This is a genomic window from Streptomyces sp. NPDC002463, from assembly GCF_042889835.1.
Taxonomy (GTDB): domain Bacteria; phylum Actinomycetota; class Actinomycetes; order Streptomycetales; family Streptomycetaceae; genus Streptomyces; species Streptomyces nymphaeiformis.
Window position 1 is genome coordinate 57672 of the sequence record NZ_JBIARL010000024.1, and the last position, 55464, is coordinate 113135.

Genomic DNA, 55464 nt, shown 5'->3' on the forward strand with positions numbered 1-55464 from the left:
GGGCATCCGGTCGCCGGTCAAGCGCGACATGGAAACCTTGCCGCGGCCGACCTCGGTCAGATCACCCGGACCGTCAAGCGCAGGCTCAAGCAGATCCAGTACAGCCCGGACCTGGTCGACGGGTACCTGGCCGGCACCGGCCCGATCGCGAACGGCTGACCGGCATCACGCATTCGAGTGCAGTACCCGACCCACTGGACCAGCATCGCCACACGTGGGGATCGCAGCCACGACCGGCCATGGCGCACCAAGCGGAACCCGGCCTGTCGCAGATGTCGGAGTTCAACGCGGCGCAGTCAGCACCAAGTCAGCACGGGAGAGGCGGGAAGGGGTGCCGACATGGGATTTCAGTCAGCACGAAACCGGCACGGGAGTCGGCACCGCACCACCAAGAGGTGCCTGATCAGTGCAATCCGGACAGCCATTCATCAGACCCCTCGAAGGCCTTCGGCAGGGTCACCACAGCAGGCCATGGAGGCCGGGCGCACACGGCCCACCCGAACTATGGTGTCCCACCACATACGCCCCTGACCTGCGTCTTCCTACGGTGTGGCGACACCGAAACGTCCCCGCACATGCCTGGAAGTGGTGCACATGGCCGCCGCAACAACCGCTCCGACGCCACCCGGTTCCCTCAAGCGCATCGTCGCCGCCAGCCTCATCGGCACGACCATCGAGTGGTACGACTTCTTCCTGTACGGGTCGGCCGCCGCGCTCGTGTTCAACAAGCTGTTCTTCCCCGAGTCCGATCCGCTGGTCGGGACGCTGCTCTCGTTCCTGACGTACGCGGTCGGATTCGCGGCGCGGCCGCTCGGCGCGCTCGTCTTCGGGCACTACGGGGACCGGCTCGGGCGGAAGAAGCTGCTGGTCCTGAGCCTGCTGCTGATGGGTGGGGCGACCTTCGCCATCGGGCTGCTCCCGACGCACGCGACCGTGGGCTCCGCCGCCCCGGTGCTGCTGACGACGCTTCGGCTCGTACAGGGCTTCGCGCTCGGCGGCGAGTGGGGCGGCGCCGTCCTGCTCGTCTCCGAACACGGCGACGCGAAGCGGCGCGGCTTCTGGGCCTCCTGGCCGCAGACGGGGGCGCCGGCCGGGCAACTCCTCGCGACCGGTGTGCTGTCCGCGCTGACCGCGCTGCTCTCCGACGCCGCCTTCGCCTCCTGGGGCTGGCGCGTGCCCTTCCTGCTCTCCGGCGTCCTGGTGGCCGTCGGCCTGTGGATCCGGCTCTCGGTCGACGAGTCGCCCGTCTTCAAGGCGGCGCTGGCCGCCGCCGAGGAGCGCAAGGCGGCCGCCGGGCAGGTCGAGAAGATGCCTCTGGTCGCGGTGCTCAGGCACCACTGGCGGGACGTGCTGATCGCGATGGGCGCCCGCATGGCGGAGAACATCTCGTACTACGTCATCACCGCGTTCATCCTGGTGTACGCGACCACCCAGGTCGGGCTGAGCAAGCAGACCGCCCTGAACGCCGTCCTCATCGCCTCCGCCGTCCACTTCGCCGTCATCCCCGCCTGGGGCGCGCTCTCCGACCGGATCGGCCGCCGCCCGGTCTACCTGATCGGCGCGGTCGGCGTCGGCGCCTGGATGTTCCCGTTCTTCCTGCTCATCGACCACGGCAGCTTCGGCTCGCTGCTGCTCGCCGTGACGGTCGGTCTGGTCCTGCACGGGGCGATGTACGCGCCGCAGGCGGCCTTCTTCTCCGAGATGTTCGCGACCCGGATGCGCTACTCGGGAGCCTCCATCGGCGCCCAGTTCTCCTCCGTCGCCGCCGGGGCCCCCGCGCCGCTCATCGCGGTCGCGCTCCTCGACGACTACGACAGCTCGACGCCGATCGCCCTGTACGTGATCGCCGCCGCGCTGCTCACGATCGTCGCGATCGCCTGCGCCCGCGAGACCCGCGACCGCGACCTCGGCGAGATCCGGGAGCGGAGCTCCGAGGACGCCCGGGTCGGCGCCGACGCCTGATCCACGAGACGAGCAGGGCCCCGCACAGGTGCGGGGCCCTGCTCGTCATGTCCCCGTGACCGCGTCCGACAGGGCGTGCAGACGCAGGGCCAGCTGGATCTCCAGGGCGCGGGCCGGGGACTGCCAGTCGGGGCCGAGGAGCCGGCCGACGCGCTCCAGGCGCTGGGCCACCGTGTTGACGTGGACGTGGAGTTCGTCCTTGGTACGGGCCGGGCTCATGCCGCTGGCGAAGTAGGCGTCCAGGGTGCGGACCAGCTCGGTGCCGCGCCGCCGGTCGTACGCGACGACCTGTCCGATCGTCCGGCCCACGAAGCCGTCGATGTCCCGGCCGTCGGCGAGGAGGAGGCCGAGGAAGCCGAGGTCCTCGGCGGCCGCGCCCTGGCCCGAGCGGTGCAGCAGGACGAGCGCGTCCAGGCAGCGGCGGGCCTCCTGGTACGCGACGGCCACCTGGTCCGGCCGGTCGAGGAGGGTCCGTACGGGCGCGGAGGCGCCGACGGTGACGGGCTCGCGCAGGGTGCCGCCGAGGCTCCGCGCGGTCTGGCGGGCGAGATCGGCGGCGCGCTCCCCCGGGCCGAGCGGCAGCAGCAGGACCGTCCCGCCGTCGCGGGCCGAGGCGAGCCCGTGCCGGGTGGCGGCCAGGTGCGAGGCGGCCGACCACAGGCGCTGGCGGTCGGCGCTCTCGCGGCTTCCGGCGTCGGGGTCTGCGGCGTCGCCGGCGGCCCGGTCGATGCGGGCGGCGAGCACGACGTGCGGGGCCTCGCTGTCGGTACGGAGGCGGGCGGCGCGCTCGCGCAGCAGCCCCCGGTCCCGGTCGGGGGCGTCGAGGAGGTCGTCGAGGAGCTCGCCGCGCACCCGCTGCTCGGCCTCGCCGGCCGAGCGGCGGGCGAGCAGCAGCAGGGAGGTGACGAGGGCGGCACGCTCCAGGGTGCGCTGGTCGACGGGGTCGAGCTCGGGCTGGCCGTGGAGCACGAGCGCGCCCAGGGTCTCGCCGCCGGCGGACACGGCGGCCACCCAGTCGTCGCCCTCGCGGACCGCGTGGCCCCCGGCGCGGCGGGCCGCGCCCGCGCCGGTCTCGGTGAACTCGACGGTGCCGCCGAGGACCTCGGAGACGGCGTCGGCGACGTCGTGGACGCCGCCGCCGTGCAGGACGAGCTCGGAGAGCCGGTCGTGGACCTCGGAGGCCCGCTCGATGACCGCGCTGTGCTCGCGGATGATGTCGTTGGCCCGTTCCAGCTCGGCGAGGGCGGAGCGGGTCTCGGCCAGCAGGTTGGCGGTGTCGATGGCGACGGCGGCGTGCGCGGCGAAGGAGGCGAGCAGCGCGACCTGTTCGCGCTCGAAGACCCTGGCCCTGCGGTCGGCGGCGAACAGCACGCCGATGACCTGGCTGCCGAGGCTGAGCGGCACGCCGAGGATGGCGACGAGGCCCTCGTCCCGTACGGCCGCGTCGATGGTCCGCGTGTGCTGGAAGCGCGGGTCCTCGAAGTAGTCGTCGGTGACGTACGGGCGGGCGGTCTGGGCGACGAGGCCGCCGAGCCCCTCGCCCATGCCGAGGCGCACCTGCTGGAAGCGGGCGGAGACCGAGCCCTCGGTGACCCGCATGTACGTGTCGCCGGCGGTCGGGTCGTTGAGGCTGAGGTAGGCGACCTCGGTACCGAGGAGCGAGCGGGCGCGCTGCACGATGGCGCGCAGCACCGCGTCGAGGTCGCGGAGTCCCGCGAGGTCGTGGGCGGTGGCGAACAGTGCGGACAGCTCCGCCTCGCGGCGCCGCCGCCCCTCCAGTTCGGCCCGGACCCGCAGCGCGAGCTGCTTGGCCTCCTCGAGCTCCGCCAGCGCCTCGGGGCCCGCGCCGCTCGCTCGGGCGAGCAGCACGGGCCGGTCGTAGGCCTCCGTCCCTGCTCCCCGGGCGAGGAGTTCCAGGTAGGAGACGTGTTCGTGGGACATGGACACAGGGATACCTGCCGGACGTGTGGTCGCACCACCCCTGTGGACGAGCTTCACAGGGGGCTTCCTCAGTGGGCGGTCCAGCCGCCGTCGAGGGTGAGGGAGGTGCCGGTGATGAACGAGGCCTGGGGGCTGCAGAGGTAGAGGACGGCCTCGGCGACCTCCTCCGGTTCGATGAGCCGCTTGAGCGCCGAGTCCTTGAGGAGGACCTCGGCGAGGACGCGTTCCTCGGGGATGCCGTGGGCGGCGGCCTGGTCGGCGATCTGCTTCTCGACGAGCGGGGTGCGGACGTAGCCGGGGTTGACGCAGTTGGAGGTGACGCCGTGCGGCGCGCCTTCGAGGGCGGCGGTCTTGGAGAGGCCCTCCAGGCCGTGTTTGGCGGCCACATAGGCGGACTTGAACGCGGAGGCACGCAGCCCGTGGACGGAGGACAGGTTCACGATCCGCCCCCAGCCCTGGCCGTACATATGGGGCAGGGCGCCGCGGATGAGCCGGAAGGGCGCCTCCAGCATCACGGTGAGGACGGTGTGGAAGACGTCCGGCGGGAACTCCTCGATGGGGCGGACGAGCTGGATCCCGGCGTTGTTGACGAGGATGTCGGTGCCGGCGGCGGCCGCCTCCGCGGCGTCCAGGTCGGTCAGGTCGAGGAGCCGGGCGTCGAGGCCGCCGGGGAGGCCGCGGGCCTCCTCCGCGAGGGTCTCCAGGCCCTCTGCGGCCCGGTCGACGGCTCTGACCCGGGCCCCGGCGGCGGCGAGCCGCAGCGCGCAGGCGCGCCCGATGCCGCCGGCCGCGCCGGTGACGAGCGCGGTGCGGCCGGTGAGGTCGAGGGCGAGGCCCGCGGCGCGGGGCAGGGGCGAGGCGGGGTCGGCACCGGGCTCGGTGCCGGGTTCGGTGATGGGGGCGCTCATGTTCCGCACCCTATGAACGGGCCCCTGCCCCACCGATGTGCGCCGGGCCCATAGTTCAGCCGGTTGCTGTGGTGCGGAACCATGTGGGTTCGTCGGCGAGCGCCTTCTCTATCCGCAGGTGGGAGAAGCGCTTCATCTCCGGGAGCGCGTCCACGTCGAACCAGCCGACCTCGGTCGACTCCTCGTCGTTGACGCGCGCCTCGCCGCCGACCGCGCGGCAGCGGAAGGCGACGTCCATGTACTGGCAGATGTCGCCGTTGGGGTAGACGACGGGCTTGCGGAGGGTCTCCACGAGCACGATCCGCTCGGGCACGCAGTGCACCGCGGTCTCCTCGAACACCTCGCGGACCACGGCGTCGGCAGGCTGCTCCCCCGGGTCGACGATCCCGCCCACGAGCGCCCAGCGGCCGTTGTCGGCCCGCTTGCCGAGCAGGACCCGGCCCCGGTCGTCGAAGACGACGGCGCTGACGCCCGGCAGGAACAGCAGCTGGTGACCGGCCGTCTCGCGCAGTTCACGGATGAAGTCAGGAGTGCCCATGCCCCGACCCTAGATCATCCACGGACCGGGGCCGGGCCCTCCGTCAGGCCGCCGGGGTCCGGCGGGCGCGGACCGCACGGGCGCCGGCCCAGCCGAGACCCGCCACCGCGAGGGCCGCGAGCAGGGCCTCGGGCAGGGTGCCGAGGCGGGTCGCGGGGGTCTGCGAGGACCGCAGCGGCACCTTCTCGACGAGGACGTCCGGGGTGAACATCTTCGTCTGCGCGACGATCTCGCCGTCGGGGCGGATGACCGCGCTCACGCCGCTGGTGACGGGCACGACGACCGACCGGCTGTGCTCGACCGCGCGCACCCGGCTCATCGCGAGCTGCTGGTAGGTCATCTCGGTGCGGCCGAAGGTGGCGTTGTTGCTGGGGACGGAGATCAGCTGGGCGCCGTGGGTGACGGTGTCGCGCACGGCCCAGTCGAAGGCCGCCTCGTAGCAGGTCGCGAGGCCCACCTTCGTACCGGCGAGGTCGAAGACGCCGACCTTCGTGCCGGGGCCGAAGTCCCGGCTGACGCGGTCGACGTTGCTGTTGAAGATCCGTACGAAGGACCGCATCGGAATGTACTCGCCGAAGGGCTGGACGTGCCGCTTGTCGTACGTGGCGACGGGGCCGCGCCGGGGGTCCCACTGGATGAGGGTGTTGCGGAGCTTGCCGGTCTCGGGGGCGATGACGGCGCCGATCACGGTGGGCACGCCGATCGCCTTGACGGCGCCGTCGATGACGTCGGCCGCGTCGGGGTTCGCGTACGGGTCGATGTCGGAGGAGTTCTCCGGCCACAGCACGAAGTCGGGCTGCGGCTCGCGGCCCTCCTCGACGGCCTGGGCGAGCTCGCGGGTGCGGGCCACGTGGTTGTCGAGGACGGCGCGGCGCTGGGCGTTGAAGTCGAGGCCCAGGCGGGGCACGTTGCCCTGCACGGCCGCGACGGTCGCGGTGCCGTCCTCGGCGGAGTCGTCGACGAGGGGCAGCGCGGCGAGGGCGCCGGTGACGGGCACGAGGACCGCGAGCGCGGCGGCGGCGAGCGGGCCGCGCGGGACGGTGCCGGTGGCCTTGTACGCACGGAACCGCCGGACCGCCTCGTACAGGCCGAAGCCGCACAGGGCGACGGCGAAGCCGAGCACCGGGGTGCCTCCGACGGCGGCGAGCGGCAGGAACACGCCGTCCGCCTGTCCGAAGGCCACCTTGCCCCAGGGGAAGCCCCCGAAGGGCACGCGCGCGCGTGCCCCCTCCCCGAGGATCCACACCCCGGCGGCGAAGAACGGCCACCAGGGGAGCCGGGAGACGGCCGCGATGCCGAGGCCTGCGGCGGCGACGAAGAGCGCCTCGACGGCGGCGAGGGCCAGCCACGGACCGGCGCCGACCTCCTCGCCGGTCCACACGAGGAGCGGGAGCAGGAAGCCGAGCCCCGCGAGGTAGCCGAGGCCGAACCCGGCGCGGAGCCGGCGGCCCCGCAGGGTCCAGCCGAGCAGCGCGAAGGCGGGCAGCGCGAGCCACCACAGGGGGCGCGGGGGGAAGCTCAGGAAGAGCAGGAACCCGGACAGCAGAGCCGCCCCGGGCCGCACGAACCGCCGCAGCCGGGAGCCCGGCGTGGGTACGGTGTCGGGACCGGGCGCTTCGACGGGGGTGATGGTGGCGCTCACCTTGGGGAGTCTACGTGTCGTCCCTGTGCGGGAGGAGGGTGGTACGGCCCGGTGCGGAGCGTCTCCCGGGCGGCTGTACGGGGGTGTCCCGCCCTCCCGGTCACACCCCGGTCGGGGCGGGCGGCGCCGGAGGGGCCGGGTGGCGCAGGCGGGCGCGGATGACGCGTACCGCGGACTCGGCGTCGTCGACGGTCACGGTGAAGGTGAGGCCGTCGCCGAGGCGCAGGACCAGGGCCTCGCCCCGCCGGACGATGACGGCGGTGCCCTTCTCGGGCCGCCAGCGGTAGCCCCAGCCGCCCCACTGGCGCGGGGTGACGCTGGGCGCGAAGTCGGCGCCGACGACCTGGGCGAGCGGGATGCGGCGGCGCGGCACGCCGATGTGGCCGCAGCGGACCTCCATGGCGCGGTCGTCGACCTTCACGGCGACGTGGACGAAGGCGAGGGTGCCGAAGAGGACGAGGAGTCCTGCGGCGACGCAGCCGATCACCGCCATGAGGAGGGCGGCGACGCCGGAGGTCCACGGGGACTCGACGGCGAGGGTGATGCCGAGGGCCATGCAGGCGGCGCCGGCGGCGGCCGCGACCCACTGGAAGCGGTTGGTCGCGCGACCGGTCCAGACGGCGGGTGCCGGCTCGTTCCGGGAAAGCTCCCTCATGAGGGGAGAGTACCCGGGATCGGCGCGGTCAGCGCGCCGGAGCGAGGTGGTCCGGTGACGCTCGGTGCGCGGCGGCCGTGGCCGCGAGGGCGCGGCCCTCCGCGTAGCCCAGGGCCGGGGCGGGGAGCTGTCCGGGCCGTCCGCTGAGGAGGACGGAGAGGGTGCCGGTGGGGTCCGCGTCGGGCGCGGGCTCGGCGCCGATCCGGCGCAGGGCCTGGGCGGCGACGGCGTCGGCGGAGCCGTGGAAGACGATCGGCGGGAGCCCGGCCCGGCGGCGGGCCTCCAGGGCGGCGACGATCCGCTCCTCGACGAGTTCGTAGTGGGTGCAGCCGAGGACGACGGCGCGGACGTCGGTCGGGGTGAGCGCGGCGGCCGCGGCGACGGCGGCGTCCACGGCGTCCGGGTCGGCCTGCTCGACGGCGTCGGCGAGCCCCGGGCAGGGCACCTCGGTGACCTCGGCGCCGTCGGCGAAGTCGCGGATGAGTCCGCGCTGGTAGGCGCTGCCGGTGGTGGCGGGGGTGGCCCAGATGGCGACCTTGCCGCCGGCCGCGGAGGCGGGCTTGATCGCGGGGACGGTGCCGATGACGGGGATGTCCGGTTCGAGGGCGGCGCGCAGGGCGGGCAGGGCGTGCACGGTGGCGGTGTTGCAGGCCACGATGAGGGCCTGCGGCCGGTGCGCGGCGGCGGCGAGGGCGACGTCGACGGCGCGGCCCGTCAGGTCCTCGGGGGTACGGGGTCCCCAGGGCATGCCGTCGGGGTCGTTGGAGAGCAGGATGTCCGCGTCCGGCCGGAGCCGCCGCACCGCGGCCGCCGCCGGGAGGAGGCCGATTCCGGAGTCCATGAGCGCGATCTTCACCCGGTCACCCTAGCCGATGAGCCGTTCGTCCCCCGCGATCTGGGGCAGACTGCCGCGAATGAGCACCCTTGCCTGGTTCTCGATCGCGTCCCTGGCCGCCTGGCTCTGGCTGCTGCTCGGCCAGGGCTTCTTCTGGCGCACGGACCAGCGGCTGCCGCCGGAGCGGCCCGCGGGTGAGCGGTGGCCGCGGGTGGCCGTGGTGGTGCCCGCGCGGGACGAGGCGGAGGTCCTGCCGCTGAGCCTGCCGTCGCTGCTCGCGCAGGACTATCCGGGGGTCGCGGAGGTCTTCCTCGTCGACGACGGGAGTACGGACGGGACGGGGAGACTGGCCGTCGAGCTGGCCGCCCGGGACGGCGGGCTGCCGCTGACCGTCGTGTCGCCGGGGGAGCCGGAGCCGGGCTGGACGGGGAAGCTGTGGGCGCTGCGGCACGGGATGGCGCTGGCACGCGCGCGGGGACCGGAGTTCCTGCTCCTCACGGACGCGGACATCGCGCACGAGCCGGACAGTCTGCGGCGGCTCGTGGCGGCGGCCGTCGGGAACGATCTCGACCTGGTGTCGCAGATGGCCCGGCTGCGGGTGGCGAGCTTCTGGGAGCGCCTCGTCGTTCCGGCGTTCGTCTACTTCTTCGCGCAGCTGTATCCGTTCCGCTGGATCAACCGTGCACGGCCCCTTGCGACGGCTGCGGCGGGCGGTTGTGTGCTGCTGCGGACGGAGACGGCGGTGGCGGCGGACGTGCCGGAGGCGATCCGGCAGGCGGTGATCGACGACGTGTCGCTCGCGCGGGCCGTACGGCGGGCCGGGGGCCGGATCTGGCTCGGGCTCGCCGAGCGGGTCGACAGCGTCCGCCCGTACCCGGGTCTCGGCGAGCTGTGGCGGATGGTCGCGCGGAGCGCGTACGCCCAGCTGCGGCACAGTCCGCTGCTGCTCGCGGGGACGGTCGCGGGGCTCGCGCTCGTCTATCTGGTGCCGCCGGTGGCCCTGGTGGCCGGCGCGTGGGGCGGGGACGTGCCGGCGGCGTGGGCCGGGGGTGCCGCGTGGGCGGTGATGGCGGGGACGTACGTGCCGATGCTCCGCTACTACCGGCAGCCGCTGTGGCTCGCTCCCCTGCTGCCGTTCACCGCGTTCCTCTACCTCCTGATGACGGTGGACTCGGCGGTACGGCACTACCGGGGCCGGGGCGCGGCGTGGAAGGGCCGGACGTACGCCCGCCCGGAGGCGGCACCGGACCGCTGAACACCCCGGCTCCCCGTCGGGTCAGCCGGAGATCCCGGCGGGCTCCTCCACCGCCGCCGGGGTGTCGGCCGGGGCGGCGGCTGCGGGCCGCCGCTGCCGTCGGCGGGCCGTGAGGAGGTAGACGACCGTGAGGAGGGCCAGCCAGACCACGCCGACGACGAGCGCCACGCGGGTGCTCTCGTGGAGGGCGAGCAGGACCATCACCGCGGTCATGAAGAGGACGGTGACGATCTGGCCGTAGGGCCAGAACGGGGCCGGGAACTTCAGGGAGGCGGCTTCCTCGGCGGACATCGAGCGGCGGGCCTTCAGCTGGGTGAGCAGGATCATCATCCAGACGAACACCGTGGCGAACGTGGCGATGGAGGAGATGATCAGGAAGATCTTGCCCGGGATGAGGGCGTTCATCAGGACGGCGAGGAGCAGGGCGCCGATCATGACGAGGGTGGTCACCCAGGGCACGCCGTTGCGGCTCACGCGACACATGACGGAGGGGCCGTGCCCGCGCTCGGCGAGGCCGTACATCGTTCGGCCCGCGGCGAAGATGTCGCTGTTGATGGCGGACAGCGCGGCGGTGAGGACCACGACGTTGAGGACGGCGGCCGCGGACTTGAGGCCCACTCCGGCGAAGATCTGCACGAAGGGGCTGCCCGAGTCGCTGATCTGCTGCCACGGGGTGATCGACATGATCACGGCGAGGGTCAGCACGTAGAAGAGGATGATCCGCAGCGGGATGGAGTTCACCGCGCCCGGGATGGTCTTCTCCGGGGACTGCGCCTCGCCGGCCGTGACGCCGATGATCTCGGTGCCGCCGAAGGCGAACATGACGATGGCGAAGGAGATGACGAAGCCGTCGACGCCGCCCGCGAAGAAGCCGCCGTGGTCCCACAGGTTGGACAGGCCGATGTGGGCGTGGCCGCTGCCGAGGCCGAAGGCGATCACCGCGATGCCGACGACGATCATCGCGACGATGGCGACGATCTTCACGAGGGACAGCCAGAACTCCAGCTCGCCGAAGACCTTGACGCTGACGAGGTTGAGCGCGCCGACGATGAGGACGGCGGCCAGGACCCAGATCCAGCGCGGGACTCCGGGGAACCAGAAGCCCATGTAGACGCCGATGGCCGTGACGTCTGCGACGGCGACGATGACCATCTCGAAGGCGTACGTCCAGCCGGTGACGAAGCCGGCGAGCGGACCGAGGTGCCGGTTCGCGTACTCGCCGAAGGAGCCGGCGCAGGGGGACGCCACGGCCATCTCGCCGAGGGACCTCAGGACGAGGAAGACGGCGGCGCCGCCGATCAGGTAGGCGAGGAGGACCGCGGGGCCGCCCGCCCTGATGGATTCGGACGAGCCGTAGAAGAGCCCGGTGCCGATCGCGGAGCCGAGGGCGATGAAGCGGATGTGCCGTGAGTTGAGCCCGCGACTCAGGCCGGTGTTTTCGGTACGCAAACGAGTGTCTCCCTCGTGGGGGGGCGGGGCGTCGGAGGATCCGGCCGGGCGATGCGCCTCGTGGCACGCCCGTCGTCCGAGCTGCCGACGGCGAATGCCAGCCTGTATATTCCTGTCTATACAGGTGCGTCAAGAGGTGGCCCGATGACTGAACGCAAACCGACACCCGGTCCCGCGTCGAGCGCCTCCCCCGCGGTCGCGCGCGCCCTGGACATGCTCATGTACCTGGCCGCCCGGCCCGGTCTCGTACAGGCCGCCACGCTCGCCCGTGACCTGGGCATTCCGCGCTCGTCCGCGTACCACATCCTCACCGTGCTCACCGACCGCGGCTTCGTCACGTACGTCCCCTCGGAACAGGCCTACGGGCTCGGCGTCTCCTCCTTCGAGGTGGGCTCGGCCTATCTGCGCCACGAACCCCTCGAGCGGCTCGCCCGGCCGATCCTGCGCGCCACCGCGAGCCGCCTCGGCCAGACCGTGCACCTCGGCATCCTGCACGGCGCGGAGACCGTCTACCTGCTCAAGGAGCGCCCGCCGGCCCGGGCGGGGGACGTCGACATCGCACTCGTGACGGATGTCGGCGTGCGCCTGCCCGCCCATCTGACGGCCAACGGCCGCGCCATCCTCGCCCACACCTCGGAGGCGCAGCTGCGGGCGCTGTTCCCCCGGCCCGGCGATCTGACCACCCGCACCGGCCGCGGGCCGCGCTCCCTGCCGGAACTGACCGGCGAACTGGCCCGGGAGCGGGAGCGCGGCTGGTCGCAGGAGGTGGAGCTGGTGTCCCAGGGCTTCTGCTCGATGGGGGTGGCCGCGTTCGACCACAACGAGCGACCGGTCGCCGCGATCAGCACCACCTGGCGCCGCCACCACGGCCGGCACGACACCGAGGAGGTGCGCCAGGCCCTGGCGCAGGGTGCGGCACGGCTGACCGCGGCCGTCTCGGGACACGCGCCGACGGGCGCGGGGGCGCGGACCGCCGCCTGAGCCGCCTCCGCCCGAGCCGGCTCAGTGCGTGGCGAACGCGCCTTCGAGGCGGTAGCGGGAGCCCGGGTGGAGCAGGCGCGCGATGCTCACGAGCGCGTCCCGCGACCACGTGCGGCGCAGGATCAGCAGACACGGCTCTGACGGCCCGATGCCGAGGATCTCGCATTCCTCGGGGGTCGCCAGGACCGCCTCCACGATGTGCTCGCCCCGCCCCAGCGGGGCGACCTTCGACAGGAACGTGTACGGCGTCTGCAGCGTGAAGTCCTGCTCCAGATAGCCGGGGGCGAAGGCCGGGTTGACGTAGCGGTCCTCCAGCTGGAGCGGCACCCCGTCCTCGTAGTGCACCACGCGCGAACGGAACACCCGCTGCCCGGTGCCGAGGCCGAGGTGCGCGCCGGTCCTGTCGTCGGCCTCCTCCTCGCCCAGGGACAGCACACGGGCGGCGTAGGCGTGGCCGCGGTGATGCACCTCGTCGGCGATGTTGTGGACCTCGAGGAGCGCGGAGCTGGCCTTGCGCTGGGCGACGAAGCTGCCGACGCCCATGACGCGCCGGATGACGCCCTCGGCGGCGAGCTCGCGCAGGGCACGGTTGACGGTCATCCGGGACAGGCCGAGGGCCTCGACGAACTGGCTCTCCGAGGGCAGGGCGTCGTCCTCCTGCCAGTGGCCGTCCCGGATCTGCCGCTGGACGAGCTCCTTGACGCGCTGGTACGCGGGGGCGGAACCGCCCGCGCCCTGCGCGTACCACCGGGCCAGCTCCGCCGGGTCCACGACCACGCCGCCCACCGTCCTCGCCATCCGCTCCCCCTGCCTCCTACCTGGGACGAATCCTATGGGAGCGATGCCGGCGGCGACCGGGCCGACGGTCCCGTTCCGGGGGAAGTGTCTCGGATCCGAGAGATGCGGGCGCCGCCGCTGGTCCCGGCTCCGCCGCTCGCGTGTCATGACGGTGCACAACGGCTCGATCCCCCTGAGGAGCAACCATGACCAGCCCTTCCCACGAAGCGCCGGGCGTCGTCCGGGCCCCGCGCGGCACCGAACTGAACTGTCTCGGATGGCAGCAGGAGGGCGCCCTGCGGATGCTCATGAACAACCTCGACCCCGAGGTCGCCGAGCACCCCGAGGACCTCGTCGTCTACGGCGGCACCGGGAAGGCCGCCCGCAACCACGAGGCGTACGACGCGATCGTCCGCACCCTCAAGACCCTCAAGGACGACGAGACCCTCCTCGTGCAGTCCGGCAAGCCGGTCGGCGTGATGCGCACGAACGAGTGGGCGCCGCGCGTGCTGCTCGCCAATTCCAACCTGGTGGGCGACTGGGCCAACTGGGAGGAGTTCCGCAAGCTGGAGGCCGAGGGCCTGACCATGTACGGCCAGATGACGGCCGGTTCGTGGATCTACATCGGTTCGCAGGGCATCCTCCAGGGCACGTACGAGACCTTCGGCGCCGTCGCCCGCAAGAAGTTCGGCGGCACCCTGGCCGGCACGATCACCCTGACCGCCGGCATGGGCGGCATGGGCGGCGCCCAGCCGCTGGCCGTGACGATGAACGACGGCGTCGCGATCTGCGTCGACGTCGACGAGACGCGCATCGACCGCCGCATCGGCACCCGCTACCTCGACGTCAAGGCCGACAACCTCGACCACGCCCTCGAACTGGCCGTCCAGGCCCGCGACGAGCGCCGCGGCCTGTCCATCGGCGTCGTCGGCAACGCCGCCGAGATCTTCCCCGAGCTCCTGGAGCGGGGCGCCCCGATCGACATCGTCACCGACCAGACCTCCGCCCACGACCCGCTGGCCTACCTGCCCGTCGGCGTCTCGGTCGAGGACTGGCGCAAGGAGCGCGAGGCCGACCCGGCCGGCTTCACCGAGCGCTCGCGGAAGTCGATGGCCCTGCACGTCGAGGCCATGGTCGGCTTCCTCGACAAGGGCGCCGAGGTCTTCGACTACGGCAACTCGATCCGCGACGAGGCCCGCAAGGCCGGTTACGACCGGGCCTTCGACTTCCCCGGCTTCGTCCCGGCGCACATCCGCCCGCTGTTCGAGGAGGGCCTCGGCCCGTTCCGCTGGGCCGCGCTGTCCGGCGACCCGGCCGACATCGCCAAGACGGACGCCGCGATCAAGGAGCTGTTCCCCGAGAACGAGCACCTGCACCGCTGGCTGGACATGGCCGGCGAGCGCGTCTCGTTCGAGGGCCTGCCCGCCCGCATCTGCTGGCTCGGCTACGGCGAACGCCACCGCGCCGGCCTGAAGTTCAACGAGATGGTGGCGAACGGCGAGCTGTCCGCCCCGGTCGCCATCGGCCGCGACCACCTGGACTCCGGCTCCGTGGCCTCCCCTTACCGGGAGACCGAGTCGATGCTCGACGGCTCCGACGCCATCGCCGACTGGCCGCTGCTCAACGCGCTGGTGAACACCTCCTCCGGCGCCTCCTGGGTGTCGATCCACCACGGCGGCGGCGTCGGCATGGGCCGCTCCATCCACGCCGGCCAGGTCTGCATCGCCGACGGCACCGAGCTCGCGGCCCGCAAGCTGGAGCGCGTCCTGACGAACGACCCGGGCATGGGCGTCATCCGGCACGTCGACGCCGGATACGAGTACGCCTCCTCGGTCGCCAAGGAGCGCGGTGTGCGCATCCCGATGACGGAGACCGGGGACGGCGCGGCGTGAGCACCTTCCAGGAGACCGCTCTCCCGGTCACGGTCGTCCCGGCCCGCCCCTGGTCGGGCCGGGACGACGGGCCCGGTGCCGAGCACCTTCGGTGGCACAAGGCCGTCGAGCTCGATCCGGAGCTGACGGAGCGCGGCGACGTGGCGTTCGTCGGATTCGGCTCCGACGAGGGCGTGCGCCGGAACAAGGGGCGGCAGGGCGCCTCGCAGGGGCCCGACGCCCTGCGGCGGGCCCTCGCCTCGATGGCGCTGCCGAAGCCGCTGCGGGCCCTCGACGCCGGTGACGTGACGGTCGACGGCGACGCGGACGGCGCCCTGGAGGCCGGTCAGCAGCGGCTGGGCCGTGCGGTCGCGCACCTCGTCGACGCGGGCCACCCGGTGGTGGTCCTCGGCGGCGGGCACGAGGTCGCGTTCGGGACGTACAGCGGTCTGGAGCAGACGCGGGCCATCGAGGCCGGCGGACGGCTCGGGGTGCTGAACCTCGACGCGCACTTCGATCTCCGCGACGACGTGCGGCCCAGCTCGGGCACGCCGTTCCTGCAGATGGCGCAGAGCGAGCGGCGGCACGGCCGCGACCTCAACTACTGGGTGCTCGGCATCAGTCAGGCCGCCAACACCGAGGCGCTGTTCCGCACCGCGGAGTCGCTCGGGGTGCGGTACCTGGAGGACGGCGAGTGCGGGCTGCTCGACATGGCGCGGGTGGAGTCCTTCGTCGACGAGTTCCTCGCGAGCTGCGACCTCGTACACCTGACGATCGACCTGGACGTGCTGCCGGCGGCCGTCGCCCCCGGGGTCAGCGCGCCCGCCGCGTACGGCGTGCCGATGGAGGTCGTCGAGCAGGTCTGCACGCGGGTCGCGCGCAGCGGCAAGCTCGTGGTCGTCGACGTCGCCGAGCTCAATCCGGAGTTCGACGTCGACCAGCGCACGGCGCGGGCCGCCGCGCGTCTGGTGCACCGGACGGTCACCACCTGGGCGTGACGTCCTCCCCCTGAACAGGCCGCCAGGCCGCCCGGCATACGAGAGCCGCGGCCTGGCGGCCGCGGCCTTCCCGCCCGGATCCGCTCAGCGGACGTCCGTGACAGTGACGATCGCGAGGACCCCGTCGACGACGATGTCGACGGGGTCCTCGTCGTCCTGGAGCAGGACCGCGTCGAGCCGGCCGAGGCGGACGGGCCCCCGGTCCAGGGTCGCGGTGCCGTCGAGGACGATCGCGAGGACGCGGGTGGCGGGTGCGGGGCGCAGCACGGTGGAGCCGCGTTCGATGGACACCTCGGCCTTCGCCTCGGTGCGCCGCACCATGACGTTGAAGTCGACGATGGGGCCGGCGAGCAGCCGGCAGTCGGTGGCGGCGTCGCCGGAGAAGGCGAAGGGCACGCAGCGGGTGTCCACGACGTGCTCCGCGCCGTCGACGGTGAGGGCCATGCCCGGCCCCTCGACGACGGTGATGATCCGGTCGACGCCCTCGAACACGGAGAAGGGGCCGCTGCTCGCGACGTCGGCGACGCTGATCCGCCACGCGAAGTCGTCGGTGCCGGCGCCCTGGGGGTGGGCCATGACCTCGGTGGTGATGCCTCCGCCGTTCTTCCACGGTGCGGGGGTCCGGTCGTGCGCGCGCAGGATCTGAGGTGCCATGAGGAGGTACTGCTCCTTCGAGGTCTGGTTCGGTCGGGAAACACGACATCCTCCCCCGCCGCCTGGGCCGCGGGAGAGGAGGTGTCGTGGGTCGGTCGGGCCAGGGCCTGTCTTTCGGATCAGGCCGGATCAGGGAGCGGGGCCTGATCCGAAAGACAGGCCCTAGCGCTCGGCGGTGTGGCGTGTGTCGAGGGCGCTCTCGGTGAAGACCCGGTATCCGGTCGCCGGGTCGTATCCGTGGATCTCGCGGGTGTCGAGGGCGGCCATGTAGGTCAGGACGTCCTTGCTGACGACCTGCCCGGGGACGAGCACGGGGAAGCCGGGCGGGTACGGGGTGACGAACGTGGCCGAGACGACGGTGCGGCCCCGCGCCATGGCGTCGGTGAGGGCGTCCACCGACAGGTGCTCGCACTGGGTGTCGTCGTAGGCGAGGAAGAACGCGGAGCGCATGTCGCCCTCGGGGGTGCGCGGGCTCGGCCGGAACGCCGGGTGGAACGCGCTGAAGTCGGGCAGGGCCGCGGAGCCCGCGTCGAGACCGGTGGCGGCACTGTCGTGTGCGGCCCGGTCGTGCGGGCTCATCTCGCCGATGCGTTCCTCCAGGTCCTCGGCGATGCGGACGAGCACCTCGATCAGGTAGGCGACGGAGCTGCGGGTGGTGCCGATGTTCGTCATGAACAGCAGCGTGTTGCGGGTCGTCTTGTTGACCTGGATGCCGTGCCGGTCCATCAGGAGGTCGTGCTTGAAGGTGTCCCCGTCGATCCCGGTGCGCCCGATGTGCAGGGTGGCGCGGGTGGGGTCGAGGACGAACTCGTCCTCCTCCCAGGCCCGTTCCATCCGGGCGAGACCGGTGCGCAGGGGCTGCTCGATGCCGGAGGAGCGGAAGCGGGGCGGGACGAGTTCCGGCGTGGTGAGGATGCGCAGGTAGCGGCTGAGCAGCGGGTGCTGGGCGACCGCGTCGCGGAGCACTCCGGCCTGTTCGAGCTGCTTCTGCACGAGCGCGAAGCCTTCGAAGACGGCCTGCCGGCGGCCGAGGTCCATCGAGGCGAGGATCTGGTAGTTGGGCGACGTCGAGGTGTGCGTCATGTACGCCTCGTGGAACACCTCGGCGACCTTGTGGCGGAAGTCCTGGTCGAAGACGTGGACCATCGAGCCCTGGCGCATCGAGGTGAGCGTCTTGTGCGTGGACTGCGTGGCGTAGACGCGGACGCGGACCTGCTCCGGGTCGGGCATCAGCCGGGTGGTGGCGAGGGTCTCGTCGTCGGGGTCGTCGCCGAGGCTCGCGCGGTGGGCCGCGTAGGTGTCGGCGTACGCGGGGTCGCGGTAGCGGTCGGTGAGGGTGCGGGCCGCGGCCATGGCGGTGCGGCGGCGGTAGACGGGGTGGAAGCGGGCGAAGGCGAACCAGGCCTCGTCCCACAGGAACGCCAGGTCCGGCTTGAGGGCCAGGCACTCCTCCATCACGCGCGAGGGGTTGTAGACGATCCCGTCGAAGGTGCAGTTGGTGAGCATGAGGAGCTTGACGCGGTGCAGGACGCCCTCGTGCTTGAGCATCAGCAGCTTCCGCTTGATCTCCTCCACCGGCACGGCGCCGTACATGCCGTACTCGTCGAGGGGATAGGCGTCGAGGTAGACGACGTGGGCGCCGGCGAGGACGAGTCCGTAGTGGTGCGACTTGTGGCAGTTGCGGTCCACGAGGACGATGTCGCCGGGTCGTACGAGCGCCTGGACGACGATCTTGTTGGCGGTGGAGGTGCCGTTGGTGACGAAGTAGGTCTGGCGGGCGCCGAAGGCCTCGGCGGCCAGGTCCTGGGCCTCGCGCAGCGGGCCGGTGGGGGCGAGCAGGGAGTCCAGGCCGCCGGAGGTGGCGGAGGTCTCGGCGAGGAAGATGTTCAGGCCGTAGAAGTCGGCGATCTCCGGGATCCAGGGCGAGTTGAGCACCGAGGCGCCGCGGGAGACGGGCAGGGCGTGGAAGACTCCGGTGGGCTTGCGACTGTGGGCGCGCAGCGCGGTGAAGAACGGGGCGCGGTGGCGTTCGGTGATGCCGTGCAGGATCGACAGGTGCAGTTCGAGGAGGCCTTCGCGGGCGTGGAAGACGCGCCGGAAGCGGCGGCTGAGGCGGCCCGCGGTGGACTCGACGGCCCGTTCGGACACGAGGTAGAGGTCGAGTTCGGGGCGCAGGGCGAGGAGCCGGTCGCCGAGGGCGCGGATCTGTTCGCCGCCGTCCCCCGGTGTGGCGGCGGTGTCGGTGGCCTCGTCGAAGAAGCGGCGGACGACGCTGAGGTCGTGGCGGGAGCGCGCGGCGAACCGGTCGCGGACGACGACGGCCTGGAGGCTGGAGTTGACGAGGGAGGCGATGACCGCGTCCTCGAAGCTGGGGGCGACGACGATCTCGTAGGCGAACTCGTCGTCGGAGCGGCGCAGCCGGCGCAGTTCGGCGCGCAGCGCCTGTTCCTCGGCGGCGTCCAGGTCGCCGACGACGAGGACCTCGAAGTACGGGGCGGAGGGCGCGGGCGGGGTGTGTGCGGGGTCCGTCGTCTCGTCGGGCGCGGCGCTCGGGGTGGCGGCGGTGTACGGGGCGGTGCCGTGGTGGCGGTGTCCGGCGAGGGCGCGGTACAGCTCGTCGGTGCGCTGGGCGAGCTGCCGGTGCTCGTGCTGGTCGTGGAGCCCGCGGAGCTCCTTCAGCGCGGCCGTGCCGGGGAAGGCCCAGCAGTGCTCGACGGGTGTCAGGAGACGGATGAGTTCCTGGATGCGCGCGGCGGTGTCCGGGTGGCCGTCCGGACCCTGGGTGGCGAGGCGGTGGGTGAGGTCCGTCAGTGAGCTCCAGGCGTCGGCGCGCAGTTGACCGACGCTGTTGTGCACCGTGGCGGTCGGCAGGTCATTCACCGGGGAACGGCTCCTTCTGAGGGCTGCCCGGCCGGCCGCGGACGGGGAAGGCGGGGGTGGCTGGGGCCTGGGGTGGCAGCGGCCTGCCGCACCTTCCGGGTCCCGCGGGACCCGGAAGGTGTGAGGGACTGCGTCCGGGTCAGACCAGGGCGCCGGTGACGGACTCGGCGGCGGCCAGGGCGCGGCCGGAGGCCACGTACTGGACGGCCTCCTCGATCTCGGGGGCGAGCCAGCGGTCGGTGCCGGGTCCCTCGACGGTCTCGCGCAGCCCGTCGCGCACCGCGGCCGTGGCCGGGGCGGGGGTGAGCGGGGCGCGCAGGTCGAGGGCGCGGGCGGCGGTGTGGAGCTCGACGGCGAGGACGCGGCCGAGGCCGTCGATGGCACGGCGGAGCTTGCGGGCGGCCGCCCAGCCCATGGACACGTGGTCCTCCTGCATGGCGCTGGAGGGGATCGAGTCGACGGAGGCCGGGGTGGCGAGCCGCTTGAGCTCGGAGACGATCGCCGCCTGCGTGTACTGGGCGATCATGTGGCCGGAGTCGACGCCCGGGTCGTCGGCGAGGAAGGCGTTCAGACCGCGGTTGCGGGCCGGGTCGAGGAACCGGTCGGTGCGGCGCTCGGAGATCGAGGCGACGTCGGCGACGGTGATGGCGAGGAAGTCGAGCACGGCGGCGACGGGCGCGCCGTGGAAGTTGCCGTTGCTCTCGACGCGGCCGTCGAGGGTGACGACCGGGTTGTCGACGGCGCTGGCGAGCTCGCGGGAGGCGACGAGCGCGGCGTGGCCGAGGGTGTCGCGGGCGGTGCCGTGGACCTGCGGGGTGCAGCGCAGCGAGTAGGCGTCCTGGACGTAGGTGCAGTCCGGGCCCGCGTGGCTGGCGATGATCGCCGAGTCGGCGAGCAGGGAGCGCAGGTTGCCGGCGCTGTCGCCCTGGCCGGGGTGCGGGCGCATGGCCTGGAGGTCGGCGGCGAACACGGCGTCGGTGCCGAGCTGGCCCTCGACGCTCATGGCGGCGGCGATGTCGGCGGTGCTCAGCAGGCGGCGCAGGTCGTGGAGGGCGAGGACGAGCATGCCGAGCATGCCGTCGGTGCCGTTGATGAGGGCCAGGCCCTCCTTCTCCTCCAGGACGACCGGGGTGATGCCGGCCTCGGCGAGGGCCTCGGCGGCGGGCTTGCGCTCGCCGTCGGCGGTGCGGACGACGCCCTCGCCCATGACGGCGAGCGCGCAGTGCGCGAGGGGGGCCAGGTCGCCGGAGCAGCCGAGCGAGCCGTACTCGTGGACGACCGGGGTGATGCCGGCGTTCAGGAGCGCGGCGTAGGCCTCGGCGGTCTCGGTGCGGACACCGGTGCGCCCGGTGGCGAGGGTGGACAGGCGCAGCAGCATCAGGGCGCGTACGACCTCGCGCTCGACCTCGGGGCCGGAGCCCGCGGCGTGCGAGCGGACCAGGCTGCGCTGGAGCTGGGTGCGCAGTTCGGTGGGGATGTGGCGGGTGGCCAGGGCGCCGAAGCCGGTGGAGACGCCGTAGTGGGGCTTGGCGTCGTCGGCGAGGGCCTTGACGACCTCGCGACTGCGGGCGATCTCCTGGAGCGCCTCGGGGGCGAGAGCCACCTGGGCCCCGTGACGGGCAACGGACACGACTTCGTCGGCGGAGAGGGCACCGACACCAACAACAACGTTCATGTCCCTATGAAGCCGCAGGCGGGGAGGGGTGCGCGAGGCATGCGGGACAGCTCGTGTCTGGGATACAAGACATCCTGTCTGGGATCCCAGACGGTAGGTCTACGGCGTCCCTGGTCTACGCTCGCCCCATGAGCATCGTCCCTGCCGCCGCGCAGGTGCTGGCCGTCCTGCGCTATCTGTCCCGTCAGGCCGCGCCCGTCCCCGCGGCCGCCATCAGCCGTGACGTGGGGCTGCCGCGCTCGACGACCTACCACCTGCTCGACACCCTGGCCGCGGACGGCTTCGTGGTCCATCTGCCGGAGGAGCGGCGCTACGGTCTCGGGCTCAGCGCCTTCGAGCTGGCCTCCGGGTACGAGCGCCAGGCGCCGTTCCAGCGCCTCGCGCGGGCCCCGCTCGCCTCCCTCGTGGACCGCACCGGGCACAACGCGAACCTCGCCGTCCTGCACGGCCGTGAGGTCATCTACGTCATCGAGGAACGCGCCCCGGGCCGCCCGCCCCTGGTCAGCGAGGTCGGTGTCCGGCTGCCGGCCCATCTGACGGCGAGCGGCCGGGCGGTGCTCGCGCTGCTGCCGCCCGCGCAGGTGCGGGCGATCTTCCCGGACCGGTCGGCGTTCGTGCAGCGGCACGGTGCCGGTCCGGCGACGCTGACGGCGCTGCGCGCACTGCTCGCCCAGGCGCGACGCCGCGGGTACGCGACGGAGGAGGGCGAGGTGACGCCGGGCCTCTCCTCGATCGCCGCGCCGGTCCTCGACCATCACGCGCATCCGATCGCGGGGGTCGCGGTCACCTTCCCCGACGAGGCCGTCGACGAGGCGGAGCGGCAGCGGATCGCGGGGCACGTGGCGCAGACGGCACGGGAACTGACCCGCCGGGTCGGCGGCGCGGCCCCCGCCCCGGGCGCCCCTTCCGCGTAGCGGGCCGGGGGGCGCGGGCGCGACGCCGCCGGGCGATTGTGACGTGCACCTTTCAGTCGCATGTCAGCCGCCTGCGAATGCTTCCAACGGCGTCGATCATGACCACAGAATGACTCGTCGCCAGGTCTCGTCCCCTCCGATTCGGAGGCATCACTCCTGGGGATCGCATCGCGCGCACAGCGTCGTCCCGATCGACCGCGCGTTTCCACCCCCCAGAAAGCGCATCGAGCATGCCCATAACCGGCACACCCCCGCCGGCTTTCCGTACGGCCCACACCGCCGCACCTCGTACCGCGACCGTCGCGACGGCGCCCGGGAAGGCGGGGCCGTGCTCCGTCACGTGATGCGCAGGACGGCCGGCTGGCTGGCCATGATCGTGGTCGCCGCCAACGTCACGTACGTACTCGCCGCCTGGTTCCTCGATCCGAGGTCCAACTACAAGGACACCCGCCCGGTCCGCACCGAGGCGGAGATCGACCAGGCCCTGGCGCCCTACAACCTGGATCCGAGGGTCCCCCTGGTGGACCGGTGGTGGCACTGGTTCCGCGACGTGGTGCTCCACTTCGACTGGGGGAAGTCCCCGGTCGGAGCCTCGGTCAACGGCGAGATCGGCTTCCGGGTGCTGGTCAGCGGCCAGCTGGTCACCGCCGCCACGCTCCTGTCCGTGCTCCTCGGTGTCGCCCTGAGCGTGTCCACGGCGTCCCGGCAGTACGGCTGGTGGGACAGGATCACCCAGCTGGTGTCGGTGTTCCTGTTCAACATCCCCACCGCCGTCGCCGCGCTGGCCGTGGTCCTCCTCGGGATCCGGCTCAACCAGGGCCTCGGGCTGCGCTTCCTGTACGTCGCCGGGGAGAAGTCCCCGACCGTCGAGGGCCTGCTGCCGACGGTGGCCGACCGGGTGCAGCACCTCGTCCTGCCGACGCTGAGCCTGACCCTCCTCGGGTACGTGGGCTACCACCTGACCCAGCGCACCCTGCTCCTCGACGCCATCGGCTCGGACTACGTGCGCACCGCCCGCGCCACCGGCCTGACCCGCGCCCAGGCGATCCGCCGCCACGCCCTGCGCGCCTCGCTGATCCCGACCGCGACCTCCGTGGCGTTCGGCATCCCCGCCGTCTTCACCGGCGCGGTCATCACCGAGACCGTCTTCGGCTGGAACGGCATGGGCCAGTACTTCATCCAGACCATCGCCAAGAACGACGTGCACGGCACCGTCGCGGTGGCGGCGTTCGGCGCGGCCATGACCGCGATCGGCGCGATCCTCGCCGACATCGCCGTCGTCCTCCTCGACCCGCGGGTGCGGGTGAGCTGACATGACGCTGTACCTGCGGCGCTTCGGCCGCAATCGCGGTGCCCTGCTCGGCGTGGCGCTCTTCGTGCTCCTCGTGCTGTTCGGTGTCCTCGGCGGCCTGTTCACGGACTTCGCGTACACCGACGCGGACTTCACCGCGCTCACCCAGCCGCCAGGCCCGGTCCACCACTTCGGCACCAACCAGGGCGGGAACGACGTGTACGCCCAGGCCGTGCACGGCCTGCGGCGATCGCTGGTGATCGCGGTCTGTGTGTCGGTCCTGACGGTCGTGCTGGCCGCGGTGATCGGCGCGGGAGCCGCGTACCTCGGCGGCAGGGTGGAGAAGCTGACCCTGGCGGTCATCCACTTCCTGCTCGTGGTCCCGTCGTTCCTGATCCTCGCCCTGGTCTCGCACCGGCTCGCCGGCGACTGGCGGGTGCTGGTCCTCGTGCTCACCGTCTTCGGCTGGATGACCACCGCCCGCGTCGTCTGGTCGCTGTCCACCTCGCTGCGCGAACGCGACTACGTGCTGGCCGCCGAGTTCATGGGCGTGCGGCCGTGGCGGATCGTGGTGCGGCACATCATCCCCAACCTCGGTTCCCTGCTCGTGGTCAACCTGACCCTGGGGGTCGTCGCCACCGTCCTCAGCGAGACGGCCCTGTCGTTCCTCGGCTTCGGAGTCCAGACCCCCGACGTGTCGCTGGGCACCATGCTCGCCGACGGCTCCGGCACGATCACCAGCGCCCCGTGGCTGTTCGCGTTCCCCGCCGGCCTCCTCGTCCTGCTCACGGTGTCGATGACGCTCGTCGGCGACGGACTGCGCGACGCCTTCGACCCCACCTCGGTATCGGCGGCCTCGGGAGGCGCACGATGACGTTCACCCTCGCACCCGCGACCGGCTCGTCCTCGCAGGACACCGTGCGGGCCACCCCCGTCCTGTCCGTGCGGGACCTGCGGATCTCCTTCCCGTCCGAGACGGGACCCGTCGAGGCGGTGCGCGGCGTCAGCTTCGACGTGCTGCCCGGCCGGACCCTCGGCATCGTCGGCGAGTCCGGCTCGGGCAAGTCCGCGACCGCGATGGGCGTCATGGGGCTGCTGCCGCCGACCGCCCGGGTGTCGGGCGAGGTGCTGCTCGGCGGCCGCGACCTGGTCGGCCTGGACGACACCCGGCTGTCCGCGATACGCGGCAAGGACATCGGCATGGTCTTCCAGGACCCGCTGTCCGCGCTGACCCCGATCTACTCGGTCGGGCGGCTCCTCTCCGACGCGCTGCGGGTGCACCAGGACCTCACGAAGCAGGCCGCGTGGAACCGCGCGGTCGAACTCCTCGACCTGGTCGGCATCCCCGAACCGCGGCACCGCGCACGGTCGTTCCCGCACGAGTTCTCCGGCGGTATGCGCCAGCGCGTCGTCATCGCCCTGGCCATGGCGAACGCCCCGTCGGTCATCGTCGCCGACGAACCCACCACCGCCCTCGACGTGACCGTGCAGGCCCAGATCCTCGACGTGCTGCGGACCGCGCAGGCCGAGACCGGCGCGGGGCTCGTGCTGATCACGCACGACCTCGGTGTCGTCGCCGGGTACGCCGACGACGTCGCCGTGATGTACGCGGGGCGGGTCGTGGAACGGGCGGGCGCCGAGGAGCTGTTCCGGCGGCCCACCATGCCTTACACGATCGGCCTGCTCGGCGCGGTGCCCCGCCCCGACGCCCCGAAGGACCGCCCGCTGGTGCCGATCGGCGGCGGACCCCCGTCGTTGGCGGCACTTCCGGCCGGCTGCCCCTTCGCGGACCGGTGCCCCGCCGCACTGGACCGCTGCCGTACGGAGGAACCCGTGGCGACGCCCGTGGCCGGGCACGGGGACGTCGCCTGCCTGCGCGCCGACGAGATCGCCGACGGCCGGCTGAGGGCGGATGCGCTCTTCCCGGCGCCGGGGGCGCCGGAGGTCCCGGAGGACACCACCCCCGGCGAGGTGGTGCTGCGGGTGTCGGGCCTGGCCAAGACCTTCCCCGTCACCAAGGGCGCGTTCCTCAAGCGCCGCGTCGGCACCCTGCACGCGGTCAGCGACGTCGGATTCGACCTGCGGGCCGGTGAGACCCTGGGTCTGGTGGGCGAGTCCGGCAGCGGCAAGACCACCACGCTCCTGGAGATCCTGCGGCTCAGGCCGCCGGAGAGCGGCCGGATCGAAGTCGCCGGCACGGACGTCGCCGAGCCCGGCTCGACGGCGCGGCTGCGGGAGCTCCGCGGCGCGGTGCAGATCGTCATGCAGGACCCGATGGGAGCCCTCGACCCCCGTTTCCCCGTCTTCCAGCTGCTCGCCGAACCGCTACGGGCGGCAGGTGTCGACCGGTCGGCGATCCGGACCCGGGTGGCCGAACTCCTCGGCACGGTCGGCCTCGACGCCTCGATGGCGGACCGCTTCCCCGCGGCCCTGTCCGGCGGACAGCGCCAGCGCGTCGGCATCGCCCGCGCCCTGGCGACCCGGCCCCGGATCGTGGTCCTGGACGAGCCGGTCTCGGCCCTGGACGTGTCCGTGCAGGCGGGCGTCGTCAACCTGCTCTCCCGGCTCAAGCGCGAACTCGGCCTGGCGTACCTGGTCGTCGCGCACGACCTGGCCGTGATGCGGCACTTCGCCGACCGCATCGCGGTCATGTACCTCGGGCACATCGTCGAGACCGGCAGCACCGAGGAACTCTTCGAGAACCCCCGGCACCCGTACACCGAGGCCCTGCTCTCGGCGATCCCGGTGCCCGACCCGCGGCGCGAGCGCTCCCGCGAGCGGATCGTCCTCGAAGGCGAGCAGCCGAGCGCGGCGAACCTCCCGCGGGGCTGCGTCTTCGTCGACCGCTGCCCGCTGTACCGGTCGCTCGACGACGACGCACTGCGCGAGCGATGCCGTACGCAGCGGCCCGCCCTGGGCCCGGCGGCTCCCGGCTCCGGCCACCGCCACGCCTGCCACGCCCGCTGACCAGGCCTTTTCTGAGCACTCCGGCGCCCCACCCCTGGTGCCGCCCCCCATGAAGGAATGAGGATCCACTCCGCCATGCGATCGAGAATCGCCGTCCCCGCAGCCGCCCTCACCGCGGCCCTCGCCCTCGCCGTCTCGGCCTGCGGCGCCCCCGAGTCCGGCACACCGGGCGCCGGCAAGGGCCCCGCGAAGGGCGCGACCCCCGCCGCGGCCTCGGCGAAGGTCGACTACAACCCCCAGCCCTACGACAAGGTCAAGGAGGGCGGCACCTACACCACCGCGGGCACCATCGACGACCAGGGCAACCCGTTCAACGCCAACGCCACGCTCACCGCCAAGCGCGTCTGGTTCTGGTACAACCCGGACGTCATCACATACTCCCCCACGGGTGAGACCCAGTACAACCCGGACTACCTCAGCGACGTGAAGGTCAGCGTCGACGGCGGGAACCAGCGGGTGGTCCTCACCCTCAACCCCAAGGCCGTCTACAACGACGGCACCCCGATCGACTGGACCGCCGTCAAGGCGACCTGGCAGGCCAACAACGGCGCGGACAAGAAGTACAACGCGTCCGACACCGAGGGCTACAGCCACATCACCTCGGTCACCCGCGGCGCCGACGACAAGCAGGCGGTCATCGCCTTCAAGGGCGTCGCCCCCTGGTGGTCGAGCCTGTTCACCACTCTCCTGCACCCCAAGGCCGCGACCGTCGCCGCCTACAACGACGCCTACGTCAAGAAGGTCCACCCCGAGTGGGGCGCGGGCCCGTACACCGTCGGCACGTTCGACGCCAAGGGCGGCGACCTCACCTTCGTACGCAACCCCAAGTGGTGGGGCAGGAAGGGCAGGCTCGACAAGCGCGTCTACGTCAACCTGGAGTCGGACGCCGCGGCCAACGCCTTCAAGAACGGCCAGATCGACTACACCTCCGCGGGCGACGCCGAGGGCCTGAAGCGGCTCTCCGGCGTCCAGGGCACCGAGATCCGCCAGGGCGGCAGCCCGTTCGCGTACTCCTTCTACGTCAACGCCAAGTCGCCCCGCCTCCAGGACGTCCAGGTGCGCAAGGCGCTCCTGGAGAGCATCGACCGGACCCAGATCGCCAGGATCCAGTTCCAGGGCCTGGGCGACTACAGCGAACCCCTGCCCGGCTCCCTGCTGCTCTTCAGCTTCCAGAAGGGCTACTCCGACAACGTCGGCGCGGTGATCGAGCACGACCCGGAGAACGCCAAGAAGACCCTGGACGCCGCGGGTTGGAAGCCCGGCGCCGAGGGCATCCGCGAGAAGGACGGCAAGAAGCTCACCGTCACCTACACCCTGCGCGGCGACGACCCGCTGGAGAAGGCGACCGCCGGCGCGCTCGTGCAGATGCTCAAGCCGGTCGGCATCCAGGTCGACCTCAAGAACTCCACCGAGGCCGACTTCGCCAGGATCCTCACCGACCGCAGCTTCGACATCTTCCTCGTCGGCAACCGGGCCGGGGACCCGTTCGGCACCCGCTACCTGTGCGAGTTCTACTGCACCGACAGCGCCTCCAACATCGTCGGCATCGGAAGCCCCGCGCTCGACAAGGAGATCCACGCCGTCTCCGCGATCGCCGACCCCGCCCGTCAGACCGCCGAGGCCAACGCCGTCGAGCGCAAGGCCCTGGCCCAGTACGGCTACCTGCCCCTCTTCAGCGGCCCGTCGATCTACGGCGTCAAGAACGGCCTGTCCAACGTCGGCGCCACCATCTTCGGCACGCCCCTGCCGGAGACCGTCGGCTGGCAGAAGTGATCCCCGGGCCCCCGGGTCAGTCCACCGCCCGCAGACCGAAGGTGCCGGCCAGGCCGTCGGCACCGGTCTCGGTCACGTGGACGACCCGGGGGCTCGCTCCGTGGCGCAGCCAGCGCAGCTCGAAGAGCCGCGCGGTGAGCGCCGCGCCCACCGCGCCCGCCAGGTGGTGCCGCTGTTCGCTCCAGTCCACGCAGTAGCGGATCGGGCGCCGGCGGGCGGGCAGCCGGTCCAGGTCGACGCCGAACCGGGCCAGCGCGTCCCGGCCGGTGCCGGTGAGGCGGTAGTCGACGTCGTGTCCGTATCCGGACGCGCCGTCGCGCACCGCCTCCTCGGGGCGGTGGCTGCCGTCGTGCCCGGCGAGCAGGCCGCCGTCGAGCAGGGCTTCGAGGAGACTCACGCCGAGCCGGCCGGCGAGATGGTCGTAACACGTGCGGGAGCGGCGCAGGGCGCCGGCGGTGCCGCTCTCGCGCAGCGAGGTGACCGGGAGCGGCGGCGCGATGACCGCCAGCGCCTCCAGGGCGAGGCTGACGTCGGGGCCGGCCAGGCGGTAGTACCGGCACCGGCCGGCGCTCTCCGTCCGGACCAGTCCCGCCCCGACGAGCTTGCTCAGATGGGCGCTCGCCGTCGCGGCGCTCACCCCCGCCTCGGCGGCGAGCAGACCGGCCGCCAGCGCTCGGCCGTCGCCGAGCGCCTTCAGCATCCGTGCGCGGGAAGGATCGGCGATCAGCTGCGCGGCCCGGGCGATGTCGGGCTGATGGTGTACCTGGTCCCGGCGTCGGCCGGTCGTCGTCCTTGCCATGCGGCCAGCGTAGGCCGGGGACACTTAGACCGGTGACGAAGTGTCGCGCCGTGAGACTGGATCACATGCCGTCCACGGATCCCTCGTTCTCCCCCGCGCGCACCGCCCCCGCCGACCCGCCGCCGGACCGTCCGTCCCCCTCCCTGTCGCTGCCGCCGCTCATCGCGTTGAGCCTCGGGTACTTCCTGGTGATGCTCGACGTCACGGTCGTGAACGTGGCCGTGCCCGCCGTCCAGGGCTCGCTCGGCGCCGGCTCGTCGGACGTGCGGTGGATCGTCGACGGTTACAGCGCCTGCTTCGCCGGGCTGCTGCTGCTCGGCGGCGGGCTCGGTGACCGCTTCGGGCACCGGACGCTGTTCCTCGCCGGGCTCGGGGTCTTCGCGGCCGCTTCGGCGGGGTGCGCCCTCGCTCCCTCGGCGGGGGTCCTGATCGGGGCCCGGCTGGCTCAGGGCGCCGGGGCCGCGCTGCTGGTCCCCGCGTCGCTCGCCCTGTTGCGGGCGGCCTACCCCGACCGGGCCCAGCGTGCTCGGGCGGTCGGCCACTGGGGGCTCGTGTCCGCGGTCGCCTTCGGCGCCGGACCGGCGGTCGGCGGGCTGCTGGTCGCCGGGTCCGGCTGGCGTGCGGTGTTCTGGGTGAACCTGCCCGTGGCCGCGGCGGCGGTCCTGCTGACCGTGCGCCACGTACCGGCCCCGGGGCGGAGTGCCCGGCCGGGCCGGGCGGATCCGGCCGGCCTCCTGCTCGGTGTGCCGGGGCTGCTCGGCGTGGCCGGTGCGCTCAACGAGGCGGGGTCCGCCGGCTGGTCCTCGCCGGAGGTGCTGGTGCCGTTCGCGGGAGGCGTCGTGTGCCTGGCCGCCTTCGTCGCCGTCGAACTGCGCCTGGAGAAGGCCGCGGCGGTACGGCCGGAGGGCAGGCGGCCGCTGCTGCCGCCCTCGCTGTTCCGTGAGGCAGGACTCACGGCGACGAACCTCATCGGCCTGCTGCTGAGCTTCGGCTACTACGGGCTGCTCTTCGTCGCCACGCTGTACTTCCAGCAGGAGCGCCATTTCAGCGCGCTGAGCACCGGGTTCGCCCTGCTGCCGTCGGTCTGCATGGGTTTCCTCGCGGCACCCCTGTCGAGCCGGCTGACCGCCCGCGGCGGTCCGTACGCGCCCATGGCCGGGGCGCTGCTGCTCGGGAGTGCCGGTTTCCTGGGCTGGCTGGCGGCCGGCCCCGGCACTCCGTATCCCGTCCTGCTCTTCGCGCTCATGGCGACGGGGCTCGCGACACCGGTCACCGTGGTGGCCGCCACCGTGGCCGTGATGGAGGCCGCCCCCGCGGCTCAAGCGGGCACGGCGTCAGCGGTGTTCAACGTGTCCCGCCAGGTGGGCGGCGCGATGGGCGTGGCCCTCTTCGGCGCGCTCATCGGCGCGACGGGCGGTGTGGTCGACGGACTGCACGTGTCGGCGGTCGTCGCCGCGGTGGCGTTCCTGCTGGCGTCGGCGCTGGCCGCGGTCGCCGGGCGCCGTACCGGTGCCGTCCGGGCCGGGTGAGCGATACGCGCGGGGCGGTGCCCGGTAGCCCGGACACCGCCCCTTGCGCACCCGCGTTCACCGCCGTACGGGTCAGGCCTTGACGTTCACCCCCGCCCAGGCGGCGTCCACGGCCCGGACCTCGGCGCTGCCCGCGCCGTAGAGGTCGGCGGCCGCCTTCAGGGTGCCCTCACGGGCGCCGTGGTAGTCGGTGGTGGAGGTGAAGTACGTGGTCAGCGCCTTGTACCAGATCTGCACCGCCTTGTCGCGGCCGATGCCGGTGACCGTGGAGCCGTCGACGGTCGGGCTGTCGTAGTGCACGCCGTTGATGTCCTTCGCGCCGCTGCCCTCGGACAGCAGGTAGAAGAAGTGGTTGGCGACGCCGGAGGAGTAGTGCACGTCGAGGTTGCCGACCCCGGCGCTCCAGTAGTCGGCCGAACCGCGGCCGTCCTTGCTCGGCCGGTCCTGGTAGCGCAGCGGCTTGCCGTTGCCGAAGAGGTCGATCTTCTCGCCGAGCAGGTAGTCGCCCGGGTCCTGGGCGTTGTTCGCGTTCCACTCCACGGCGGTGCCGAAGATGTCCGAGGTGGCCTCGTTCAGGCCGCCGGACTCGCCGGAGTACTGCAGGTTCGCGGTGGCGGAGGTGACGCCGTGGCTGAACTCGTGGCCGGCGACGTCGAGCTGGGTCAGCGGGTGCTGGTCGTTCGCGCCGTCGCCGTAGGTGATGGTGAAGGACCGGTCGTCCCAGAAGGCGTTCTGGTAGGCGTTGCCGTAGTGGACCCGGGAGACCGGGGCCCGGCCGTCGTTCTTGATGCCGTTGCGGTGCAGGACGTCCTTGTAGAAGTCCCAGGTCTCGGCGGCACCGTAGGCGGCGTCGACGGCGGCGGTCTGGTTGTTGCCGGGGGTGCCGTCGCCCCACGCGTTGTCCGCGTCGGAGAACAGGACGCCCTTGCCGCCCGTACGGTGCTGGAAGTCGAGGACGCTGGAGCCGCCGCGCACGGTGTCGACGAGGTCGAAGCCCTTCGACGACGTGGTGGTGTTGAGCGCGACGGTGCCGCTGTACTGGCCGGCGCCGGTGCCGACCGCGCCGACCTGGGGGTTGCCCGGCTTGGCGGCCGCGGAACCGCCCTTGGCGGTGATGCCGCCGGCTACGTCGTCGATCAGCTGCTGCTCGTACAGCTTCTTGCCGGTGTCGGCGTCGGTGACGACGCGCAGCACGCTCGGGGTGACGCCGTCGTCCTGGGTGCCGGTGACGACGGTCTCGTAGGCGAGGACCGGCTTGCCGTCGGCGGCCCAGATGACCTTGCGGGGGGCGTCGCCGGTGGCGGCACCCGTGGTCCGCGCGGCCTTGGCGGCCTTGACCGCGGCGGACTTGGCGGAGGTCGGGGTCTGCTCGGGGGTGAGCGAGGCGACCTTGACGGCGGCCTTGACGGCCTTGGTGACGTCCTTGACGGCGCCGCCGGCGGCGCGGTGGACGATGAGGTCGCCGCCGAGGACGGGAAGGCCGGCGTAGGTGCGCTCGTAGCGGGTGTGGACCGTGCCGTCGGCGTCCGTGACGACGTCCTTGACGACCAGCTCCTCCTTGGCGCCGAGACCGGGCGGTGGCCGCGGTGGACGTGCCGCCGGAGGGCTTCGGAGCGGCACCCGCCGACGCGGTGGCGGCGCCGGCGGCGATCAGGGTGCCGGTGAGGACGACGGCGCCTGAGGTGAGGGCGAGACGCCGTGCCGTGCCGCCGGTGGGGGAGAGCGAGGACATGTGGTTTCTCCAGGGATTCATGGGGAGTTGGACGGGATCGCCGCCCACCCGTTCAAGGAGGACTGCCTTGATGGGCAGGGACATTCGCAGCCCGTCGCGCACATGTCACGTGCCACAAAAGATGTTTCGCCCCTTGATGCCGGATTTGCCGCCCGCGACTTCATCGGAAGGACAAGATCCCGATACACGCCGACACGACGGCCACAGGAATCCGCAACACACCGGCACGCAGTTACGTTCGGTAATAGCTCGATAATCCTGAGTTTCAGACACTCAAGATCGAAAGTCCGCCCCCTGGGCCGGCGTCGGCAGATGTCCCTCCGGCGAGGGAAAAAGCCCCCGGCGTTAACGCAGCCTTTAACAATGTTTTGGCAGGTCAGGGCGTGAAAAATAGCGTAAAACGGATGACCCGAAGATGGGGACTCCCCAACCGGCACATCGTGGGCTTAACTTATGTGCCATGACCTCCCCCCGCTCCACCTATGGAGGCGGTTACCACACCGCGCCGTCCTTCCCGGACACCCCCATCTACGACTCCCTCGTCGCGGAGCGGGGCACGCCTCAGATCGCCCCGATCCGAGTGCCCGCCGCCTACGACACCGGCAGCAGTTACGCCGGAGCCGGAAGCGGTTCCTACCTGCCGGCGCTCCCCGCGGCACTGCCCGCCCTGCCGGCGGCTCCCAGCCCGCAGCCCGCCCCCGCGTACGGCGGCGGTTACGGCTACCCGCAGCCGGCGGCGCAGATGGCGCCCGTCCCGCTGCAGCACGCCCCCGCGCCGTACATCCCGCAGCAGCCGGTGGCCCCGCGCGGCTACCCGGGCGGCGGGTACCCGCAGCAGCCCCGCCCGGCCGCCGCCGGATACGAGGCGATGCGCCCGGTGGCCCCCCGGCCCGCGCCGGTCCCGGCCCCCGCGCCGTACGACGACCCGTACAACCGTCCTTACCAGGGCGGGGGTTACTGACAAGCTCCGCGCAGCGGCCGACGGGAGGGCCGGAGCGGCTGGCAGGATGAGGGCATGTCTACTCCTCTGCTCCGCTCCGTCCACATCCACCCGGTGAAGGCCATGCGCGCGCTGGCCCGCACGGAGGCCGAGGTCCAGCCGTGGGGGCTGGCCGCGGACCGCCGCTGGACCGTCGTCGACGCCGCGAACAAAGTGGTGACGCAGCGCCGTCACCCGCGGATGGCGCTGGCCACCGCGGAGCCGCTGCCGGGCGGCGGGGTCTCCCTCTCCGCTCCGGGCCACCCGACGCTGGAGGTCGAGGTACCGACCCCCCCACCGGTCACGCCCACCGTCACGGTGGAGATCTTCGACAAGCACGTGGAGGCGGTCCCTGCCGGCCCCGCCGCGGCCGCCTGGCTCTCGGCGTACCTGGAGAGCGACGTACGGCTCGTGCACATGGACGCGCCCGAGCACCGGCGGCCGGTCGACCCCGACTACGCGCTGCCCGGCGAGACCGTGAGCTTCGCGGACGGCTATCCGCTGCTCGTCACCACCACCGCCTCGCTCGACGCCCTCAACTCGCTGATAGCCCAGGGCGACCACGCCGACGAGGGTCCGCTGCCGATGAACCGGTTCCGGCCGAACCTGGTGATCGAGGGCACCGCCCCGTGGGCGGAGGACGGCTGGAAGCGGCTCGCCGTCGGAGAGGTCACCTTCCGGGTCGCCCGGCCCTGCGGGCGCTGCGTCGTGACCACGACGGACCAGCTCACCGCCGAGCGGGGCAAGGAGCCGCTGCGGACCCTCGCCAAGCACCGCACGAGCGACGGCCGGGTCAACTTCGGCCAGAACCTCGTCCCCGAGCACACCGGAACCGTCCGGGTCGGCGACGCGGTGAAGATCCTGGACTGACCGGACTGCCGACCACCGGTCCCGCATCACTTTTCTCCGGCCCGACAGGCGGGGAACCCGGCCCCGGGGCACACTCGTTGGAGGCATGGTGAACATCGAGGCGGTGTACAACTAGGGGGTCCAGACGTGCGCGCAGCCACCGGACTCTGGCGCTGGCGGCACAATCCCGTGCGCCGGACCACTGATCTCGCCGAGGCGTGGATCGCCTTCACGGCGATCGTCCTGCTCTGCCTCCTGGTGCCGCTGACCGGCTGGGCGGCCGGCACCTCCGCGTACGGTTCGCTGTCGCGCGCGGTGCGTACGCAGCAGGCGCAGCGGCTGCCGACGACCGCCCGGGTGGTGCGGCTCGCCGACGGGCCAGTGAGCGGCCCCAGGTCCGTCGAGACCGCCGGGGAGGAGCGGCTGCGGCGCTCGGTCGTGGCCCGCTGGACCGCGCCGGACGGCTCGGCCCGCACGGGCACGGTGGCGACGGCCCGGCAGCACTCCGCGCCCGGCGCCTCCTTCCGGCTCTGGACGGACCGGGACGGGCACCCGGTGGCGCCGCCGATGCAGCCGGGGACGGCTCGCGCGCACGCGTTCATCGCCGGTCTGACGGCCGCGCTCCTCGCCGGTCTCCTGGTGGAGCTCGTCCGCCGCCTCGCCGTCCGAAGACTGGTGCTGCGGAGGTACGCGCGCCTCGACCGCGCCTGGGCGGCGGCGGGTCCCGACTGGGGCCGTACGGGAACGGGGAGCTGACCCGCCCGCACGGCCGCGCGGCGTCCGAGTTCGACCGGTCCACGACCGGGTCCGACCGGTCCGGACCGCCCCGGACCGGCGGTGACGCGTGCCGGGGCGGCGGTCGGCCTCCGGTGCGCCCGGGGGCCGGCGACCCGTCAACCCGGCGGCGCCGCGCGCGCTACGGTGGGGCATCGGATCAGCGGCGAGGCATGAGGCGGGGGCAGGACACACCCATGGCACAGGGCACGGTCCAGGTGACGCACACCGGCACATCGCGGTGGCGGCGCCGCACGGGTGAGTACCCCTCCCTCGCCGCCGCGCTGGAGGCCGCGGGCGACGGGGACGTCCTCACCGTCGCGCCCGGAACCTACCGGGAGAACCTCGTGATCCGACGGGCCGTCACCCTGCGCGGTCCCGAGGGCGGGGTCGGCTCGGTGCGGATCGCACCCCCGGACGGGGTGCCGCTGACCCTCCGCGCCTCCGTCACCGTGCAGGACCTGCACATCGAGGGGCAGGACGTGGCCGCGCCCGCGCTGCTCGTCGAGGACGGCACGCCCGAGCTGCTCGACCTGCGGATCATGACCCGCTCGGCCGCCGGGATCGAGGTGCGGGGCGCCGCCCGGCCGACCGTCCGCCGCTGCACGGTCGACAATCCGGCCGGGGTCGGCATCGCCGTGCTCGACGGCGCGGGCGGGGTGTTCGAGGAGTGCGAGGTGGTCTCCGCCGGGCAGGCGGGCGTCTCCGTGCGCGGCGGCGCGCATCCGCGGCTCGAACGCTGCCGGGTGCACCACGCCTCCGGTGCGGGGATCGCCGTGTCCGGCGAGGGCAGCGGCCTGGAGGGCGTCGGCTGCGAGGTGTACGAGATCAAGGGCGCCGGTCTGCAGATCGCGGCCCGCGCGAGCGCCCACCTCACCGACTCCTCGGTGCACCGCACCTCGGCGGACGGCATCACGCTCGACACGGACGCGGTGCTCACGCTCTCCGACTGCGACATCCACGACGTCCCGGAGAACGCGGTCGACCTGCGCTCGCGTTCGGTGCTGACGCTGACCCGGTCGACCGTCCGCCGCTTCGGGCGCAACGGCCTGTCGGTGTGGGACCCGGGGACGCGGGTGGACGCCAACCAGTGCGAGATCCACGACAGCACGGGCGACTATCCGGCGGTGTGGGTGAGCGACGGGGCGACCGCCGTCCTCGACGCCTGCCGGGTGCACGACGTCCCGGACGCGCTGTTCGTCCTGGACCGCGGCTCGCGCGTCGACGTCGTCGACAGCGATCTGACGCAGGTGCGGAACACCGCGGTGTCGGTGAGCGACGGGGCCACGGCCCAGCTCGACGACTGCCGGATCCGGGAGGCCTCCACGGGCGCCTGGTTCCGGGACCACGGCAGCGGTGGCACCCTCGGCGGCTGCACGATCGACTCGGTGCAGACCGGGGTCATCGTCACCAAGGGCGCCGACCCCACGATCGACCGGTGCGTGGTCACCTCGCCCGCCGAGGCCGGCTTCTACGTGTCGGCGGAGGGCCGCGGCTCCTTCCACGGCTGCCGGGTGACGGGCAGCGGAGGGTACGGCTTCCACGTCACGGACGGCTGCCGGACGGCCCTGCGCAAGTGCCGTACGGAGCGGTGCGCGCGCGGCGGTTACGAGTTCCCCGAGGAGGGCGCGAGCGCGGAGGACTGCACCAGCGACGAGAGCGCCGTCCGCTCCTCCGTGCCCGACGGCGGCACGGTCCTGACCGCCACGCAGTCGGCGGGGCTGCTCGGCACCGTGCCCCCGCCGCGCCCCCCGGTGGCGGTGCCGACCGCGCCGGAGCCCGCTCCGGAGGCGCGCTCCTCGCAGGACGTGCTCGGCGAGCTGGACGCCCTGGTGGGTCTGGAGAGCGTCAAGCTGGAGGTGCGGACCCTCACCAACATGATCGAGGTGGGGCGCCGGCGCCAGGAGGCGGGTCTCAAGGCCGCCTCGGTCCGCCGCCATCTGGTCTTCACGGGCAACCCGGGCACGGGCAAGACGACGGTCGCCCGGCTGTACGGCGAGATCCTCGCCTCGCTCGGGGTCCTGGAGCGCGGACACCTGGTGGAGGTCTCCCGGGTGGACCTGGTCGGCGAGCACATCGGCTCGACAGCGATCCGCACGCAGGAGGCCTTCGACCGGGCGCGCGGCGGCGTCCTCTTCGTCGACGAGGCGTACGCGCTGTCGCCGGAGGACTCCGGGCGGGACTTCGGGCGCGAGGCCATCGACACGCTGGTGAAGCTGATGGAGGACCACCGGGACGCGGTGGTGGTCATCGTCGCCGGGTACACGGCGGAGATGGAGCGCTTCCTCACCGTCAACCCGGGAGTGGCCTCGCGCTTCTCGCGGACCATCACCTTCGGCGACTACGAGCCGGAGGAGCTGCTCCGGATCGTCGGCCAGCAGGCCGACGAGCACGAGTACCGGCTCGCCCCGGGCACGGACGAGGCGCTCCTCACGTACTTCGAGAAGCTGCCCAAGGGCCCGGCGTTCGGCAACGGCCGGACGGCGCGGGGGACCTTCGAGTCGATGGTGGAGCGGCACGCCGGCCGGGTCGCCGCGCTCGCCGAGGCGAGCACGGACGACCTGACCCTGCTCTACCCGGAGGACCTGCCCGAACTCCCCTGATCGGCGACGGTGTCGGTGCGCTGGTGGGGAAGGGCGGGCGGGAGCCGGTCGAGGAGCGCGGAGCGGCAGCGGGCGAACGCCGGATCGGCCTGGTAGTCGGAGTGGGCCAGGATCGGTTCGGGCAGCGGGTGTTCGCGGGTGCGGCCGTACGCGACGGGGTCGAGCAGCACCGCCGCGTCGACGGCCGGACGGCCGTCCTCGGCGGGGACCCGGACGGGGCCGCCGATGGGGTCCGTGGAGCGGTACAGATTGCTCCAGCAGTGCATCGTGCGGTTCAGGCCGCGCAGCGCCTCGGGCCCGAAGTACGCGGGGAACCAGCGGCCGTACAGCCGTTCCAGGGGTGAGCCGTACGTGAGCAGGGCGACCCGGCTCCGGGTGGCGGGCTGCAGCTGCCAGACGGCGGCCGCGGCCAGGACGCTGCCCTGGGAGTGCCCGGAGATGACGAGCCGGCCGCCGGTGCTGCGGGTCCAGGAGCTCATCCGCCAGGTGAGGTCGGGGACCGCGCGCTCGGCGTAGCAGGGCGGCGCGAAGGGATGGGCGGCTCGGGGCCAGAAGGTGCCGACGTCCCAGAGGATGCCGATGGTGCGGCGGGCGGAGGCGTCCCTGTAGGCGCGGCGGCCCCAGGTGACGAAGAGCAGGAAACCGAAGCCGATCATCCACGAGCCGAGGGCCTGGGTGACGGAGGCGAGGGAGGCGATCGCGGGGTGGGCCCCGTCGAAGGCGCGGCCCGGCACGTTTCCGCTGGCCCAGGCGCCCGCGACGGACGCGGCCCCGAGGAACAGGGTCGCTCCCGAGACGACGCCGACGAGGACGGGCGCTGAGTCGGTGAGCGAGGCGCGGGCCCGGCCGGCCGCGATCTGTCCCGTACGGACCGGGTCGGGTTCGTCGGCGGCGTCGTAGTCGGCCTCGACGGCGGCACGCAGGCGCCGGGCGTCCAGGACGGTCCGTACGGCGAGGAGGGCGGCGGGCACGAGGAGGAGCAGGAGGAGGACGGGGATGACCGAGGCCTGCCAGCTGAGGAGGACGGGCGGGCCGATCCTGGCGGAACCCCGGCCCGCCGGCCCGTCGAGCCAGTCGGCGACGCGCTGCGCCACTCCCCCGGACATGACGCCGCCGAGCGCGCACGCGAGCATGGCGACCGCGGGCCCGCCGAGTCCGCGCAGCGCGGTACGGGGGTCCCTGCGGGGCCGCTGGAGAAGCAGGGCGACGACCCCGAGCCCGACGACGAGGCCGCCCTGGACGAGGGTGAGGGCACCGAACACGGCGTCACCGGGGAGGGTTCCGGAGGAGGTCCAGCCGGGCCGGGACCAGCCCGCGTGCACGGCGGTGAACGCGAGCACGGCGAGGGAGGCGGCGGGCAGCCAGGAGACCAGGGCCCGTTCGACGCGCAGGTCGAGCCGGCGCTCGCTGCGGCCGCGCCGGCAGACCACCCAGAGCACGACGACGGCGAGGACCGCGACGGCCGCCTGGAGCACCCAGCCGAGGACGGTACGGAGGCCGTGCGCGCCGGCGTCGTGGCGGGTGGTCGCCGTGACGAGGGCGGCGGCGACGGTGAGGAACCCGGCGGCGGTGTGGGCGGCCCTGAGGCGGGCGACGAGCCGGCGGCCGTACCAGAAGCCGGGGCGGCCGAGCGCGGGGCGGAGCTCCACGGGACCCGCCGGATCGGCGGCGTCCGCGGCCTCGGTGTCGGCCTGGGGTTCCACGACGGGGGCGTCGTACCCGGTGGGCGGGCGCTGCGCCTCGTACGCGCTCCAGGTCCGGTTCGAGAGGTACCAGAGCAGTCCGACGAGCGCGGTGGGCACGAGGGCGGCGAGGGCGAGGCGACGGCCCGGCACGGACCACCAGCCGCCGCGGTCGGCGGAGAGGAAGCCGAGCCAGGAGTAGGCGTCGGTGCAGGCGGTGGTGGCGGCGCACTGCCAGGCCGTCAGATCGAGCGCCACCTCGCAGGCGGCGGCGGCGAGGAGGACGGTGAGCGTGAGGGCGACGAGCCGGACGAGGACCCCGTACAGCCGGACGAGGCCCGGTCTGCCCTGGGCGGGCGGCCGCATCCAGTGCGCCAGGTTGGCCACCATGAAGGGCAGGAGCAGCAGCCAGAGGGCGCGGGCGCCGTCGCCCGAGGTCAGGTTGGACCAGCAGTACGCCTCCGGGACGGGGCGCGCCGCGTACCGCTCGGGGTGCTCCTCGGCGTCGAGGTCCTCGCCGCGCCGGTACACGGCGGCGGTCCGGTCGCCGGTGACCCGCACGGTCCTGGGGTCGTCGAGCATCGACTCGGGGGTGGCTCCGCCGACTCCGTGGACGAGGAGTTCGAGCGCCGCGCCCCCGCTCTGCGGGGCAGGTGTGGCAGGGGACACTGAGGGGACTTCCTCTCAGAGTGGGAAGATGCGACGTCGGCAACAGGATCGCGGACGGCCGTGCGACCGCGCACGGACTCTCACCGAATCCGACACTCATCCCCTTGTCTCCTGCGGAAGGACCGGCCCCGGCGGTGACTGACAACCAGAACCTCCTCGCCGAGCAGCGGCGTGCCCTGATCCTCGACGAGGTACGGCGGCGTGGCGGTGTACGTGTCAACGAACTCACCCGCCGGCTGAACGTCTCGGACATGACGATCCGCCGCGACCTGGACGCGCTGGCCCGGCAGGGCATGGTCGCCAAGGTGCACGGCGGGGCCGTTCCGGTGGCGGAGGCCAGCACCCACGAGCCGGGCTTCGAGGCCAAGTCGGTGCTCGAACCGAGCGCCAAGGACGAGATCGCCCGCACGGCGGCCGCCCTGGTCGCGCCGGGCACGGCCATCGCCCTGTCCGGCGGGACGACCACCTACGCGCTCGCCCGGCACCTGCTCGACGTGCCGGACCTGACGGTGGTGACCAACTCGGTGCGGGTCGCCGACGTGTTCCACGAGGCCCAGCAGACGGGGGGCGGGGGCGAGGCGCGGCGCGGGGCGGCGACGGTCGTCCTGACCGGCGGGGTCCGCACGCCGTCCGACGCGCTGGTGGGGCCGGTCGCGGACCGGGCGATCCGCTCGCTCCACTTCGACCTGCTCTTCCTCGGCGTGCACGGCGTGTCGGTGGAGGCCGGCCTCTCCACGCCGAACCTGGCGGAGGCCGAGACCAACCGCTGCCTGATGCGCTCGGCGCGGCGGGTCGTGGTGGTCGCCGACCACACCAAGTGGGGGACGGTGGGCCTGAGTTCCTTCGCCGCCCTGGACGAGGTCGACACGTGGGTGACGGACCGGGGCCTGCCGGAGGGCGTACGGGCGGAGGTGGCGGAACACCTGCCGGGACTGATGATGCCCGGCCGGGCCGAGGCGTGACCCTCTTCCGGCTGGAGCGGACGGTGCCGCTGGCTCCGGAGGAGGCGTGGCGGCGGCTCACGGACTGGCCGGCGCACGGGCGTCAGGTGCCGCTGACCCGGACGCTCGTCCTGACGCCGGGGCCGAACCGGGCGGGGACGCGGTTCGTCGCCCGCACGGGCCTCGGCCGCCTCTCCTTCGACGACCCGATGGAGGTCGTCCGCTGGGAACCCCCGGCGGCCGGCCGCCCCGGTGTCTGCCGCCTGGAGAAGTCGGGCCGGGTGGTACGGGGGTGGGCGCAGGTGGAGGTCATGGGCACGCGGACCGGCGGCAGCCGGGTGCGCTGGACGGAGGACCTCTCGGTGCGGGGCGTACCGGGGGCCTTCGACGGGCTCCTGGCCCGGGCGGGCCGCCTCGTCTTCGGCCGGGCCTTGAAGGGCGTGCTCCGAGGCGGGTGACCCGGCCCCGTCGTGGGCCGTCGTCGCGGGGCCGCCGCCACGGCCCCCTGTGCTGTTGACACATCGTCAGCTAAGGTGCTGCATCCGCTCGCGTCCCCCAGGGAGGGCCCATGCCGCGCCGACTCACGCCGGTGGAGCTCGACTTCACCGCGTCCGCGCCCGTCCGCCTCGTCTTCACCGCCACCCTCGCCGCGCCCCCGCCAGCCGTCTACCGTTCCGTGGCCGTGGAGGTGGGGAGCCTGCCCTCGTGGTTCACGGCCGTCACCTCCGCCGTCCCGACGGCCGACGGCGCCGGCCGGACCGTCCGGCTCCGCGGCGGGATCGCCTTCGACGAGACGATCCTGGCCTCCGAGCCGGACCTCCGCTACGCCTACCGGGTGGACGCGACGAACGCCCCCGGGGTGACGGCGATGGCGGAGGAGTGGACCCTCTCCCCCACCGGGACGGGCACCCGCCTGCGGTGGACGATGGCCGCCGACGGCGCCGCCCCCTTCCGGCTGGCGCTGCGGCTCGCCGCACCCGGCGTGGGGCTCTCCTTCCGGGACGCGGCGCGCCGCCTCGACCGGCGGCTCACTCCGGCCAGGCCCCCGTCGCCAGGAACCGCTCGATAGCGGCGGAGTACGGGGCGATGTCGAGGCCCTGGACGGCCAGCCAGTCGTCGGAGTAGTACTTGTCGAGGTACCGCTCGCCCGGGTCGCAGATGAGGGTGACGACGCTGCCGGTGCGCTCGTGGGCGACCATCTCCGCGATGATCTTGAAGGCGCTCCACAGGCCGGTGCCGGTGGAGCCGCCCGCCTTGCGGCCGATCGCGGTCTCCAGGGCGCGGACGGCGGCGACGCTCGCCGCGTCGGGGACCTTCATCATGCGGTCGACGGCCCCGGGCACGAAGCTGGGCTCCATGCGGGGGCGGCCGATGCCCTCGATGCGCGAGCCGCAGTCGGCGGTGGCGTTCGGGTCGTGGTGCGTCCAGCCGTCGAAGAAACAGGAGTTCTCGGGGTCGGCGACACAGATCCGGGTGTCGTGCTGCATGTAGTGCACGTAGCGGGCGATGGTCGCCGAGGTGCCGCCGGTGCCGGCGGTGGCGACGATCCAGGCGGGCTCCGGGTACCGCTCCAGCTTCAGCTGCTCGTACATCGACTCGGCGATGTTGTTGTTGCCCCGCCAGTCGGTGGCCCGCTCGGCGTAGGTGAACTGGTCCATGTAGTGGCCGCCGGTGCGCTCGGCGAGGGCGGCGGCCTCCTCGTACATCGTGCGCGAGTCGTCGACGAAGTGGCACTGCCCGCCGTGGAACTCGATGAGCCGGCACTTCTCGGGGCTGGTCGTGCGGGGCATGACGGCGATGAAGGGGACGCCGATCAGCTTCGCGAAGTACGCCTCGGAGACCGCGGTCGAGCCGCTGGACGCCTCGATGACGGGCTTTCCGGGGCGGACCCAGCCGTTGCAGAGGCCGTAGAGGAAGAGGGAGCGGGCGAGGCGGTGCTTGAGGCTGCCGGTGGGGTGGGTCGACTCGTCCTTGAGGTAGAGGTCGATGCCCCACTTCTCGGGCAGGGGGAAGCGCAGGAGATGGGTGTCGGCGGAGCGGTTGGCGTCGGCCTGGACCTTGCGCACGGCCTCCTTGAGCCAGGAGCGGTACGCGGGGTCGCTGCGGTCGATGTCGACGGTGGCCGTCGCGGCAACCGCACTCTCGTGGGTGGTGCTCATCCGTGCCTCTTCTCGCGTGTTGCCTCGGGGGTCTCCCACTGCCGACAATACCGCTCTCACCTGGGCAAACGTTCCCTTTGACGTTCCATAGGCCTTGCTTGTGGACGGGCCGTGGAAGGGCTACTGGTGCGGGCGCCGACGGCCCGGCACACTGGGTACGGCAACCGGGTGAAAGGGGCGGATCGGCATGGCGGAGCCCGAGTTCAGCGCCAGGGGCGTACGGATCGCGCGCTGGCCGCGCTCGCTGACGCGCGCGGGAGAGGTGCGGATCGAGGACGGCCGCCTCGCGCTCCTGACGAGCTACGGCAGCGAGATCGACAGCGCGCCGGTCTCGGCGGTACGGGCGGGGCGGCCGTGGTTCGCGAAGGCGGACGAGACGGTGGCGACCGTGAACGGCACGCGGTACCGGCTGACGCTCCAGGACCACGACCGCGGCCGTGACGACGGGTCCCGGGCGTCGGGCCGTTTCCTCGCGGCGCTGAAGAGGGCGGCGGGACGGTCCTGACACCCCTGACGGCGTCCTGAGCTGCGGCGGCTCGCGGCGAGTTGCGGTGCGGTCACGGCTGGTCCAGGCTGGAATCCACCTCACTGAGGGTTCAGCGGTGGTGACGCTGCGATCAGGTCACCGCCCCCTTCTGCACCGCAGAGACAGATCCGTATCTTCGTCTTCTTCCGGACCACTTCGGGGAGTCGCAGCCGTGATCAGCGAGCCGAGCAGGTACTACGCGGTGGAGCTTCAGGCCCTGCCGTCGCGGATCGGACAGGTCCGCCGCATCATCTCCGCCCATCTCCGACATTGGCAGCTGGACGCCTTGATCGACCAGGCCGTCCTGGGCGTGACCGAACTTCTGACGAACGTGCACCGACACGCCCAGCCGGACAAGGGCTGCACGGTGGAGATCGAGCTGCTGCTCGACCGTCTCACCGTCTCCGTCCGGGACCACGATCCCCGTATCCCCGAGGTCTGCCCCGCCGACGCCTTCGGCCCGGTGGACGACCTCGACGCGCTCGCCACCTGCGGCCGGGGACTCGGCATCGTCGGGGCGGTCAGCGAGAGCTGGGGCATCCGGCCGTGCGGCGCATCCGGCAAGGTCGTGTGGTTCACCCTCACGGCGCCGCCCGTCGGCGACCCCGTCGAGGAGTGCGCACGCGCCGGGTTCGGCCCCGCGCCCGAGGGCCCGTTCGCGGGCATCGGCTACAGCCGGTTCCCAGGCGTGCCGCTCAGCTCGCCGGCCGAGCCGCTGTCGGCACCGTCGGTGGCCCGCCCGGTCCTGGCGGGCCGGACGGGCTGACGAGGCCACTCGGGGGTGCCCGTCACTCCGTGGCGATCGCCCGGAGGATCTCGAGCCGCGCCGCACGGCGGGCCGGGCGCCAGGCCGCCAGGGCACCCGCCACGAGCCCGACCAGGGCGACGGCCGCGAGCCGCACGGCGGGCACGGCGAACACGAACGCGCTGTCGCCCGAGGCGCGGACGAGGACCCAGCCGAGGAAGCCGCCGAGGGCGAGCCCGCCGACCGTCCCGAAGGCGGCGACCAGGACGGACTCCCAGCGGACCATGGCCCGCAGTTGGGAGCGGGTCTGCCCGACGGCCCGCAACAGGCCCAGTTCGCGGGTCCGTTCGTGGACGGCGAGGGTCAGCGTGTTCGCGATGCCGAGCAGCGCGATCAGGACCGCGAGCGCGAGGAGCGCGTAGACGAGGGTGAGCATCATGTCGATGCCGCCCGCCGAGGCCTCCGCGTACTCGGCGCGGGTCTGCACCTCCGGATGGCCGTACCGGTCGGCGACCGCGGTCACGGCGGCCTTGCCGTCCTCGGCGCGGACGCCGTCCGCGAAGGAGACGGCGACCAGCCGGTCGGCGTCCTGGGTGCGGTGCGGCGCCCAGGCCGCCCGGGTGACGAGGTAGTCGCCGGCGAGGTCGGAGCGTTCGTACACCGCGCGGACCGTGAAGGTGTGCCGGCTGCCGTCGGTGAACGTCAGCTCGGCGGTCCGGCCGGGTGCGAGACCGGAGGCGGCGGCCTCGTCGGCGGCGACGGCGAGCCCGTCCGTACCGAGTGCGGTGAGGGAACCCCGTACCTCTCCCAGGTCCAGGACGCGGGCGAGCGCGGCCGGGTCGGTGACCGTGAGCGCGCGGCCCCGGCCGTCCACCTCGGCGACGCCGCGCCCCAGGCCCACGGCGGTGTCGACCTCGGGCAGCGCGGCGACGGCCGGGGCGAGACGGGGGCTGAGCCCGCTGCCGCCCGCGCCGAACGAGGGCGCGCCGACGGCCACGTCCCCGGCGAAGGAGCGGTCGACGGTGCGGTCCATGGTCGCCTTGAGGGAGGCGCCGAAGACCGTGAAGAGGGTGACGACGGCGACCCCGATCATCAGGGCGGTGGCCGTCGCGGCCGTACGGCCCGGGCTGCGCAGGGCGTTGCGGCGGGCGAGGCCGCGGTTGACGCCGCGCAGCGGGCGGCCGAGCACCCGTACGGCGAGGGAGGCGGCGACCGGGCCGAGGACCACGAACGCGGCGACGGCGAGCACGGCCCCGGTGGCGGCGAGCCACAGCGAAGGGCTGCTGCCGAGGACGCCGGCGAGGACCGTGCCGACGGCGGCGGCGAGCAGGGCGCCGCCGGTCAGCGCGCGGCGGCGCGAGGTGCCCGAGCCGTCCACGTCCGTCTCGCGGAGCGCGGCGAGCGGGGCCGTCCGCCCGGCCCGTACGGCCGGCAGGAGCGCGGAACCGGCGCAGACCGCGAGTCCGACGCCGAGCGGCAGGAGGAGGGAGGTGCCGGTCACGACGAGGTCGCCCTCGGGGAACGGGAAGCCGATCGCGGGGAACAGCGCCTGGAGTCCGGCGGCCACGCCGATCCCGGCGAGGAGCCCGGCGAGCGAGGCGAGCAGTCCGACGGTGAGCGCCTCGGCGAGGGTGCCGGTGACGATCTGGCGGCGGGCGGCGCCGATGGCTCGCAGGAGGGCGTTCTCGCGGGTCCGCTGGGCGACGAGGACGGCGAAGGTGTTGTGGATGGTGAAGACGGAGACGAGGACCGCGACCCCGCTGAACACGAGCAGGAAGGTGGTGAAGAGGTCCAGGAAGCGGCCGGAGACCATCTCGGTGTTCTCCTCGGCGGCCTGCTGTCCGGTGATCGCCTCGACGCCGTCGGGCAGCGCGGGCCCCAGCGCGGCGACCAGCTCCTCCTGGGAGACGCCCGGCGCGGCGCGTACGGCGATGCTCGTCGCCTCTCCGGGGCGGGCCGTCAGGTACTTCTCGGCGTCGGCGCGGGTGAGGCCGGTCCAGGTGACCTGCCCCATGCCGTCGGCGCCGCCGAAGGTGGCCAGGCCGACGACGGTGACCTTCACCGGGTCGGGGGTGCGCAGGACCGTCGTGTCGCCGATGCCGAGACCGGCCGTCTTCGCGGCGCCCCGGTTGACGACGACCTCGCCGGGAGCACCGGGCTCGCGACCCTCCGCGAGGCGGTACGGGTTGAGGGCGGCGTCCTCGATCCAGTTGCCCGCGAGGGTGGGCGGGCCCTTGCCGCCCACGGGGGTGCCGTCGGCGGCGAGGAGCTGGCCCGCGCCCTCGATCCGGGGTGCGGCGGCGGCGACGCCGGGGACCCGGGCGAGGCGCTCGGCGAGGGCGGCGTCGACGGGTCCGCGGGTGCCCTGCGCCTCGCCGGCGGCGGTCACGGTGGTGGCGCTGCGGACGATGGCGTCGGTGCCGCGGGTGGCGCTGGTGAACATCGAGTCGAAGCTCGCGCGGAGGGTGTCGCCCATGACGAGGGTGCCGGTGAGGAAGGCGACGCCGAGGAGGACGGCGGCGAAGGTGCCGAGGAAGCGGCGCCGGTGGGCGCGGAGCGAGGACCTGGCGAGCCGGAGGGTGGCGGGGGTGTTCATGGCGCACCTCCGGGGACCGTCGTGGCGCCCGTGTCGAAGGCCTTCATGCGGTCGAGGACGAGGTCGGCCGTGGGGCCGGTCATGCGGTCGACGAGCCGCCCGTCCGCGAGGAAGATCACCTCGTCGGCGTGGGCGGCGGCGACCGGGTCGTGGGTGACCATGACGACCGTACGGCCGGTGTCGCGGACCGTACGGCCGAGCAGGCGGAGCACCTCCTCGCCGGACCGCGAGTCGAGGTTGCCGGTGGGTTCATCGGCGAAGACGACGTCGGGGTCGTCGGCGAACGCGCGGGCGACGGCGACGCGTTGCTGCTGTCCGCCGGAGAGCTCGCTCGGCCGGTGGTGGAGGCGGTCGCGCAGGCCGACGGTGTCGACGAGCCGGTCGAACCGCCGGCGGTCGACGGGGCGCCCGGCGAGGTCGAGCGGGAGGGTGATGTTCTCGGCGACGGTGAGGGTCGGGAGCAGGTTGAAGGCCTGGAAGACGAAGCCGATCCGGTCGCGGCGCAGCAGGGTCAGGCGCCGGTCGTCGAGGGTGGACAGGTCGGTGTCGCCGACGAGCGCGGCGCCGGAGGTGAGCGTGTCGAGCCCGGCGGCGCAGTGCATCAGGGTGGACTTCCCGGACCCCGAGGGGCCCATGACGGCGGTGAAGCGGCCGGCGGGGAAGTCGACGCTCACCCCGTCGAGGGCCCTGACCTCGGTGTCGCCGCGGCCGTACACCTTGACGGCGTCGACGACCCGGGCGGCGGGGGTGGTCATGTCCGGCGCCCCTTCGGATCCGTGGCGCGGCGGCCGAACTGCTCCTCGAGGACGCTCAGGCGCCTCCAGTACTCGTCCTCGTCGATCTCGCCGGCCGCGAACCGGTGGCCGAGCAGGGAGATGGGCGAGCGCTCGTCGGGCCCGGCGTCGCGCCACGGTCCGCCCCGGCGCCATCCGACGCGGCGGGCGACGGTGACGATCCCGATGACGACGGCGGCCCAGACGAGGGGGAAGAAGAGGACCCACGGGCCGGGGCCCGCGTAGGCGAGTGTGTTCATGAGGGTTCAGCTCCTCGGTGTCGTGTCCGTGGTTCGAGGCTCCCTCCGGAGGGGGGTCCGGGTCGTCGTACGGGCAGCGGCTCCTGACGTACGACACCGGGAGTACGTCGCCGCGGTCGGCGCTCCTTCCGATCTGTACCTACTGGTATGTACAGTGCGGTCATGAGCATGAGCACCTCGGAGCGGCTGATCGAGGCGACCCGCGAACTGCTGTGGGAGCGCGGCTACGTCGGCACGAGCCCCAAGGCCGTCCAGCAGGCGGCGGGCGCGGGCCAGGGCAGCATGTACCACCACTTCGCCGGCAAGCAGGACCTGGCGCTCGCCGCCATCCGGCGCTCGGCGGAGGAGCTGGGTGCGGCGGCCGAGGCGGTCCTCGGCGGCGGGGGTTCGGCGTACGCCCGCATCGAGGCGTACCTGCTGCGCGAGCGCGACGTCCTGCGCGGCTGCCCGGTGGGCCGGCTGACCATGGACCCGGAGGTCGTCGCGGACCCGGAGCTGCGCGCACCGGTCGAGGAGGTGCTCGGCCGGGTGCGGGGCCGGCTCGCCGAGGTCGTCCGGGAGGGCCTGGACAGCGGCGAACTGAGCGGCGGCCTCGATCCGGAGGAGATCGCGGCGACGGTCCTCGCGACCGTGCAGGGCGGGTACGTGCTGGCCCGCGCGACGGGTTCCCGCGCGCCCTTCGACACCGCCGTACGCGGACTGCTCGCGCTGCTCGCCCCCTGACCTCACCCGCCCCGGAGAACCGGAGAAACGGAGCCTTCCCGTGCACGCGATGCAGTACGAGATCACCCTGCCCGCCGACTACGACATGGAGATCATCCGCAAGCGGGTGGCGACCAAGGGGCATCTGCTCGACGCCTTCCCCGGGCTCGGCCTCAAGGCGTATCTGATCCGGGAGCGCGAGGACGGCTCGCCCGTGAACCAGTACGCGCCGTTCTACCTCTGGGCCACCCCCGAGGGCATGAACTCCTTCCTCTGGGGCCCCGGTTTCCAGGGCATCGTGAACGACTTCGGACGGCCGGTGGTGCAGCACTGGACGGGCCTGGCGTACGAGGAGGGGCCGGCGGCCGCGTCGGCGCCGGGTGCCGCGACGCGCCGGAGGGTCGCGCTCGGGGAGGGTGTCCCGCCGGGCGAGGCCGTGGCGGAGGCGGTGGCCCGGCACGCGCGGGAGGCGCGGCGGGACGGGGTGGTGGCCTCCGCCCTCGCGGTGGACCCGCGGCACTGGGAGCTGCTGAGCCTCACCCTGTGGGCGGGCCCGGAAGCGCCCGCCGACGAGGGCGAGCGCTTCCGGGTGCTGCATCTGTCGGCGCCGGGCCGCGTGGCGCTCGGCGCCGGCCGTCAGTGGTGAGACGGGGCCCCGGTGGACCTCAGGCCACGGCGACGAGGGTGAGGTAGGCGATGCCGAGGATCCCCCGGTAGCCGTTGAGCCAGCCGGCACGCTGCCGGTCGACGCGCTCGCGCGTCTCGGCGGCGAGCGGGTGGTCGGGGTGGGCGGCGAGCCAGACCTCGGTGTCGTACCGGTAGCCGGACTCGAACTCCTCCCACTCCTCCGCGCTCGCCGTCTCGATCCACGCGGGCCGGAACCCCGCCTCGATGGCGAGGTCGACGAGCGCGCCGAGGGAGAGGTGGTCTCCGGTGCTCGCGCCGGGCCACATCCCCGCGAGCTCCGCCTCGGTGGGCGTGCGCTCCCAGAAGCCCTCGCCGAGTACGACCCGCCCGCCGGGCCGGACGAGCCGGCGCAGCTCGCGCAGGACGGTGGCGGGGTCGTACGGCAGTTCGGGGTCGCAGAGCGCCTGGCTGGACCCGAGGCAGAGGATCGCGTCGACGGGGCCCCGGTCGGTGCCGAGCGCCGACTCCTCGACGAAGGCCACGCGGTCGGCGAGCCCGCGCCGCTCGGCGAGATCCCGGCCGCGGGCCAGGTCCTCGGCGTTGATGTCGATCCCGGCGCCCTTGGCGCCGGGGGCCGCCTCCAGGACGCGGAGGAGCAGCTCTCCCCAGCCGCAGCCGATGTCGAGGACGTCGGCGGGGCCGGCGGCGGCGAGCCGCTCGACCATGCGGGTGGCACGGGCCTCGGAGAGGGGGCCGTGGAAGGTGAGGCTGCCGAGGCGCGGGGGAAGGTCGGCTGCGGAAGAGGCGTCGGACTCCGAAGTGATCATGAGGGGGAACAGTACGGCGTCCCCGCGCCTCCGACCACCGGTTTCCCGGGGCAGGCCCTAGCCTGGGGGCGTGTACACCACGCGCGTGTCCCGCCACATCGACGCCCCCGCCGCGGTCGTCTACCGGTCGCTCCTCGACCCGGAGGCCGTCGCGCGGTGGCGGGTGCCGTACGGCATGACCTGCGAGGTGCACGCCTTCGAGGCGCGCGAAGGGGGCGCGTTCCGGGTGTCGCTGCGGTACGAGTCGCCCGGGGGCGCCGGGAAGTCGGGGGCTCGTACGGACACGTACCACGGCACCTTCCTGGAGCTGGTGCCGTACGAACGGGTCGTCGAGAGCATCGAGTTCGAGACGCCCGAGCCCTCGCTGCGCGGCACCATGATCCTCACGACGACGCTGACGGCGATCGGCGGAGGGACCGAGGTCCAGCTCGTCCACGAGGGGGTGCCGGACGCCGTTCCGCCCGCCGAGAACGAGACCGGCACCCGCATGGCCCTCGACCGGCTGGCCGCCCTGGCGGAGGGGCGCCCCGACCCCCGGGACTGACCCCGTCAGGCCGGTTCGCGGCCCAGCGCGGCGAGCGGGTCGTCGAGGACCGGCTGCCAGGCGAGCTCGGCCGCACCGACGAGGCTGTTGTGGTCCAGGGTGCAGGGGAGGATCGGCACACCGCCGCTGCGGCCCCAGAGGCTGCGGTCGGCGACGACCGCCCGGAGCCGCTCGGGGTCGGCGTCGAGGAGCTCGCGGTGCAGCCCGCCGAGGATGATCCGGTCGGGGTTGAGGATGTTCACCAGGCCGGCGAGGCCCAGGCCGAGCCGGTCGATCAGCTCCCCCACCGCGACCCGCACGCCCGGGTCGTCGGGGCTCGTGCGCAGCAGGTCGCGGGACTGCTGGAGCAGGGAGACCTCGGGGCCGGGCACCCGGCCGGCGGCGGTGAGGAAGGCGAGCGGGTCGGTCTCGACGTCGAGGCAGCCGCGGCTGCCGCAGTGGCAGGGACGGCCCTCGGGGTTGACCGTCAGATGGCCGACCTCCAGGGCGAGGCCCGAACTCCCCGTGTGCAGGCGCCCGTCGAGGACGAGCGCGCCGCCGACGCCCCGGTGGCCGGTGGCGACGCAGAGCAGGTCCCGGGCGCCGCGGCCAGCACCGTGGCGGTGCTCGGCGAGCGCGGCGAGGTTGACGTCGTTGCCGGTGAAGGCGGGGCCTTCGATCCCGGCGGCCCGCACCCGCTCGGCGAAGATCTCCCGGACGGGTGCCCCGGCGGGCCAGGCGAGGTGGAGCGGATTGAGCGCCGTGCCCTCGGGTTCGGCGACGGCGGAGGGTGCGGCGAGTCCGGCGCCGACGCAGCGGCGGCCGCTCTCCCGGAGCAGCGCGGCCCCCGCGTCGACGACGGCGCCGAGGACCTGCGCGGGGTCGGCGGAGACGGTGACGCAGCCGGGGGCGGTGGCCACGATGGTGCCGCCGAGGCCGACGAGGGCGGCGCGGAAGCCGTCGGCGTGGACCTGGGCGGCGAGGGCGACGGGGCCCTTCTCGTCGACGGCGAGGCGGTGCGAGGGCCGTCCCTGGGACCCGGCGGCGGCACCGGGGTTGGAGTCGACGCGGATGAGGCCGAGGGCCTCCAGCTCGGCGGCGACGGCGCCGGCGGTGGCGCGGGTGACGCCGAGCTCGGCGGTGAGGACGGCCCGGGTCGGCGCCCTGCCGGTGTGCACCAGTTCCAGCGCGGGGCCGAGCGCGTTACGCCCCCTGTCCAGCCGTGTCCGGGTCGTCGTCGCCTTGCCGTTCATGGGGGTGAGTCTCCCATGATCGGGCCGGGCCGCCGTCCCCGCCCGGTTGATTCCGCCGCCTCTCCGCCCCTATCCTGAGTTTGTGCCGCTACTAAACAAAGTACGGACGGCCATATCGGGGGGCTCCGGCGGAGACACCGCCGCCCGCTCCCTGTCCCGCCTCCGCTCCGCCCTGACCCTCTTCTTCGCCCTCGACGGCTTCCTGTTCGCCGGCTGGGTGGTCCGGATCCCCGCCGTCAAGCAGCAGACCGGCGCCTCGGCCGGCGACCTCGGCCTCGCCCTCCTGGGCGTCTCGGCGGGCGCCGTGATCACGATGACGCTGACCGGCCGGCTCTGCCGGCGGTACGGCTCCCACGCCGTCACCGTCGCCACCGCCGTCCTGCTCTCCCTCTCGGTCGCCCTCCCCGCGCTCACCCGGTCCCCGCTCGCGCTCGGCCTCGTGCTGCTCGTCTTCGGCGCCGCGTACGGCGGGATCAACGTGGCCATGAACAGTGCCGCCGTGGACCTCGTGGCCGCGCTCCGGCGGCCCGTGATGCCGAGCTTCCACGCCGCGTTCAGCCTCGGCGGCATGCTCGGCGCGGGTCTCGGCGGGCTGCTCGCCGGGAGCCTGTCCCCCACCGCCCACCTCCTCGGCCTCACGGTCGTCGGCCTGGCCCTGACGGCCGTCGCCGGTCCCGTACTGCTCCGTCACCCCTCCCCCGTGATCCCCGAGTCCCTCCCGGCGCCGTCCGCCTCCGGAGCCTCCGGCGCGCGGGCCGCCGGGTCGCGCCGTACGGTCCTCGTCTTCGGGGTGATCGCGCTCTGCACCGCGTACGGCGAAGGGGCGCTGGCCGACTGGGGCGCCCTCCACCTCGCGCAGGACCTGCACGCGCACCCGGGGGTGGCAGCCGCCGGGTACTCCGTCTTCGCGCTGACCATGACCGCCGGCCGGCTCTCCGGGACCGCCCTGCTCGAACGCCTCGGCCAGACCCGCACCCTGGTCGCGGGCGGGGCGACCGCCGCCGCCGGCATGCTGCTCGGCGCGCTCGCGCCGAGCGTCTGGGCCACGCTCCTCGGCTTCGCGATCACCGGCCTCGGCCTCGCCAACATCTTCCCCGTCGCCGTGGCCCGCGCGGGCGCGGTCGCCGGGCCCGGCGGGGTGGCGACGGCGTCCACCCTCGGCTACGGGGGCATGCTGCTCGGCCCGCCCTCGATCGGCTTCCTCGCCGACTGGTTCTCCCTGCCGGTGGCCCTGACGACCGTCGCGGTCCTCGCGGCAGGCGCGGCGGCCATGGGCTACGGGGCACGCAACGCGGGAGCCTCCCGGGACGGTTGAGCGGGCGCACGGACCGTCAGGGGTGCCAGAATCCGCGACATGGACACCCTGACGATCACGGAGCACATCCAGGCGCTCGAGGCGGCCGGTCACGGCCTCGCGGACGCGGCCGCCGAGGCCGGGCCCGACGCGGAGGTGCCGACCTGCCCCGGGTGGCGGGTCAGGGACCTCCTTCGGCACACGGCGATGGTGCACCGCTGGGCCACGACGCTCGTGGCCGAGGGGCGCACCGCGTTCCACCCCGGCGAGGGCGAGACGACGCTCGACGGCGAGGAGTTGCTGGCGTACTTCCGCGAGGGGCACGCACGGCTCGTCGCCGCCCTGCGCGCGGCACCGGAGGACCTGGAGTGCTGGACCTTCCTCCCGGCACCGTCACCGCTCGCCTTCTGGGCCCGCCGCCAGGCGCACGAGACGACCGTCCACCGCGCGGACGCCGAGTCGGCGCTCGCGAGCGGCCCGGGGCCGGTGGATCCGGCGGTCGGCGCCGACGGCATCGACGAACTGTTCTGCGCCTTCCACGCCCGCGATCGCAGCCGGGTGCGCACGACCGGACCCCGGACCCTGCGGGTGCGGACGACGGACACCGACAACGTGTGGACCGTCCATCTGTCGCCGACGGATCCGCCCCGGACGGAGCGGTCCTTCCACGTCACGGACGGGCCGGCCGACACCGAACTGAGCGGCCCCGCCGACCGTCTCTACCTCACCCTGTGGAACCGGCTGCCCACCGATGCCGTGACCCTGACCGGCGACGAGGAACTCGCCCGGCTGTGGCGGGAGACCTCGGCGATCACCTGGGGCTGAACGCCGGGATCAGGACGGGAACGGGAGGGCGAGCGGAGCGAGGTCCGGCTCGACCCAACGGGCGCGGGCCTCGGCGGACGCCAGCGTGGCGGGGCGGTAGAACCGACCGAGCAGGTGCTTGTCGAGCAGATCGGCGTGGCGCGCCGCGAACGCCTCGAAGTCCGGCAGCCCGCACTCCGCCTCGCACCCGGCCACCAGCTCCACCCACGCCCTGGTCATCGTGACGTGGAACTTCCCCGGTGCTCCCGCGGCGCGGGCGGTGCGCTCGATGCCCTCGCCGACGAGGGCGACGGCACCGGGCATCCCGACCCGCCGTACCGCCAGCCAGGTCAGATGGACGTGCTCGCGGTGCCCGAAGCCGCCGGTGGCCGCCATGGCCTCGGCCATCAGTTCCCGGAAGGCGTTGTCAGTGGAAGAGGAAGTCACGAGATCGGAATATACGATTTCGTGACAATGGACGGCAAACGCCGCCGCTTGCCCCCTCAGCCCAGCCAACCAGGCCTGACCAGGCCCGACTCGTACGCGAGGACGACGAGTTGGGCGCGGTCCCGGGCGCCCAGCTTCACCATCGCGCGACTCACATGGGTCTTGGCGGTGAGCGGGCTCACGACCAGACGGCGGGCGATCTCCTCGTTCGACAGGCCGATCCCCACCAGGGCCATCACCTCCCGCTCCCGCCCGGTCAGGACGCCGAGCGCGGCCGTCGCCGCCGGGGCCTTGGACCGGGCCGCGAACTCCTCGATGAGCCGGCGGGTGACGCCCGGCGAGAGCAGCGCGTCCCCGTGGACGACGGCCCGCACGGCCCGCAGGAGCTCCTCCGGCTCGGTGTCCTTCACGAGGAAGCCGGAGGCGCCCGCGCGGATCGCCTCGAAGACGTACTCGTCGAGCTCGAAGGTGGTCAGCATGACGACCCGGACCCCGCCGAGGTCCGGGTCCTCGGTGATGCGCCGGGTCGCCTCCAGGCCGTCGAGCCGGGGCATCCGGATGTCCATGAGCACGACGTCCGGGCGCAGGGCGCGCACCCGGTCCACGGCCTCGTCGCCGTCGGCGGCCTCGCCGGCCACCTCGATGTCGGGCTGGGCGTCGAGCAGCGCGCGGAACCCCGCCCGTACCAGCGACTGGTCGTCGGCGAGCAGGACACGGATCACGGACGGCTCTCCTGAGGTCTCGCTCACGGCGTCTCCCGCGGGCGTACGGGGAGGACGGCGTGGACGCGGAAGCCGCCGTCCGGGCGGGTGCCCGCCTCGATGGTGCCACCGAGGGCGGCGGCCCGCTCCCGCATTCCGGCGAGTCCGTTGCCGCTGCCGCCGGCCTCCGTGCCGGTGGCGGGGCCGTCGTCGTCGACGGTCAGCTCCAGGCTCCGGGAGCCGTGCGCGATCCGCACCCGGGCGGTACGCGAACCGGAGTGGCGCACCACGTTGGTGAGCGCCTCCTGGACGATCCGGAAGGCGGCGAGGTCGGCGCCGGGCGGCAGGGCCGACGGGGCGCCGCCGGTCGAGACGGTGACCGTGAGGCCCGTGGCGGCGGCCTGCTCGACGAGTTCGGGGAGCCGGTCGAGGCCGGGGGCCGGGGCGCGGGGGACGTCGCCGGGGGTACGGAGGGTGTCGAGGACCTGCCGTACCTCGCCGAGCGCCTCCTTGCTGGCCGCCTTGATGGTGGTCAGCGCGGTCCTGGCCTGTTCGGGGTCGGAGTCCAGGAGGGCGAGTCCGACGCCGGCCTGCACGTTGATCACGGAGATCGAGTGGGCGAGCACGTCGTGGAGTTCGCGGGCGATGCGGAGCCGTTCCTCGTCGGCGCGGCGCCGCTCGGCGGCGGCCCGTTCGGCCCGCAG

Annotated in this window: 49 protein-coding genes (2 of these 49 running past the window's edge); 26 read left to right on the forward strand and 23 right to left on the reverse strand. The window is 73.6% G+C overall.

Annotated features, from left to right (window positions below):
• Positions 1 to 159 carry the 3' portion of a hypothetical protein gene (locus ACFYX3_RS35075; protein ID WP_389022463.1) on the forward strand. It extends 27 nt beyond the left edge of the window, so 159 of the gene's 186 nt are visible here — the last part of the coding sequence; its start codon lies beyond the left edge, outside the window; its stop codon occupies positions 157 to 159.
• A gap of 435 nt (positions 160 to 594) precedes the next feature.
• Positions 595 to 1962 (forward strand): MFS transporter, encoded by a 1368-nt coding sequence (locus tag ACFYX3_RS35080; protein WP_389022467.1) that lies wholly within the window; start codon positions 595 to 597, stop codon positions 1960 to 1962.
• Positions 1963 to 2007: 45 nt separating this feature from the next.
• On the opposite strand, the gene ACFYX3_RS35085 is transcribed toward ACFYX3_RS35080, so the two are convergent.
• From ACFYX3_RS35085 to ACFYX3_RS35110, 6 genes are all read right to left on the reverse strand, one after another.
• Positions 2008 to 3903, reverse strand: coding sequence for a helix-turn-helix domain-containing protein (locus ACFYX3_RS35085; RefSeq protein ID WP_389022470.1), 1896 nt, complete (start codon positions 3901 to 3903; stop codon positions 2008 to 2010).
• 68 nt (positions 3904 to 3971) lie between these two features.
• A complete protein-coding gene (locus ACFYX3_RS35090; protein WP_389022473.1) occupies positions 3972 to 4811 on the reverse strand; it encodes a 3-hydroxybutyrate dehydrogenase in 840 nt (279 codons plus the stop codon).
• Between the two features lie 55 nt (positions 4812 to 4866).
• Entirely contained in the window at positions 4867 to 5349 is a 483-nt protein-coding gene (locus ACFYX3_RS35095; RefSeq protein ID WP_389022476.1) for an NUDIX domain-containing protein, read from the reverse strand.
• Positions 5350 to 5392: 43 nt separating this feature from the next.
• Positions 5393 to 6991 (reverse strand): apolipoprotein N-acyltransferase, encoded by a 1599-nt coding sequence (gene lnt / locus ACFYX3_RS35100; protein ID WP_389022479.1) that lies wholly within the window; start codon positions 6989 to 6991, stop codon positions 5393 to 5395.
• A 100-nt stretch (positions 6992 to 7091) separates the two neighbouring features.
• Positions 7092 to 7646: a hypothetical protein gene (locus ACFYX3_RS35105; RefSeq protein WP_389022482.1), complete on the reverse strand. Its 555-nt coding sequence runs from the start codon at positions 7644 to 7646 to the stop codon at positions 7092 to 7094.
• Positions 7647 to 7674: 28 nt separating this feature from the next.
• Positions 7675 to 8502 (reverse strand): glutamate racemase, encoded by an 828-nt coding sequence (locus tag ACFYX3_RS35110; protein ID WP_389022485.1) that lies wholly within the window; start codon positions 8500 to 8502, stop codon positions 7675 to 7677.
• Between the two features lie 58 nt (positions 8503 to 8560).
• On the opposite strand from ACFYX3_RS35110, the gene ACFYX3_RS35115 reads away from it, so the two are divergent.
• Positions 8561 to 9736, forward strand: coding sequence for a glycosyltransferase (locus ACFYX3_RS35115; protein WP_389022488.1), 1176 nt, complete (start codon positions 8561 to 8563; stop codon positions 9734 to 9736).
• A gap of 21 nt (positions 9737 to 9757) precedes the next feature.
• Here the strand turns inward: ACFYX3_RS35115 and ACFYX3_RS35120 are convergent, their stop codons facing one another.
• Entirely contained in the window at positions 9758 to 11185 is a 1428-nt protein-coding gene (locus ACFYX3_RS35120) for an amino acid permease (RefSeq protein ID WP_389022491.1), read from the reverse strand.
• A gap of 144 nt (positions 11186 to 11329) precedes the next feature.
• On the opposite strand from ACFYX3_RS35120, the gene ACFYX3_RS35125 reads away from it, so the two are divergent.
• Positions 11330 to 12166, forward strand: a complete 837-nt coding sequence (locus ACFYX3_RS35125) for an IclR family transcriptional regulator (RefSeq protein ID WP_376588647.1) — start codon at positions 11330 to 11332, stop codon at positions 12164 to 12166.
• Between the two features lie 21 nt (positions 12167 to 12187).
• Here the strand turns inward: ACFYX3_RS35125 and hutC are convergent, their stop codons facing one another.
• A complete protein-coding gene (gene hutC / locus ACFYX3_RS35130; protein ID WP_359513843.1) occupies positions 12188 to 12964 on the reverse strand; it encodes a histidine utilization repressor in 777 nt (258 codons plus the stop codon).
• Positions 12965 to 13149: 185 nt separating this feature from the next.
• Here hutC and hutU point away from each other — a divergent pair, with 185 nt between their 5' ends.
• Entirely contained in the window at positions 13150 to 14835 is a 1686-nt protein-coding gene (gene hutU / locus ACFYX3_RS35135) for a urocanate hydratase (protein WP_389022496.1), read from the forward strand.
• On the forward strand, positions 14832 to 15812 hold the full coding sequence (gene hutG, locus ACFYX3_RS35140; RefSeq protein WP_389022499.1) for a formimidoylglutamase: 981 nt from the start codon (positions 14832 to 14834) through the stop codon (positions 15810 to 15812). Before hutU ends, hutG begins: the two co-directional genes overlap by 4 nt.
• Before the next feature lie 84 nt (positions 15813 to 15896).
• Here hutG and ACFYX3_RS35145 read toward each other — a convergent pair whose 3' ends face one another.
• The 3 genes from ACFYX3_RS35145 to hutH form a co-directional block, all read right to left on the reverse strand.
• Positions 15897 to 16466, reverse strand: a complete 570-nt coding sequence (locus ACFYX3_RS35145; protein ID WP_389022503.1) for a HutD family protein — start codon at positions 16464 to 16466, stop codon at positions 15897 to 15899.
• Positions 16467 to 16628: 162 nt separating this feature from the next.
• Entirely contained in the window at positions 16629 to 19346 is a 2718-nt protein-coding gene (locus ACFYX3_RS35150) for an aminotransferase class I/II-fold pyridoxal phosphate-dependent enzyme (RefSeq protein WP_389022507.1), read from the reverse strand.
• 139 nt (positions 19347 to 19485) lie between these two features.
• A complete protein-coding gene (hutH, locus tag ACFYX3_RS35155; RefSeq protein WP_389022511.1) occupies positions 19486 to 21021 on the reverse strand; it encodes a histidine ammonia-lyase in 1536 nt (511 codons plus the stop codon).
• A gap of 128 nt (positions 21022 to 21149) precedes the next feature.
• On the opposite strand from hutH, the gene ACFYX3_RS35160 reads away from it, so the two are divergent.
• From ACFYX3_RS35160 to ACFYX3_RS35180, 5 genes are all read left to right on the forward strand, one after another.
• Complete coding sequence (locus ACFYX3_RS35160) at positions 21150 to 21935, forward strand: IclR family transcriptional regulator (protein WP_389022515.1); 786 nt, start codon at positions 21150 to 21152, stop codon at positions 21933 to 21935.
• Positions 21936 to 22263: 328 nt separating this feature from the next.
• Positions 22264 to 23247 (forward strand): ABC transporter permease, encoded by a 984-nt coding sequence (locus ACFYX3_RS35165; RefSeq protein WP_389022518.1) that lies wholly within the window; start codon positions 22264 to 22266, stop codon positions 23245 to 23247.
• A 1-nt stretch (position 23248) separates the two neighbouring features.
• Positions 23249 to 24100, forward strand: a complete 852-nt coding sequence (locus tag ACFYX3_RS35170; RefSeq protein WP_376588658.1) for an ABC transporter permease — start codon at positions 23249 to 23251, stop codon at positions 24098 to 24100.
• Positions 24097 to 26193 carry a dipeptide ABC transporter ATP-binding protein gene (locus tag ACFYX3_RS35175; RefSeq protein ID WP_389022521.1) on the forward strand — a complete coding sequence of 699 codons (2097 nt, stop codon included), beginning with the start codon at positions 24097 to 24099 and terminating at the stop codon, positions 26191 to 26193. Before ACFYX3_RS35170 ends, ACFYX3_RS35175 begins: the two co-directional genes overlap by 4 nt.
• A gap of 75 nt (positions 26194 to 26268) precedes the next feature.
• The gene (locus ACFYX3_RS35180) at positions 26269 to 27966 is read left to right on the forward strand and encodes an ABC transporter family substrate-binding protein (RefSeq protein ID WP_389022524.1); all 1698 of its coding nucleotides are present in this window, start codon (positions 26269 to 26271) and stop codon (positions 27964 to 27966) included.
• Between the two features lie 16 nt (positions 27967 to 27982).
• On the opposite strand, the gene ACFYX3_RS35185 is transcribed toward ACFYX3_RS35180, so the two are convergent.
• A complete protein-coding gene (locus tag ACFYX3_RS35185; protein WP_389022527.1) occupies positions 27983 to 28765 on the reverse strand; it encodes an ArsR/SmtB family transcription factor in 783 nt (260 codons plus the stop codon).
• A 65-nt stretch (positions 28766 to 28830) separates the two neighbouring features.
• On the opposite strand from ACFYX3_RS35185, the gene ACFYX3_RS35190 reads away from it, so the two are divergent.
• The gene (locus tag ACFYX3_RS35190; protein ID WP_389022530.1) at positions 28831 to 30294 is read left to right on the forward strand and encodes an MFS transporter; all 1464 of its coding nucleotides are present in this window, start codon (positions 28831 to 28833) and stop codon (positions 30292 to 30294) included.
• A gap of 72 nt (positions 30295 to 30366) precedes the next feature.
• On the opposite strand, the gene ACFYX3_RS35195 is transcribed toward ACFYX3_RS35190, so the two are convergent.
• Positions 30367 to 31914 carry a M4 family metallopeptidase gene (locus ACFYX3_RS35195; protein ID WP_389022534.1) on the reverse strand — a complete coding sequence of 516 codons (1548 nt, stop codon included), beginning with the start codon at positions 31912 to 31914 and terminating at the stop codon, positions 30367 to 30369.
• Between the two features lie 572 nt (positions 31915 to 32486).
• Here ACFYX3_RS35195 and ACFYX3_RS35200 point away from each other — a divergent pair.
• The 4 genes from ACFYX3_RS35200 to ACFYX3_RS35215 all read left to right on the forward strand — a co-directional run bounded on the left by ACFYX3_RS35200 (position 32487) and on the right by ACFYX3_RS35215 (position 37231).
• Positions 32487 to 32987, forward strand: coding sequence for a DUF6643 family protein (locus ACFYX3_RS35200; protein WP_376588669.1), 501 nt, complete (start codon positions 32487 to 32489; stop codon positions 32985 to 32987).
• Between the two features lie 54 nt (positions 32988 to 33041).
• On the forward strand, positions 33042 to 33875 hold the full coding sequence (locus ACFYX3_RS35205; RefSeq protein ID WP_389022539.1) for an MOSC domain-containing protein: 834 nt from the start codon (positions 33042 to 33044) through the stop codon (positions 33873 to 33875).
• 126 nt (positions 33876 to 34001) lie between these two features.
• A complete protein-coding gene (locus ACFYX3_RS35210; protein ID WP_389022542.1) occupies positions 34002 to 34610 on the forward strand; it encodes a hypothetical protein in 609 nt (202 codons plus the stop codon).
• A gap of 215 nt (positions 34611 to 34825) precedes the next feature.
• The gene (locus tag ACFYX3_RS35215; protein WP_376588675.1) at positions 34826 to 37231 is read left to right on the forward strand and encodes a right-handed parallel beta-helix repeat-containing protein; all 2406 of its coding nucleotides are present in this window, start codon (positions 34826 to 34828) and stop codon (positions 37229 to 37231) included.
• Here the strand turns inward: ACFYX3_RS35215 and ACFYX3_RS35220 are convergent.
• Positions 37201 to 39582, reverse strand: coding sequence for a hypothetical protein (locus ACFYX3_RS35220; protein ID WP_389022546.1), 2382 nt, complete (start codon positions 39580 to 39582; stop codon positions 37201 to 37203). The two genes, ACFYX3_RS35215 and ACFYX3_RS35220, sit on opposite strands and share 31 nt — an antisense overlap.
• A 134-nt stretch (positions 39583 to 39716) precedes the next feature.
• Here ACFYX3_RS35220 and ACFYX3_RS35225 point away from each other — a divergent pair, with 134 nt between their 5' ends.
• From ACFYX3_RS35225 to ACFYX3_RS35235, 3 genes are all read left to right on the forward strand, one after another.
• Positions 39717 to 40544: a DeoR/GlpR family DNA-binding transcription regulator gene (locus tag ACFYX3_RS35225; RefSeq protein WP_376588679.1), complete on the forward strand. Its 828-nt coding sequence runs from the start codon at positions 39717 to 39719 to the stop codon at positions 40542 to 40544.
• On the forward strand, positions 40541 to 40981 hold the full coding sequence (locus ACFYX3_RS35230; protein WP_389022551.1) for an SRPBCC family protein: 441 nt from the start codon (positions 40541 to 40543) through the stop codon (positions 40979 to 40981). The genes ACFYX3_RS35225 and ACFYX3_RS35230 overlap by 4 nt, the downstream gene beginning before the upstream one ends.
• 110 nt (positions 40982 to 41091) lie before the next feature.
• Complete coding sequence (locus ACFYX3_RS35235; protein ID WP_389022555.1) at positions 41092 to 41592, forward strand: SRPBCC family protein; 501 nt, start codon at positions 41092 to 41094, stop codon at positions 41590 to 41592.
• Here the strand turns inward: ACFYX3_RS35235 and ACFYX3_RS35240 are convergent.
• On the reverse strand, positions 41552 to 42682 hold the full coding sequence (locus tag ACFYX3_RS35240; RefSeq protein ID WP_382657938.1) for a PLP-dependent cysteine synthase family protein: 1131 nt from the start codon (positions 42680 to 42682) through the stop codon (positions 41552 to 41554). The two genes, ACFYX3_RS35235 and ACFYX3_RS35240, sit on opposite strands and share 41 nt — an antisense overlap.
• Positions 42683 to 42869: 187 nt before the next feature.
• Here ACFYX3_RS35240 and ACFYX3_RS35245 point away from each other — a divergent pair, with 187 nt between their 5' ends.
• On the forward strand, positions 42870 to 43187 hold the full coding sequence (locus ACFYX3_RS35245; RefSeq protein ID WP_389022560.1) for a hypothetical protein: 318 nt from the start codon (positions 42870 to 42872) through the stop codon (positions 43185 to 43187).
• Positions 43188 to 43380: 193 nt separating this feature from the next.
• A complete protein-coding gene (locus tag ACFYX3_RS35250; protein WP_389022563.1) occupies positions 43381 to 43974 on the forward strand; it encodes an ATP-binding protein in 594 nt (197 codons plus the stop codon).
• Positions 43975 to 43996: 22 nt separating this feature from the next.
• On the opposite strand, the gene ACFYX3_RS35255 is transcribed toward ACFYX3_RS35250, so the two are convergent.
• The 3 genes from ACFYX3_RS35255 to ACFYX3_RS35265 are packed head-to-tail and all read right to left on the reverse strand — an operon-like array spanning position 43997 to position 47582.
• Positions 43997 to 46549 (reverse strand): ABC transporter permease, encoded by a 2553-nt coding sequence (locus ACFYX3_RS35255; protein ID WP_389022567.1) that lies wholly within the window; start codon positions 46547 to 46549, stop codon positions 43997 to 43999.
• On the reverse strand, positions 46546 to 47304 hold the full coding sequence (locus ACFYX3_RS35260; RefSeq protein ID WP_389022570.1) for an ABC transporter ATP-binding protein: 759 nt from the start codon (positions 47302 to 47304) through the stop codon (positions 46546 to 46548). The genes ACFYX3_RS35255 and ACFYX3_RS35260 overlap by 4 nt, the downstream gene beginning before the upstream one ends.
• Positions 47301 to 47582 (reverse strand): SHOCT domain-containing protein, encoded by a 282-nt coding sequence (locus tag ACFYX3_RS35265; protein ID WP_389022574.1) that lies wholly within the window; start codon positions 47580 to 47582, stop codon positions 47301 to 47303. The genes ACFYX3_RS35260 and ACFYX3_RS35265 overlap by 4 nt, the downstream gene beginning before the upstream one ends.
• A gap of 147 nt (positions 47583 to 47729) precedes the next feature.
• Between ACFYX3_RS35265 and ACFYX3_RS35270 the strand changes: the two genes are divergently transcribed.
• Both ACFYX3_RS35270 and ACFYX3_RS35275 read left to right on the forward strand, forming a co-directional pair.
• Positions 47730 to 48305 carry a TetR/AcrR family transcriptional regulator gene (locus tag ACFYX3_RS35270; protein ID WP_359513811.1) on the forward strand — a complete coding sequence of 192 codons (576 nt, stop codon included), beginning with the start codon at positions 47730 to 47732 and terminating at the stop codon, positions 48303 to 48305.
• Positions 48306 to 48345: 40 nt separating this feature from the next.
• On the forward strand, positions 48346 to 48930 hold the full coding sequence (locus tag ACFYX3_RS35275; RefSeq protein ID WP_389022578.1) for a DUF4865 family protein: 585 nt from the start codon (positions 48346 to 48348) through the stop codon (positions 48928 to 48930).
• A gap of 19 nt (positions 48931 to 48949) precedes the next feature.
• On the opposite strand, the gene ACFYX3_RS35280 is transcribed toward ACFYX3_RS35275, so the two are convergent.
• Positions 48950 to 49738, reverse strand: coding sequence for a methyltransferase (locus ACFYX3_RS35280; protein WP_389022581.1), 789 nt, complete (start codon positions 49736 to 49738; stop codon positions 48950 to 48952).
• Positions 49739 to 49808: 70 nt separating this feature from the next.
• Between ACFYX3_RS35280 and ACFYX3_RS35285 the strand changes: the two genes are divergently transcribed.
• Positions 49809 to 50282 carry an SRPBCC family protein gene (locus ACFYX3_RS35285; protein ID WP_389022584.1) on the forward strand — a complete coding sequence of 158 codons (474 nt, stop codon included), beginning with the start codon at positions 49809 to 49811 and terminating at the stop codon, positions 50280 to 50282.
• Between the two features lie 5 nt (positions 50283 to 50287).
• Here the strand turns inward: ACFYX3_RS35285 and ACFYX3_RS35290 are convergent, their stop codons facing one another.
• Entirely contained in the window at positions 50288 to 51514 is a 1227-nt protein-coding gene (locus ACFYX3_RS35290) for an ROK family protein (RefSeq protein WP_116162440.1), read from the reverse strand.
• An 82-nt stretch (positions 51515 to 51596) separates the two neighbouring features.
• On the opposite strand from ACFYX3_RS35290, the gene ACFYX3_RS35295 reads away from it, so the two are divergent.
• Positions 51597 to 52829, forward strand: coding sequence for an MFS transporter (locus ACFYX3_RS35295; protein ID WP_389022587.1), 1233 nt, complete (start codon positions 51597 to 51599; stop codon positions 52827 to 52829).
• A gap of 48 nt (positions 52830 to 52877) precedes the next feature.
• Entirely contained in the window at positions 52878 to 53633 is a 756-nt protein-coding gene (locus ACFYX3_RS35300) for a maleylpyruvate isomerase family mycothiol-dependent enzyme (RefSeq protein WP_389022621.1), read from the forward strand.
• Positions 53634 to 53642: 9 nt separating this feature from the next.
• On the opposite strand, the gene ACFYX3_RS35305 is transcribed toward ACFYX3_RS35300, so the two are convergent.
• The 3 genes in view from ACFYX3_RS35305 to ACFYX3_RS35315 are tightly spaced (at most 56 nt apart) and all read right to left on the reverse strand, a layout consistent with a single transcriptional unit that may run on beyond the window.
• Positions 53643 to 54059 carry a hypothetical protein gene (locus tag ACFYX3_RS35305; protein WP_389022590.1) on the reverse strand — a complete coding sequence of 139 codons (417 nt, stop codon included), beginning with the start codon at positions 54057 to 54059 and terminating at the stop codon, positions 53643 to 53645.
• Between the two features lie 56 nt (positions 54060 to 54115).
• Complete coding sequence (locus ACFYX3_RS35310) at positions 54116 to 54781, reverse strand: response regulator (RefSeq protein WP_389022624.1); 666 nt, start codon at positions 54779 to 54781, stop codon at positions 54116 to 54118.
• Positions 54782 to 54804: 23 nt separating this feature from the next.
• Positions 54805 to 55464, reverse strand: the 3' portion of a protein-coding gene (locus ACFYX3_RS35315) for a sensor histidine kinase (protein WP_389022593.1). Its footprint extends 612 nt past the window's final position; 660 of the gene's 1272 nt are visible here — the last part of the coding sequence; its start codon lies beyond the right edge, outside the window; it ends in the stop codon at positions 54805 to 54807.

What these genes read in the sequence shown, in the direction of transcription:
- ACFYX3_RS35080 (WP_389022467.1), top strand. Translation starts at nt 595, where the DNA reads ATGGCCGCCGCAACAACCGCTCCGACGCCACCCGGTTCCCTCAAGCGC.
- ACFYX3_RS35085 (WP_389022470.1), bottom strand. Translation starts at nt 3,903, where the DNA reads ATGTCCCACGAACACGTCTCCTACCTGGAACTCCTCGCCCGGGGAGCA.
- ACFYX3_RS35090 (WP_389022473.1), bottom strand. Translation starts at nt 4,811, where the DNA reads ATGAGCGCCCCCATCACCGAACCCGGCACCGAGCCCGGTGCCGACCCC.
- ACFYX3_RS35095 (WP_389022476.1), bottom strand. Translation starts at nt 5,349, where the DNA reads ATGGGCACTCCTGACTTCATCCGTGAACTGCGCGAGACGGCCGGTCAC.
- ACFYX3_RS35105 (WP_389022482.1), bottom strand. Translation starts at nt 7,646, where the DNA reads ATGAGGGAGCTTTCCCGGAACGAGCCGGCACCCGCCGTCTGGACCGGT.
- ACFYX3_RS35115 (WP_389022488.1), top strand. Translation starts at nt 8,561, where the DNA reads ATGAGCACCCTTGCCTGGTTCTCGATCGCGTCCCTGGCCGCCTGGCTC.
- ACFYX3_RS35125 (WP_376588647.1), top strand. Translation starts at nt 11,330, where the DNA reads ATGACTGAACGCAAACCGACACCCGGTCCCGCGTCGAGCGCCTCCCCC.
- hutC (WP_359513843.1), bottom strand. Translation starts at nt 12,964, where the DNA reads ATGGCGAGGACGGTGGGCGGCGTGGTCGTGGACCCGGCGGAGCTGGCC.
- hutU (WP_389022496.1), top strand. Translation starts at nt 13,150, where the DNA reads ATGACCAGCCCTTCCCACGAAGCGCCGGGCGTCGTCCGGGCCCCGCGC.
- ACFYX3_RS35145 (WP_389022503.1), bottom strand. Translation starts at nt 16,466, where the DNA reads ATGGCACCTCAGATCCTGCGCGCGCACGACCGGACCCCCGCACCGTGG.
- hutH (WP_389022511.1), bottom strand. Translation starts at nt 21,021, where the DNA reads ATGAACGTTGTTGTTGGTGTCGGTGCCCTCTCCGCCGACGAAGTCGTG.
- ACFYX3_RS35160 (WP_389022515.1), top strand. Translation starts at nt 21,150, where the DNA reads ATGAGCATCGTCCCTGCCGCCGCGCAGGTGCTGGCCGTCCTGCGCTAT.
- ACFYX3_RS35170 (WP_376588658.1), top strand. Translation starts at nt 23,249, where the DNA reads ATGACGCTGTACCTGCGGCGCTTCGGCCGCAATCGCGGTGCCCTGCTC.
- ACFYX3_RS35175 (WP_389022521.1), top strand. Translation starts at nt 24,097, where the DNA reads ATGACGTTCACCCTCGCACCCGCGACCGGCTCGTCCTCGCAGGACACC.
- ACFYX3_RS35180 (WP_389022524.1), top strand. Translation starts at nt 26,269, where the DNA reads ATGCGATCGAGAATCGCCGTCCCCGCAGCCGCCCTCACCGCGGCCCTC.
- ACFYX3_RS35185 (WP_389022527.1), bottom strand. Translation starts at nt 28,765, where the DNA reads ATGGCAAGGACGACGACCGGCCGACGCCGGGACCAGGTACACCATCAG.
- ACFYX3_RS35190 (WP_389022530.1), top strand. Translation starts at nt 28,831, where the DNA reads ATGCCGTCCACGGATCCCTCGTTCTCCCCCGCGCGCACCGCCCCCGCC.
- ACFYX3_RS35200 (WP_376588669.1), top strand. Translation starts at nt 32,487, where the DNA reads ATGACCTCCCCCCGCTCCACCTATGGAGGCGGTTACCACACCGCGCCG.
- ACFYX3_RS35205 (WP_389022539.1), top strand. Translation starts at nt 33,042, where the DNA reads ATGTCTACTCCTCTGCTCCGCTCCGTCCACATCCACCCGGTGAAGGCC.
- ACFYX3_RS35215 (WP_376588675.1), top strand. Translation starts at nt 34,826, where the DNA reads ATGGCACAGGGCACGGTCCAGGTGACGCACACCGGCACATCGCGGTGG.
- ACFYX3_RS35235 (WP_389022555.1), top strand. Translation starts at nt 41,092, where the DNA reads ATGCCGCGCCGACTCACGCCGGTGGAGCTCGACTTCACCGCGTCCGCG.
- ACFYX3_RS35240 (WP_382657938.1), bottom strand. Translation starts at nt 42,682, where the DNA reads ATGAGCACCACCCACGAGAGTGCGGTTGCCGCGACGGCCACCGTCGAC.
- ACFYX3_RS35245 (WP_389022560.1), top strand. Translation starts at nt 42,870, where the DNA reads ATGGCGGAGCCCGAGTTCAGCGCCAGGGGCGTACGGATCGCGCGCTGG.
- ACFYX3_RS35255 (WP_389022567.1), bottom strand. Translation starts at nt 46,549, where the DNA reads ATGAACACCCCCGCCACCCTCCGGCTCGCCAGGTCCTCGCTCCGCGCC.
- ACFYX3_RS35260 (WP_389022570.1), bottom strand. Translation starts at nt 47,304, where the DNA reads ATGACCACCCCCGCCGCCCGGGTCGTCGACGCCGTCAAGGTGTACGGC.
- ACFYX3_RS35265 (WP_389022574.1), bottom strand. Translation starts at nt 47,582, where the DNA reads ATGAACACACTCGCCTACGCGGGCCCCGGCCCGTGGGTCCTCTTCTTC.
- ACFYX3_RS35270 (WP_359513811.1), top strand. Translation starts at nt 47,730, where the DNA reads ATGTACAGTGCGGTCATGAGCATGAGCACCTCGGAGCGGCTGATCGAG.
- ACFYX3_RS35280 (WP_389022581.1), bottom strand. Translation starts at nt 49,738, where the DNA reads ATGATCACTTCGGAGTCCGACGCCTCTTCCGCAGCCGACCTTCCCCCG.
- ACFYX3_RS35290 (WP_116162440.1), bottom strand. Translation starts at nt 51,514, where the DNA reads ATGAACGGCAAGGCGACGACGACCCGGACACGGCTGGACAGGGGGCGT.